Consider the following 54,124-nt stretch of genomic DNA (forward strand, 5'->3'; position numbering starts at 1 on the left):
GCCCAGGTCCAGCGTGTAGAGCTGCTTGTCCTTGAGCGTCTCCGGAACCTCGCCCTTGACGATCTTCTGCGCCAGACCCTCGACCACCGTCGTCTTACCCACGCCCGGTTCGCCGATGAGCACGGGGTTGTTCTTCGTCCTGCGGGACAGCACCTGCAAGACGCGCTCGATCTCCTTCTCCCGGCCGATCACGGGGTCGAGCTTGCCCTCCCGGGCCGACTGCGTGAGACTCCGGCCGAACTGATCCAGCACGAGGCTGCTCGCCGGACCGGCCTCAGCCGTGCCCGCCGGATGCGTCCCCTCTTCGTAGCCGGACAACAGCTGGATCACCTGCTGGCGTACGCGATTGAGGTCGGCGCCCATGTGCCCGAGGATGCGTGCTGCGACGCCTTCGGTTTCGCGTACCAGTCCCAGCAGGATGTGCTCGGGGCCGATGTAGTTGTGGCCGAGCTGCAACGCCTCCCGCAGGCTCAGCTCGAGCACCTTCTTGGCGCGGGGACTGAAGGGGATCTGCCCGCCGACCGCCTCCCGGCCGAGGCCGATGATCTCCTCCACCTGCAGCCGGAGACTCTCCAGCGTGACGCCCAGCTTCTCCAGCGCCCGGGCGCCGACGCTCTCCCCTTCCCGCAGCACACCGAGCAGGACGTGCTCGGTCCCGACATTGCTGTGGTTGAGCATCCTGGCTTCTTCCTGGGCCAGCACCATCACCCGACGCGATCCGTCGGTGAACCTCTCGAACATGCTCATCAACGCCTTTCTGACGGCTGATCGGACCGGCGCTGAGTCGGAGCCTCTTGGCCCCGGTGAACGGGGCACGGGCAGGCGCTCTGCCCGAGGTCTGCTTATCGCGTTACTCGGTGCCCTGACCGGCCAGCACGAGCAACTCGTGCGGCGGGACGAGGACGTCCACAGCCGGAGCCTCGCCCGCCAGGCCGTGCGGGCGGACGGCGTACGCGATCGGCGGTCCGGTGAGAGCCCACTTCGCGCCGACGATCGTCGCGGGCCGGCCGGACAGCATCACGACCCGCGTCCCGGGGACGTGACCGTCCTCGCTCACCACGAGCAGGGCATCCATGATCTGCCGGGCGCCGTCGATCCGGACGTCCAGAAGCTGCGGCGACAACGGCAAGGCGGACGCGATCCGCTCCCAGCCCTCGTCCAGCAACAGGCGTACCGCCCGGTCCAGCTGCGCGCAAGCGGTGTCGAGCACCGTCTCCTCCCCGGACTCCGCCTGCCAGGCCAGGTCGATCGCGCTCGGTTCGAGGTCGGGCCGCTCGTCGACGACCAACGTGTACGCCTGACCGAGGACGTCTTGCCGGGCGGAACCGCCGTAGAGGGTTCCGACGCCGGGGCCGCCGTCGCGGGGCGGAAACCGCTCGATCAGGTGAGCGGCCCGGCCGTGGGGGAGATCGGCGGCCAGCCTCGCGTCGGCGATCCGTTCGGCGAGCGTACGCCGCGAGCGCGTCGCGTCGGCCGGGTAGAGCGTCCGGCCCTGGTCGGCGTTGATCGTCCCGGCGGCCAGCCGGCGCGCGGCGATGGTGTAGGAGACTCCGGTGCACGCCGCGTGCAGCCGGATGGCGCGTTTGCGGGCCCGCCCGGGGACGGACTGTCGACGGTGCCGGTCGTTCGGGGGCTGGCTGTCGTCCATGGGAACCTCCGGCGAGGCCTCACGCTCCCCGCCGAACAGCGACGCGGGCAGCATCCATTCGGCGCGCTGAGTCGGAGCCTCTTGGCCTCGGGTGACGGACGGCGTGAGCATTCCGTCGGGCTCGGGCAGGCGCACTGCCCGAGCCGAGCATAACCCGGGTGAGCTACGCAGCCAGTGCGAGTTACGCGCAGGGCGTACAGATCATCAACGGGGGGAGAAGGCGGCCGGGCCACGGACGCATAGCCCGGCCGCGATTCCTAGCGACCCGGCAGTCGCCAGGTCTGGTTGAGCGGGCTGCCTTGGCCCACCGGGTTGCAGGTCCATTGGTGGATCAATGCTCCGGGTGCGGTCGAGATGTTGCTGACGTCGACGCACTTGCCGCTGTGCCGGGCCACCAGTTGGTAGTCGCGCGGGTCGTTGCCCGCATAGGTGACCTTGCGCAGGGCGAACTGCTGATTCAGGGAACTGCTGTTGCAGGTCCACTGGATGACCGCCGCACCGTCGGCAGTGGACACCCCGTTGACATCCAGGCATTTGCCGCTCTGCTGGTTGACGACGGTGTAGGTGTCCGCGACTCCCGCGACGGGCTGGAAGTTCCACCGCTGCTGGGCGCTGCTGGTGCAGGTGTTCTGCTGTTGCTGCGTACCGTTGGCGGTGCTCGCGTTGGGGTTCTCCAGGCACAGCTGCGAATGCTGGGCTACAGCGGCGGACTGGAACGCCCCACCGCCCCCGCCGGACGGCGGAAGCAGGGTGATGGTGAATGTCTCGTCGGCGTTGGTGTGCGCCAGGTTCACCGTGGTCGCGTTGTTGGACAAGGTCACGGTCGCGTCCTGAACCGTGATCGGCCCGGTGACTGCGCCGCCGTTGTTGTAGGGAATGCGTTGCGTGAGTACGCGTACCTGGTTGTTCTGAACGATGCCACTAGTGGCGTCGAGACGTTGGATGTTGACGGCGATGTTGCCAGTGGTGCCACCCCCGCCGACCAGGATCTTGGCGACTCCGGAGTCCTTGGTGGCGAAAGCGTCGTACGCCGTGCTCGGGGTGGTCTGCGCGATCAGGCCGGTCTGTGAACCGTAGAACTTGTAGACCCACCATTCGCCCTTGGGGGAGTAGACCCCGTTGGCGTCGTGGGTGAGCAGGTTCGCCAAGTCGTTGTGCAGGTTCCCGCCGCTTGCCCAGTTCGCGCGCAGGCCGTCCGCGCCGGCGCGTTCGAGCCGGGCGATGTACCACGAACCGTCGCCGGGGTTCTGCTCGTTGCTCGCCCCGTACTCGTTGATCTGATAGGGACGTGGGTGGGCGATGCCCCGGGCGTTGAGGCTGGAGTTGGCGTTGGCGACGTTGGCGACCGGATCGCTCGGCAGGCTGTGCCAGCTGACGATGTCGGGCACGACGTTGTTGGCCTTGACGAAGTCGAGATACTGCGTCCACCAGCCGGTCGCGGTGGTGGGTACGCCCGCCAGACTCGGGCCGACGATCAGCTGACCGGGAAATTCGGTACGCAGCCGCTGATACGTACGCCGCCACAGCTCGAAATACTGCGACTGCGGCCGGTTCCAGAACAACGACAGGTTCGGCTCGTTCCAGATGTCCCACTCCACCGTGATCCCGGCCGCGCGTACGTCGCCGATCAGGCGGGTGAGGAAGGCGTCGTAGTCGCTCCAGTCCCCGTTGTCGCCGGGGAACCGGGAGATCGGATAGCCGTCGGCACCCCACAGATCGTGGTTGAGGATGACGAACTGACCGCCGAGGGCGAGCGTACGCCGAGCCTGAGCGAGGGTGGCGTCCCAACGGCGCTGGTAGCGGCCGGAGACCCAGCCACCAGGCGAGTCGAGCTGAGCGCCGCCGGCTCGCATGTAACGGAACTTCACGTCGGTGAAGAAATGATCGGGCGGGCCTGCGGCATTCTCAGTCATGCCGTAGATCCAGCCCGAGGCCCGGTAAGTGGGTGATCCGCCGGCGACACTGAAGTTGACGGAGATCGACTCGTCGGCCGCGACGGCAGGTACGCCGGTGAGCGCGATGGAGGAGGTCATGAGGACTCCGGCGAGCAGGCGCGCGGCGACTCTGCCGCGTCTGGTTCGGACGGTGTAGGCGGGTGGCGATGTGGTGTGCACGGGCGGCTCCTTCGGCGGGTCGGCGACCGCTGGGAGCGGACGGTCGCCGAGGCGCGAGCACGGATTCTGAATCGATTCGACACAAGCGGGTACGCGATTTCTCCAGCACTACAGGCGTTTTGGGCGAGGTGGCGAGGACGGTTGTCGAATCGATTCGCAGACGAGCGTAAATATCTCGCGCCGGTGTGTCAACGGTTCGCCCGCGGCGCCCTCCGCTACGCAGGGTGCCCCGCCAGCGCAGCAGAGCGCCCCGCCCGGGCCAGCAGGGCCGCGCCGTATCCGGGGATAACGTCGCTATTCGAGCGCGCAAAGCCGCGTTATCCCGGGATGTCGCGCAAGCAGCCGCGCCAGCGCAGCGGACCCGGCGCGAAAGGAAGCGGAAGCGGGCGCAGCAGCGCGGCAAACCCGCGAAGCGGAAGCGAAGCGTCAGCGTCGAGCAGGCCCAGTGCTCCCCCGAAGGGAGATCGGCGGCGTGAGCAGCAGGTGCTGAGCAGCCGCCGAGGGATCGGCGATGCATTCAGCGAGCAGTTCGACGGCGCGAGCGCCCATCTCCAGGGCGGGCACGTCAGCGGCAGTGAGCTGCGGCCGGAAGTTCTCCGCCCAATGTGGAGCGGCGACGCCGGTGACGGAGAAGTCTGTCGGTACGCTCAGTCCGGCGTTCTCCAGGGCGTGCTGGATGCCCGGCAATGCTGCTTCGTTGATCGTCGCCACGGCGGTGACTTCGGGATGCTCCCGCAGGATCTGATTCAGGCACGCTTCACCGGCGGCGGTGTCGTCGGCGCAGCAGTAATCGACGCCGGTCAGCCCGCGTTCGCGTACCCCTTGGGTGAATCCGGCCAGGGCTCGATGACCTGGACCGTAGCCTGCGGCCACGAGTTCGGCGGACCGGTTGACCAGCGCGATGTCGCGGTGACCGAGGTCGGCCAGGTGGTGTACGCATTTGGCCATCAACGCGGCATAGTCCACGTCGACCCACCACATGTCGTCGGGCCGGGACGTGCGGCCGATGCCGACGAATGGCAGGCCGGCCTGCTGGAGCCGGGCGACGCGGGCGTCTTCGAGCCGGATCTCCATGAGGATCACGCCGTCGACGCGGCGGCCGGTCACGACCCGTTCGAACGAGCGGTCGTGGTCGCCGCCCGAGGGCGAGAGGAGTACGTCGAGATCGGCCCGGGCCGCGGCGTCCACGACGCTGGCGACGAAGTCGAGCTGCATGTCGGTCAACCGGCGGCTCGCGGGCGGGATCACCAGGCCGATGGTGCGCGTACGCCCCTCTTTGAGCGCGCGGGCGTTGGCGTTGGGCCGGTAGTCGAGTTCTTCGATGACGTCGAGGATGCGGCGGCGGGTCGCCTCGGAGACGGTCCGTTTGCCGCTCAACGCGTAGGACACCGTGCTGCGTGACACGCCTGCCCGCCGGGCGATCTCGCCGATGTTCATCCCGCTCCCTCACGTCCGCGCCTGAGCATGCCACACCGGCCCAGCCGACTGGATCATCGAACCGATTCGTCAACGATAACCGCACGCGAGCTGGACATCTAGCCAGCCCATTGACGGACCGGCGAAACGAGCCTATGTTCTGTCGAACCGATTCGGCGAACCGATTCGACACACGCTCGCAACGCACGCGGAACGAGCACGCACGCGGAACTGCGAGCGCGAACGCAGAACAGCGAACGGCACACGGATGAAGCGCAAGCGCAACCTGGTGAAGGGATGGGCTGTGAAGCAAACGGCATCGCGGCGGCGCGCGGTAGGCGTCGCCCTGGTCGCCCTCGTGGCGGCGGGCGCCCTGGTCGCCTGCTCGTCGGAGGACAAGACCGGCGCGTCCGGCGACGGCGGCACGTACACCATCTGGGACCCGTATCCGCAGTTCGACGACTCCTCGAACTGGGTCAAGCTGCTGAACGACTGCGGGAGCAAAGCCGGTGTCACGGTCAAGCGGACCGCATTCGACACCAGTGATCTGACCAGCAAGACGCTGCTGGCCGCCCAGCAGGGCAACGCGCCGGACGTGCTGATCGTCGACAACCCGGTGATCTCGACCCTGGCCGAGGCGGGTGTGCTGACGACCAGTGACGACATCAAGCTCGACACGTCGGCGATCGACCCCAACCTGCTGGGGGCCGGGCAGAGCGGCGGCAAGACCTTCGGCATCCCGATCGGCGCCAACACCCTGGCGCTGTACTACAACAAGACAGTGCTGACAGCGGCCGGCGTGGACATCGCCTCGGTGAAGGACTGGGCATCGCTCACGGCGGCGTTGGCCAAGGTGACCGCGGCTGGGAAGAAGGGCATCACGTTCTCGGCGATCGGCACCGAGGAGGGCAGTTTCCAGTTCCTGCCCTGGTTCTGGGGTTCGGGTGCGAACCTGACGAAGCTCGACTCGCCCGAGGCGGTCTCCGCGCTGTCGCTGTGGACCGACTGGCTGAAGAAGGGGTACGCCCCGAACTCGGTCATCAACAACACGCAGACCACCAGCTGGCAGGAGTTCGCCACCGGCCAGTACGCGTTCGCCGAGAACGGCACGTGGCAGCTGGCCAACGCGAAGAAGACCGGATTCGAGTACGGCATCATCGCCGTTCCCGGCATCAGTGGCGGAACCGCTGCCGCACCGACGGGTGGGGAGTTCGTCTCCGTGCCGGTGCAGAAGAGCACCGCCCGGTACGCCGTCTCCCAGAAGCTCGTCGCCTGCCTCACCGACACCGACAACTCGTTGGCTACCACGACCACGTTGTCCTACATTGCGCCGACTGCTGCCGTACAGGCGAAACAGGTGGCGGCCAATCCCGAGCTGAAGGTCTGGGTCGACGCGGTCAAGGCGGCCAAGGGGCGTACGGGAGACAACCTCGGGACGAAGTATCCGAAGATCTCCCAGCCGATGTGGACTGCGGTGCAAGCGGCGCTGTCCGGCTCGGCCAGTCCCCAGGCCGCTCTCGCCACCGCGCAGACCGCCGCGGCTGCGGCCACGAAGTAGCCACATGACAGCCCGCACTCGCGCGTTATCCGGGATAACGTCCCCTCGCACAGTGTGCGAGACCGCAATATCCCGGGTAACGCGCCAGCGCCCCCAGCGCCAGCGCCCCCAGCGCCAGCGCAACAGGGGACGCCAAGCGGAACAGTGGGCGGCGTGGGCGTTCCTCACCCCGGTGACCGCGTACCTGCTGGCGTTCTTCGCGTACCCGCTCTATCGGAACCTGGACCTCAGCCTGCGCGATTACACCGTACGCTCGTTCGTCCAAGGTGGAGCGCCGTTCACCGGGTGGGCCAATTACGCCAAGGTGCTAGGCGATCCGGCGTTCGGGCCGGCGCTGACGCATACCGTGGTGTTCACGGTGGTGTCGCTCACCTTCCAGTTCGTCATCGGTCTGGCGTTGGCGGTGTTCTTCGCCAAGTCGTTCCGGCTGTCGGCCACCTTGCGGGCTTTGTTCCTCGTCCCGTGGTTGCTGCCGTTGATCGTGTCGGCGTCGACCTGGTCGTGGCTGCTCAACAGCGACTCGGGCGTGGTCAACGCCGCTCTGCGTATGCTCGGCGTCGATCCGGTGAACTGGCTGACGTCTCCACAGTGGTCGCTCGTCTCCGTGATCATCGCCAACATCTGGATCGGCGTGCCCTTCAACCTGGTCGTTCTATACAGCGGCCTGCGATCGATTCCGGCGCAGTTGTACGAGGCGGCTCAGCTCGACGGCGCGAACGGCTGGCAGCAGTTCTGGCGGGTCACCTTCCCGTTGCTGCGGCCGGTGTCCGCGATCACTCTGCTGCTCGGTCTGGTCTACACGCTGAAGGTCTTCGACCTCATCTGGATCATGACCCGGGGTGGCCCGAGCGACTCGTCCACCACCTTCGCGACCTGGTCCTATCGGCTCAGCTTCGGCAATCTGCTGCCTGCCTTCGGGCCGGGTGCAGCGGTCGGCAACCTACTCATCGTGATGGCGCTGATCGCCGGTCTGGTCTACATCCGCGCGCAGAAAAGGCAATACGAACCATGACACGACACCGTCATTGGCTCAAAACCACGCTCGGGCTGCTCCTCACCGCGATCATGCTTTTCCCGGTCTACTGGATGATCAACGTCTCGTTCACCCGGCCCGAACACATGCGCAAGAGTCCGCCCGATTGGTTCCCCGTCGACGGTACGCTCGACGGTTATCGAACGGTTCTGCACGACCAACTGCCTTATCTGGGCACGAGTCTGTTCGTCGGGATCGGCACTGTCGTCCTCACCGTCGTCGTTTCGGCACCCGCGGCGTACTCGTTGGCCAAGCTGAACCCGCGCGGAGGCCGAGCCTTGAGTTTTGTTCTGCTGGTGGCCCAGATGATTCCCGGCATCATCATGGCGATGGGCTTCTATGCGATCTATCTCAACCTCGGGCTGCTCAATACCGTGGGTGGCCTGATCGTGGCCGACTCCACCCTCGCCGTGCCGTTCGCGGTCCTGATCTTCACCACGTTCATGACCGGCATCCCGGACGAGATCATGCAGGCCGCGAAGGTCGACGGCGCGGGGCCCTGGCGCACTTTCCGGTCCGTCGTGCTGCCGGTCAGCCGTAACGCGACCATCACCGTGTCGCTATTCGCCTTCCTTTGGGCGTGGTCGGATTTCGTTTATGCCAGCACTTTGGACAGTGGTGGCAATCAGCGTCCCATCACTCTGGGCATCTACCACTACATAGGCAACAACAATCAGGAGTGGAACGCGATCATGGCGACTGCGGTGGTCGCCTCGATTCCGGCCACGATCCTGCTCGTCCTCGCCCAGCGATACGTCGCCGCCGGGGTCACCTCGGGCGCGATCAAGGACTAGGAACGGAACTTTGATGACAATCGCCTCCCCGACGTTCACCGTCCAGGAGATCCCCTTCAGCTACCACGGGTCCTGGCTCGACATCTCGCCAGTGATCGCGAAACACACCTACGCCGACGACCTTCATCTGGTCTCGCACCAGACCGGCCTGCACGCGGTCCTCCGGCTCGTGCCCACCGACGGCCACCGCCGGGTCGAGGCCGCGGTCAGCGCAAACCCCGCGAGGCTCGGCTGGGTCCATCAGCGTGGGCGCGTCGAGGCCGCGTTCGAGTCTGCCGACACCATACGAGTACGCGGAAAGGGGCTGGGCCTGATTCTGCGATCGGCTGACGCGCAGCTGACCCCGTTCAGCGGGATCTACCTGTATCGGGACCCAGTCGCCGGCGCGTACGTGTTCACCAGTTATGAGACCGGGCGGCGGTATCGGGTCACGGTGCTGTCGGGGCAGGTGACGGTCAGCGGCGCGGAGGCGCTCGGCACGGCCGAACGAGAACTCACGTTCCCCGCCGACACGCCTTGGGAGATCGCGATCGAGGAACTGGACAACGCGCGCTCTCCTTATTCATATGCCCGCGACTTCGATGACGTCGCGGCCGCGGCAGCTGAGGCGTTCACCGCGTTCGCCGATGCGATCGCGCCCTGGCGTGGGCCCGGTACGCCCGCCGCCGAACTGGCCGCCTACGTGCTCTGGTCGGCGACCGTACGCCCGGCCGGCTTCCTGAAGCGCCCCGCCGTCCTCATGTCCAAGCATTGGATGGACAAGGTGTGGAGCTGGGATCACTGCTTCAACGCCATCGCGCTCGCTGCTGGCGTACCGGAGTTGGCGTGGCACCAGTTCCGCCTGCCGTTCGACCATCAGGACCCCGCCGGCGCGATCCCGGATTCGGTCGCCCACTCGGAGGTCCTCTACAACTTCGTCAAACCACCCGTCCACGGCTGGGCCCTGCGGCTGGTGCGTGACCGGCTGGGCGCCGAGCTGCCCCGGGAGCAGCTGATCGAGGTCTACCACGAACTGTCGGCGTGGACCTCGTTCTGGCTCGACGCCCGCTGCGCCCCGGCAGCGGAGCTTCCCCATTACCAGCACGGCAACGACTCCGGCTGGGACAACGCCACCACCTTCGACGCCGATCGGGTGGTGGAAACCGCCGACCTGGCCGCCTTCCTTACCCTCCAACTGCGTACGCTCGCCGGCCTCGCCGGAGAACTCGGCGACCACGAAGCGGCCTCGGATTGGGCCCGCCGAGCGTCGGACCTCCGCGATGCGATGCTCCGGGAACTGTGGAACGGAACCGAGTTCGTCACCCGCGCGGTCGCCTCCGGCACCACCCGGACGACGGCGAGCTTGCTCGATCAGCTGCCGATCGTGCTGGGCGAAGACCTGCCGCCGCCGGTCGCGGAGGCGCTCGCCGACCGCGTCAAGGCCCACCTCACCCGGTACGGGCTGGCCACCGAGCTGCCACAGTCCGACGCATACCAGCCCGACGGATACTGGCGCGGACCCATCTGGGCCCCGGCCACCCTGCTGATCGAGGACGGCCTGCGCCGAGCCGGCTTCGTCGAGCTCGCCGACGAGGTCAGCACCCGATTCCGGCAGCTGTGCGAGAGCTCCGGATTCGCCGAGAACTTCGATGCTCTGAGCGGTGAAGGGCTCCGCGATCGTGCGTACACGTGGACCGCCAGTGTCTATCTGATCCTCGCCGCGGACAGTGCCCGCCGGGTGTCGGACCTCCGCCACGCGATGCTCCGTCTTGACGATTAGGCGGTGACGTGGTGGTTCGGCTGCGATGATGGCCTGGGATAATCCCTGTTGACGTCTACAGGGTGGGAGTTGATGGCGATGAGCCCGTCGGAGGAGGCGGCGTCCTTCACCGGCCTGGCCTTGCGTTCGGAGCTGCTCAAGGCGCTGGCGGATCTCGGCTACGAGGAACCGACGCCGATCCAGCGCGCGTCGATTCCGCCGATGATGGCCGGTAACGATGTGCTGGGCCAGGCAGCCACCGGCACGGGCAAGACTGCCGCGTTTGCGCTACCGATCCTGCAGGGCCTCGCCGACGGCGAACGGGGCGTCAAACCGGCGGCGCTGGTGCTGGTGCCCACTCGGGAACTCGCCGTCCAGGTCTCCCAGGCGTTCCACCGCTACGGTCGAGACCTGGGCGTCCGGGTGCTGCCGATCTACGGCGGTCAGCCGATCGGGCGGCAACTCCAGACGCTGCGGCAGGGCGTCGACGTCGTCATCGCCACGCCGGGCCGGGCCATCGACCACATCAACCGCGGAACGCTGGACCTGAGCGAGGTCTCGACGGTAGTGCTGGACGAGGCCGACGAGATGCTGGACATGGGCTTCGTCGAGGACATCGAGGCGATCCTCGACGAGACCAGCGACCAGCGCCAGACCGTCCTCTTCTCCGCCACCATGCCGGCGCGGATCGGCACGCTCGCCCGGCGCTACCTGCGCGACCCGGTACGCATAGAGATGGGTCGGCACGAAACCACCCGGGGCGAGGCCCCGAAGGTCCGCCAGAGCGCGTACATGGTGAGCCGGGCGCACAAGGCAGCCGCGTTGGGCCGGATTCTGGACACCGAGTCCCCGGCGGCGGCGATCGTCTTCTGCCGTACGCGTGAGGAGGTCGACCAGCTCACGGAGACGCTAAACGGTCGCGGGTATCGCGCGGAGCCGCTGCACGGCGGGATGAGCCAGGATCAGCGCGACCGGGTGATGGCCCGGCTGCGGGCGGGCACCGCCGATCTGCTCATCGCCACCGACGTCGCGGCGCGGGGTCTCGACATCGACCTTCTTACCCACGTGATCAACTACAACGTGCCCTCGGCGGCCGAGGCGTACGTGCATCGCATCGGTCGCGTCGGGCGCGCCGGCCGCGAAGGCGTGGCGATCACCCTGGCCGAGCCGCGTGAGCACCGCATGCTCAAGACGATCGAACAGGCCACCAAGCACCGCTTCACGATCGAGAAGCTGCCCACTGTCGCGGACCTGCGAACCCGGCGGCTGGAGATGACGCGCGCCGCCCTGCAGGAGATCCTGGTGGCCGGTGACCGGCTCGAGCGGTTCCGCGTCGTCGTCGAGTCGCTCGGCGACGAGTTCGACATCGTCGACATCGCTCTCGCCGCGGTGCAACTCGCGCATGAGTCCACCGGGAACGAGATCGACGAGGAGGAGATCCCCGAGTACTCCGACGACATCGGCCGCAAGGCACGTCGCGACGAACCGGAACGACGTGGCGGCAAGGGCGTCAACCGCTCGGCCGGAGGCACCGTCAAGCTGTTCTTCGGCCTCGGACGCCGGGCGAACATCCGTCCGCAGGACATCGTCGGCGCGATCGCCAACGAGGCGGGACTGAAGGGGCGCGACATCGGGGCGATCGAGATCACGGACCGCTTTTCGCTGGTCGAGGTGCCTGCCGGGGCAGCCGACGACGTGATCAGGGCCCTTCGCGACAGCACTGTCAAGGGTAAGAAGCTCGTCGTGAGACGGGAGTCGTTCGCCGCGCGCAAGCGCACCAAGTAGATCTATGCCTGCGAGCCGGCTCCTCTGGAACGGGCCAGCATGCGCCCGGCCGCCTCGATCCCGGTGAGCGCCGCTCCGTAGGCGGCGACCTCCCGCTGGAAATGCTCGACCTTGCTGTTCCAGAAGGCGAGTTCCGGATGCAGCTTCTTCCGGTCCTGGTAGGAGATCATGTCGGCTTCGGGCGTGATGCCCTGGCGGAGGCACAGGTCATCGAAGTGGGCTTTCGCGGCGTCGTAATTCTGGCTCATGTGGAGCAGGGCTCGCTCGGCCTGGATGAGCTTGTCCTGAAGGTACTCGACATAGTCCCGGGTGATCGGTGCAATGGCAGAAGTCATGCCAACCTCTACCCCCGCCCGTCCGCTGCCATGCACCGAAAAACGGCGACTCGCCGGGTGCTGCACCGTTGCGCCGGATCAGGGTTCCGGGTCGAATCTTGGGCGAAGATTCGCCACAGATCCATGATCCGGCGCTGAAGCAGACGTTCTACGCAAGCGCCGTCTGGAATCGTCGTCTTGGTTAGTTGCGCCTACTGCCCGACGACCTCCTGAGTCAGCGATATCCGGCCAGCTCCATCAGCCGGACCGTGTCGTGGAATCCCTCTATGCAGGCGGTTAGCAAATCCGGGTAGCCGCCCGGGCTGGTGCGTGCGTACTCGAGCAGGAAGTACGGGTCGAGCGCATCCGGATCGTCCAGGTGAGCCTCGACGACCTGGCCGCTCTCGGCCGACTCGAGTCGGCAGTGTTCGCCGTGCATGTGGAGGCTCCACATGACTCCGTCGACTTCGATCTCCTCCGCGTACGCCCTGCCCGCGTCGTAGTCGGCGAGGACTTGGTGGCGCAGCACACCGACAAGGCGTCCCGCTATCGCTCGGAAGTCGGCGACCAGCCGGTGCACTGTCGGCAGGAGGCTCGCCGCTTCGTCGTCGCTGATCAGCCGCAGTACGCGGAGTCGAGGCGGCTGGAAAGGCGACATGATCACGAGAACGTCTGCTGGGAGCGACATCTTCAGGCGGCGAGCGATGTCGGAGGCGGTGGAGGGGTCGGTGCCCTCGTCGAGGACGTAACTTGCCCCATGTCCGCGCTGCACTAGCCGGGACAACTGCTCGGTGGTCGGGAGGTCTGCCACGCTGCGGGAGCGTACTCCCCGCACATGGTGCAGCTAATTCAGTGGGCCGAGGCGCATCAGCACCCCGGCCCTCCGAAGGTGCTCTTTCGAGGGACGTCAGCGGTGCGGTTGCGGCGGTTCGACTGCGGTTCCCGGCGGTTCGGGGCCGGTCTACTTCGCAGCGGCCAGCGCGCCGCCGGAGACGGGCAGGCCGCCGGTCGGGGTGACCATGGGCACGTGGAAGGTCGTGCCGCTCGGTGCGGTGGCGACCGGGATGACCGGGTACGCGTTTCCACCGGCCAGGATCGACGTCGAGATGTAGTCGCCGAACATGCGTCCCTGGGAGGTGTTCGGCAGCCAGGCGAGCGTCATCGGCCCGGCGATCTGGGTCGGCGCACTCCAGGTGCTGCCGCCGTTCGTCGAGGAGATGAAGCCGACCGACAGCTGGCAGGTCGCCGCCGTGCACGAGGCAGTTGGGTAGAAGTAGTACGTCACTCCGACTCGTGCCGTCGATCCCGAGGTCGACTTGTCCACGGCGATGCCCGGAGCGAAGTGGTCGACCGTGCTGGTCGTGGCGTCGATCGGGAGGCGGATCGGTGCGGCCCACGTCGTTTCGCTGGTGGACTTGGAAAGCACTATGTCGTTGCTGGGACAGCCGGAACGGAACCGGCAGTCGGCCCACACGACATAGGCGGTGCCGGCTCCGTCGATCTCGGCCGACGGAAGCGGCGATTCGCGGAGGCTCCCGGCGACCGTATGGTGGCTGACCGTGGAGATCTGCACCGTCGATCGCCAGCTGACTCCGCCGTCGGTCGAGCGGAACGAGCGGATCGCCGACGACGACGTGGACCGGTAGGGGACGAGTACGGTGCCGTTGGGGCGTACGACTGGCTGCCCGCCGAGACCGGTTGCGCCGCCACTGGGTGCGAGCGCCGCGCCCCAGGCGAGGCCGCCGTTCGTGGAGGTCTTCATCCGGATCGAGTTACCGCTGACGATGTCGTACTGCGTGTAGCAGTTGCCGTAGAACGGGCTGGCGGCAGTGTTGTCGCAGACGATCCAGTTCTTGTCGAGATCGCCCGTCGCGGTGACGATCGGATTGCTCCAGGTCAACCCGCCGTCGGTGGACCGGCTCGTGAGCACGTCGGCGCCGCTGGCGGTGATGCCCAGGGACGAGATGAGCCAGACGTTGTCCTGCGCGTCGTACGCCACGGCTGGGTCGCTGACCTGGCCGTACGATCCGGCGGGTACGCCGTTGGGGGTGATCCCGGGCAGGAATCCGTTGGTCCAGCTGACACCGCCGTTGGTGGAGGTCGCCCAGCCGATGTTCGACGAGCCGCCGCCGAAGACCCGGCCGGTCTGGAACGCCGAAATGATGGTGTTGCCGAACTGGAAGGTGTCCGGTTCGACTTCCGTCTGATGTTGGGCCTGCGCGTCGGTGAACGGGTCGTTGCTGACCTGAGCCACGGGCACGTTCGCCGCGGCTGGGGTGCTGAAGAGCAGTACGATCGCGGTGGCGATCGGCACGCTGAGCGCGCCGAGGCGCGCGGAGCGGATGGACAGGCGCATGTGGCGCCCCCTCTCCGAGGGAGAAAATGCTATCGAAACCTGCCTATCAATCGATGGCGATCGACTCAATCCCTCGTCGGGGGTACGCCGGGTGTCCGGCCGGAGCGCGGGAGGAAACCGACGCGCCCCGGCCGATCGAAGGACCTCCGCCGAGTCGCGAACGACCTGCGCTCGCAGCGCCCTACCGGTATGGCGCCAGGGCGGTGGTCCCACGCTGGCGTACCTACCTACGCCAGCGTGCGTCTCACGGTAGAACCGTCATCGCTGCCGTACCGACGGGATGACCGAATTGTCATCAGGGGTGGGTGCCGGGATAAGCCCTAGGGTTCGCCCCGGCACCCGAAGCGTCACGCGCAGCCGGGGTACTTGAACGATCCGATGCGGGTCTGCCAGTTGCTGCCGGTGGCTGCGTAGTACTCGGTGGTGAACCAGAACGTGCAGCCGTCGACCGGGTCGACGCTCATCTCGGCATAGTCGCCCCACCGGTTGTAGTTGCCGGTCGAGGGTGCGCCGGTGCCGGCGATCAGCGTGGTCTCGGTCTGGCCGAGGGTGCCGAGCGGGTCGGTGGCCAGGCGTCCGGCGTATCGGATGGCGGGGTTGTTCGACGAGTTCGCGGTGTTGTATCCGACCGCCATGTTGCCCTGCTTGTCGACCGCCAGCGACGGCATCCACCGGTACAGGCCGTCGGCCGGGGCGTACGTGCCCTGCTGGCGGATGGCGGGGCTGGTGGCCGCGTTGGACACCTCGTACCAGCGCACGCCTGCGGTCGAACCAGCGACGACCGTGTGCGACAACCACAGCGATGTGCCCTGCAGCTGCGCCTTGTTCATCACTCGCGGGCTGAGGCTGTCGACCTGCTCGCCGGGGGTCGGTATGCGTCCCACGCTGCTGTAGGACACGGCCAGGTTGGCGGTGTTGACGAACGTCGTCGACGCCGGGGTCGTCCAGTTCGGCGTCATGTTCCAGACGCTGATCCTGCCGCTCCAGATCGAGGCGATGACCTCCGGCCCGGTCCCGGCGGTGGTGCTGTTGGCCGGCAGCAGGCTGAAGAACGACGAGCCGGTCGTCACGTGCAGGACTTGCAGCGATGCCGAGCCGAGCGTGCTGCGACGCAACGCGTACACGCCCGAACCGACATAGCTGTTGTGCCGGAAGTTGTTCGTGGTGAAGTAGACCGCGTCCGGGCCGGAGCCGAATTTCGGATAGTCCGGGAACTGGCCGTCACCGGCGGGCACGGAGTAGAAGGTCCACGTCGACGCGACCGGATCGGAACCGGAGGACACCGCAACGCATTCGTAGAACGGGCCCTTGGTGGAGTTGATCCAGGCGAAGTCGGCGATCACCCACTTGCCCGACGGCCCGTCGTACGCGACGGTCGGGTCGCCGCCGTTGTCGGCGTCGCACTCACTGGTGCCGCTGTTGGCGAAGAAGTCGTCGAACGTGAACGCCGCCACCCGCGCGCCGGTCGACTTGGCGAAGATGCCGATCGACGTGTTCACCGTCTGCACGAAGTGGTTCGGGCCGACGACACCGTTCGTGTCCGGCGGCCAGCCCGCGCCCCAGTTCTGGAAATCGAGTCCGGCGACGTTGACCGTCGGGCTCGGCGCGGCCAACGCAGTCACTGCGGTCTGCACCGGTGCGGCCGGTCCGGTGCCCTGCGGGCCGGTCTCGCGCAGTTCGGTCTCCTGCCGCGGCGGGCGGCGCGTCGGCGGAGCGGCGGGTAGCTTGCGAGTGTCGATGTACGCGGAGTGCCCGGCGACGGTGAACGCCACCGGTCCCGAGCCCTTGGCGTCGGGGTCGGCGACGGCGTCCTCTTCGCCTTCCTCTTCGGCCTCTTCGCCCGCTGGGTTCGCCTTCTCGGGGTGGTCGGCCTCGTACTCGGCTTCGGTAGCCTCGCGGGAGTCCTTGTCATGGGCGGCGTACACGACGCCGCCGGTGCTCAGAGCCAGCGCGATCGCGACGGCCGCCAGCCACCTGATGCGGATCTTGTCCACTGTCACTGCTTTCCGGGCCGGGGGTTCGGCCCTGTCCGGGGGTGCACGCGGCGCGACCGAGATCGCACCGTAAGTACCGGTCATGTAAGCGGACCTGACCCGGCAGACATCAGTAGGCAGATGGTCATCAATTTGTCACGGCAAGGGACATCCAATCAGGCGTATGAATGTCCTCTCGGAGTCGGGATCGGTTGGGTGGGTGACGTGACGGTTCTGTCATCCCGAGAGCCGCGAACCGTGGCCCGCCTACGCTGGGAAGCACGTCGGGGGAGGGGTACCCTCTCGCCTGCGCCCGGCCAGGCTGTCGGCAGGAGAGGAGCGAGCCGCGACAGTCACAAGTCGCCGGCTCGCTCAAGCCGGTACGCATCACGGCCTGCGCCGCCCGCGACCGTACCGAACGGTAACCACTGTGGACGGCAGCCGGAAGCCTCTGCTCGGCTCGTTGTCCGCAGCCGGGTCGGGCCATCGATGTCGTGGCATGGTGAGGGTCGCCCACCCGCAAAGGCGAGTGGACGACCCTTGCCACTACAGCTGTGACCTACAAGGTGAGGGTCCAGCTGTTGATGTAGCCGGTGTCGGCGCTGGCGGCGTCTTGTACGCGCAGGTTCCAGGTGCCGTTGCGGACTTCGCTAGACAGATTGACTGTGTAGGTGGTGTCGATGTTGTCGGCGCTGCCACCGGTGCGGTTCTGCAGGGTGTAGACCGATCCGTCCGGCGCGACGAGGGAGACGACGAGGTCGCCGATGTAGGTGTGCACGATGTGCACCTCCACCGTCGAGGTCGAAGACGCGTTGCCCGAGCAGCCCGAAATGGTGATGGGGCTGTTGACGGTGGTGTTGTCGGGGATGGTGACGTCGGTGCCGTTGGAGCCGGTGCAGGTCACCGGCGGAGCAGCGGCGAGGTTGAGCGTCCAGGAGTTGATGTAGCCGGTGTCGGCGCTGGCGGCGTCTTGTACGCGCAGGTTCCAGGTGCCGTTGGCCACCTCGCTGGACAGGTTGACGGTGTACGTGGTGTCGATGTTGTCGGCGCTGCCACCGGTGCGGTTCTGCAGGGTGTAGACCGATCCGTCCGGCGCGACGAGGGAGACCACGAGGTCGCCGATGTAGGTGTGCACGATGTGCACCTCCACCGTCGAACCCGCCGACGCGTTGCCGGCGCAGCCGGAGATGGTGATGGGGCTGTTCACCGTGGTGTTGTCCGGGATCGTCACGTCGTTCGGGTTCGTCCCGGAGCAGCCCGCCGGTCCGGTCACCGTCAGGCTGTAGGTGACCGAATGTGAGGCCGACGCTGAGGTGCCGGTGATCGTGATCGGATAGGTGCCCGCCGCTGCGGACGACGACACGGTGAACGTCGCGGTCGCCGAACCGCCCGCGGTCACCGAACTGGGGCTGAACGACACGGTCACCCCGGCCGGGGCGCCGCTGGCGGACAGCGTGACAGTTTCGGCCGAGCCCGAGACGACTGCCGTGCTCACGGTCGCCGTCGTGGATCCGCCCGGTGCGGCGCTGCCCGAGGTGGGCGAGACGCCGACCGAGAAGTCGTTGCCGACCGGCGTACTGCAACCGGGGAGCGTGAACGAGTGCAGGTGGGTCTTCCAGTTGAAGTTGCCCGTCGCGGCCAGGTACTCCTGCGCGTACCAGAAGGTGCAGCCGTCAGCGGGATCGACGCCCATGGACGAGTAGTCGCCCCAGCGAGAGTAGGAGGTCTGCGAGCCGGTGCCCGCCTTGAGCGTGGTCTCGCCCTGTGTCATCGTCCCCAGCGCGTCGCCGGCGAGCCGGCCGGTGACCCGGATTCCGGGGTTGAGCGATGACGAGGACGCGGAGTAGCCCAAGCCGATGTTGCCGACCTTGTCGAGCGCGATCGAACCCATCCACCGATAGGTGCTGTCCGGGGCGAATGTGCCCTGCTGGTAGACCGACGGCGTGCCGGAAAGACCGCGCAACTCGTACCACCGCACGCCGACCGAGGACCCGGCGACCACGGCGTGGTTGACGACGACCGCCTCGTGGTCGCCGAAGTTGCGGTAGGACAGGCTGAACATCAGCCGGTCCGACAAGGAGTCCAACTGCTGGCTCGTGCCGGACTGCGCAATGCATGTGCCCGACGAGCCGCAGGCTGCGGTGTAGGAGGCGACCGTCAGGCTGGTCGGACCGGTGAACGTGGTGTTGGCGGTGTTCGACCAGTCGACGTGGAACTTCCAGAAGACCAGGGAGGTCGACGTGGTGCCGAGCGCGACGACGGTGTTCGGCTCGCCCGACGGGGGAGCGGTGCCGCCCTCGAAGTCCGCGCCGAGCAGTCCGCCGTAGCTGGTGGAGGTTGTGAAGCACTGCTGGGTCGCGGTCGTCCCGGCCAGCATCGCCGACCGGTTCATCGCGCAGTCTTCCGCGCCGAGGAACGCGGTTCCGGCGGCGTTGAACAGGTTGTAGGTGATGTAGTACGCGTCCGGCCAGACCGACAACTTCGGGTAGTCGGGGAAGGAGGCGTACTGGAACGAATAGCGGTTCCACGCTCCGGTGGCGTCGGCGGTCTGCGACACAGCGACGCACTCGTAGAACGGGCCGGAGGTCTGCACGTTCGCGAACTGGGTGATCACCCAGCGGTTCGCCAGCGCATCCCAGCGTACGACGCCGTCACCGTCGTTGGTGGACTGACAAGCGCCGCCGAACCCGGAGAACAGGGTGTTGGTGGCGGCCGGTCCGTACTGCACGGTGCCGGTCTTGGAGAACACGGCGAAGCCGGTGTTGACGATCTCGACGATCTGCGTCGAGCCGACGGCGGCGTTGGTGTCCGGCGGGATGCCGGTCACGGAGAAGCTGCCCTGCGGTCCGGAGAACCCTTGCCCGAGACCGTCGAAACCGGTGCCGACGGTGGGAGCGGCCGGACCGATCGCAGTCTGCACGACCGGATCGGCGTGTACGCCGTGCCCGCGGTTGGGCATCGTGTGGATCGGCTCGTTCTCGGCCTGCTCGTCACGCAGCGGCTGCGCGGCCATCTGTGCCAGCGGGATCGAGTGATCGTGGTGGTCCTCGTAACGGATCGTGCTGTGCGGCGCGGGTGCCGCCTGAGCGGAGGCCGCGGTAGCGGCCAGACCGGCGGCAGCCAGCACCATGCCGGCGACCGCCGACAGGATGCGCCTGGGGGTTGACGCCATGACAGTGCCCTTCACGAGAGCGGACGGGTCGTGCCCGTGTCGGCGTCATCCTCAGACAAAGATGAGCATCAACTCAATTGATGTGCATGGCACGATGTAATCCCGACCGCGTTCATGGGGCGGCCAGGACGGCACTGCGCTCCGATTTCACGCCGAGCGCCGCCTCCTGATGACAATATTGTCATTCACCGATTTCACTCGACCGTGACGGTCAAGCTCCACTGGTACTGCGGCGGGCCCTGTGGGTCGCCCGCATGCGGGGCGGTGTGCATGGTGACTTTCGCGGTGCCAGCCGCGTGGGCCGTGCAGTCGGCGGCCATCGAGCCGTCGAGCTGGTTCGTCCCGGTGCACGACAAGACGCTGGGGCTGGAGCTTTCGGCGATCGACCAGGCTTGTACCGACGGCGGGGCGGCGAGATGCAGCACCTGCCCGGGATGCAGGCAGACAGGTGTCGGCTTCGATGCTCTCGACACCGCCACTGAACGGGACCGGCATCCGCTCGCGGGTGATTCAGCCGTATCGGGGCTGGTCGAAGGGCTGGCCACCGGTGAACTCGTGACGGCTGGCGCCGAACTCTGTGTCGGCTGCGAAGACGGCTTCGCGGCTGAGCAAGCGGCCACGGCCAGTAGGGCGGCGACGGCCGACAACGCGACACGGTGAGCGATCATCTCGGCCTCCGATCTGTCAACGATCATCTCGTTCTACGGGAACGTTATGGCACCTTCCCTCGACAGTAGTGCCATTGCTCGATGCCGCGAGATCTGGAAGTGTCCCTATTTACCGCTGTCGGTGTCGATGTCGCCACCCGTCGTCGCTGCCGACGGGCACCCCTTAACGGCATCATCGGGAGGAACCCCATGTCGCTCCTGCCCGCCGGCCGCAGACGCCGGTGGTACATCGTCACGGCCGCGGTCCTGGCCGTCGCCCTCGCCGGTGGCGGCCTCACCTGGCGACTGATCGAGGCGCACGAAGCCGAAGAACGCGCCGAACTCGCCGCGGAACTCGCCGGCGAAGGCATACCGCCGGCGCTGGCCAAGCATCTGGCCGACACCATCCCCGAGAACAAGATCGAAGGCATGGAAGGGCCGACCAGTGCCGCTGAGGAACACTTCCAGGCGTTGGCGTACCCGGACACGGACGTCAGCCTGACCAAGAGCGCCTCGGCCCGCCAGGCCTTCGGGCGACTCTTCGGTCGCGGTACCGCGAAGGGTCCGAAGATCCCCGGTGTGTGGACCTCGCTAGGCCCGTCCAAGGCCGTCTATCCTGCCTTCCTCAACCGGCACAGCAGCGAATACGTCACCTCCGGCCGGGTCACCGCACTCGCCCTCGACCCCGACTGCACCCAGCTGCGGTGCACGCTGTGGCTCGGCGCGGCCGGTGGTGGAGTTTGGCGTACGGACAAAGCCCTGTCCGGCAACGCCGGCTGGGTTCAGGTCTCCGACTCGCTACCCACCAACACCGTAGGTTCGCTGTACTACGACGCCGCCCGCAAGACGCTGTACGTCGGAACCGGCGAGGCCAACGCGTCCGGCGACTCCGGTGCCGGTCAGGGCGTGTGGAAGTCCACCGACCGCGGCGCCCACTGGACCGCCCTCGGCGGCAACGCGCTGTTCGTCGGGCGCGCAGTTGCCAACGTCTCCGTCGACCCGACCAATGCATCCACGATCTACGTCTCGACCACTCGATCGGTCCGTGGCGTGTCCTCGGTGACCGGCGGTGCAGTGTCGATCATCCCCGGCGCACCGAAGTGGGGACTTTACAAGTCGACCGACGGCGGCGCGACGTTCACCTTCATCCACAACGGAGCGGCCGACGTCTCGGGCTGCACCGGTGACGCCGTCGAAGCATCCGGTGCGGGGCCGTGCTCGCCGCGAGGCGTACGCAGCTTCGCAATCGACCCGACGGATCACAACACGCTCTACGCCGGATCTTTCAGTCGGGGCGTCTGGCGGTCCAGTGACGCCGGCGCTACGTGGACGCAGATCAAGACGCCCCTGGTCGCCGGAGCCAACACCACCAGCCGGCCGATGTTCGCCGTGACCGCCCTGCCCAACGGCGACACGCGCATGTACCTCGGCGAAGGCAGCGCCGGAACCCCGAAGGCGCAGGTGTGGCGCAGCGACAGCGTACGCACCGGCACGCCGGCGTTCACCTCGCTGACGAGCACCGACCCCGCCGATCGCGGGTACGCCACCACCGACTACTGCACCGGACAATGCTGGTACGACAACTTCGTCGTCAGCCCGCCCGGACACCCCGACATCGTCTACGTCGGAGGGTCCTACGTCTACGGCGAAGACCACCAGATCTCCAACGCCCGCGCCGTCGTGCTCTCCCAAGACGCCGGGGCCACCTGGTCGGATCTCACCGAGGACGCCACGAGCCCGACCGCTCCCAACGGATTGCATCCCGACCAGCACACGCTCATCGCCAACCCGGCCAACCCCCTGCAAGTGTGGGAGGGCTCAGACGGCGGCGTCATGCGTACCGATGGAACTTTGAGCGACACATCGGCCCGGTGTGACTCGCGAGGCTTGAGCGGCGCGGCCCTCAAGCAGTGCAAGTGGTTGCTCGCGGCCGTGCCCACGAGCTGGACCAGTCTCAACACCGGTTTGACCACGCTGCAGTTCCAGAGCCTGACCGTGAACCCGGCGGACGGCAAGAACATCCAGGGCGGTACGCAGGACAACGGTACGTTCGAGACCACCGGATCGTCGGTGGTGTGGCCGCAGACGATCTTCGGCGACGGCGGCCAGTCCGGCTTCGACGCGAGCAATCCGGCGTTCCGGGTGCACACCTATTACAACGCGAGCCCGGACATCAATTTCAACAGCGGCAATCCAGCCGACTGGGCTTGGATCGGCGACCCGATCTACGGCACCGAGCCGCAGGCGTTCTACGTGCCGATCATCACCGATCCGGTGGTCAGCGGCACGATGTTCGTCGGCACCGGGCACGTGTGGCGCACGACGACCTTCGGCATGGGTTCGATGTCGCAGGCCGAGTTCCAGAGCCACTGCAACGAGTTCACCGGCGACTACACAGTGACCTGCGGTGACTGGCAGCCGCTCGGCGCGGCCGACGCCTCCGGTCAGCTCATCAACGCGGCGTGGGGCGACCGGGCCGGCGGAACCGTCGCCGCGACCGAACGCGCCACCGGCGACCGGAACACGCTGTGGGCGGCCACCGGCACCGGCCGGGTGTTCGTCTCCCGCAACGCCGATGCCGCGAACCCGGCCGACGTGGCCTTCACTCGTATCGACACCCTCGCGGGCAACGACCCCAACCGGTTCGTCACCGGCATCGCCGTCGACCCGGCCAACCCGCTGCACGCCTGGATCTCCTACTCCGGCTACGACCAAACCACGCCGACCACACCGGGTCACGTCTTCTCCGTCACCTACGACCCGGCCGCCGGCACGGCCACATGGACCTCGCTCGACGGGAACCCGGCGCTGTTCGGCCTGGGCAACCTGCCCGTCAACGACGTCGCGTACGACCCGCAGACGCGCGACCTGTTCGTCTCGACCGACTTCGGCGTGCTGCGGCAGAGCGTCCTGCTGCCGGGCACCTGGTTCGTCGCCGGGCTGGGACTGCCCAACGTCGAGGTCAGCGGCATCACCATCGATCCGAAGAACCGGCAACTGCTCGCGGCCACTCACGGCCGGGGTGCGTACCGGCTGCAATTGCTCTAGTCCAACGACGGGGCGGCCGGGCTCATCCCGCCGCCCCGTTTACTCCTGCCCGTCGAGAGCACAACCGCTTCGCGACCCAATGCCGCAATGTCATGGCGCAGGGCGAGCCGGACTCGTCAATGGTCTCCTGAGGCGAGGTCGGCGAACGGAAGCGGACAACAGTCGGTCGTCGCGCAAGCGGCCAGGTCGTCACAGCCGGCGTCGAGCGCGGCGCGCAAGCTCGTGGCGATGACTTGCAAGTCGGCGATCTTCGCCTCGATCTCCGACAGCTTCGTTGCGGCTCGGCGTTGCAGGCTCGTGTCGCGTCGGCGGCTGTGCCGATGCGTACCGAGGTCCACCAACTCAGCCACTTCGTCGAGGGTGAACCCGAGACGCTGCGCGGTCTTGATCACGCGCAGGTTGGTCAGCGCTTCGCGGGGATACAGGCGATGCCCGCCGGTACTGCGTCGCGGTTCGGCTAGCAGGCCTCGACGTTCGTAATACCGCAACGTCTGCGGATTGACTCCGGCGGCCTCGGCGAGTTCGCCACTACGGAGGCCGGTGGTCATGACTCGCTCCGCATTTGAGCGGCCCGGTCTTGGATAGCGTCGAGGACCTCCGCCTGCCCGGCTGGGACTTCGACGTCCAGGCGTACAAGTCCTGGCTGCATCGTATCGACGGTGAAGGCGAAGAACGAACAGCATTGCGTCTCGCGGTCGGTTAGATCGCGGACGCTATCGACCAGGCCGAGCTCGCCCGCGAGGGTGAGGCGCAGGTGTTGTGGGCCGAGGCGTTCCGCGGCGCGGACGGATACTGCGAACAGCGCGTCGAACTCGGCCAGGCGTAGCGGCTTCTCGGCGGTCGGCAGTGTGCAGGCCTCCGGCACCCACCCCAGGTCAGCGGGGCTTTGATCGGTCATGGTCCCACGGTAAACCTGTACCCGGGTACCGGATGCAAGCCCGGCGGCCGCAAACTCATCCGCGGAGCCGGTCAGCATCGCGTGACGCGGCCTGGACGCGGCCGCGTCACGACGCGATTCCTAAGCGGACAGCACGAGCTTGACGCCCTGATGGCCGAACGGAATGCCAGTCCGGATTGGACCTCGCTGCGGCGACTGCGCGTGCAGCACGGACTGGGCTCGCGCGGTGTCGATGAGCTTGTCGAACGGTCCGCGCGTGAAGTCGTAGACGATGACCCGGCCGCCGGGTCGCAACACCCGGGCCAGCTCGGGCACCGCTGCCTCCGGATCGGCCCAGTGATGCAGGCTGAACGAGGAAACGATCACGTCGACGCTCGCATCCGGCAAGGGAAGGTCTGTCACATCGCCCGTGATCGCCTCGGCGCGATCGGCGAACGGAGCCAGGTTGCGCCGGGCAGCGGCGATCATGTCGGCGGACAGGTCCACGCCTTTCAGCTTCAGATCCGGGCGCTGGCGTGCGAGCTCGACGAGCAGTACGCCGGGACCGGTGCCGACGTCGAGGATCGTGACGCCCTGTGGCGCCTCGGCGGCGATGTCGCGAGCGAGCCGGCGATAGACGCGTCGTAGTACGAAGCGGGCCATGACGTCGTAGAAGCCGGTGCCGTGCCCGGTGAATGCGCCGTCCGGGGAGTTGCCGTGACCGAACATCGAAGCTCCTAAAGTTGCAAGATACAACTGTCACCTCGACGGTACACTCGACAGTTGTATGACGCAACCATTCACGTGGGGATGCCGATGAAGCCCGAGATGGACCCGCACCACCTGCACGAGCTGTTCATGGATCTCATGCTCGTGACCGGGCTGCTTCAGCCCGGGGGCTATCTGCCGGGCCGTCAGGTGCCCATGTCGCAGGCCTTCGCGCTGCATCAACTGGACTCGGGGGAACCCTTGTCCCAGCAAGAACTCGCCGACCGGCTCAACCTGGAGAAGAGTTCGGTCAGCCGGTTGGTCACCGAGCTGGAGCGGCAAGGCCTGGTCGAACGGCGACGGGACCCGGCCAACGGCAGGAACTATCGGCTGCAGATCACCGAGGCCGGCCGAGCGCTGCATGCCCGCCTGGCTGCCACCTTCCACGACAGCTACGTGCGCTGGGTCGACGCCATGACCTCCGATGAGCGCCAGGCGCTCGCCGTCGGGCTGTCGGCGTTCGTCCGGGAGGTACGCGCGCACCCGCTGCATAGCCCGGCTCGGGGTGCGCCAAGCGGCCCCAAGCGCGCTGTTTAGTCGTCTTTGCCGGATTCTCGGCAATCATGCGATTTGACGATGTACAGCGGTGACGCGGCGGTCTTAGCCTGAAAGGAAGCCGGGTTCATAGCACCTTCGGGGGTGGACATGAGCTATACGATTTCCGGCAATTATGTGGCCAGTTGCTCGTGCGCCGTGGTCTGCGGCTGCCCGGTCGACGCCCCGCCCAGGGACGCCCGCGGTGGCGGCGAATGCCGGGGCGTCGCGGTGTTCCATGTGGACGAGGGAAGGATGGACGACGTCGATCTCTCCGGGACCGATTTCGCCTTCTACAACCTCTTCCCAGCCAATCTGACATCGGGCGGCTGGACGGTCGGCCTGATCGTGGACACGGCAGCGAGCGACGAGCAGGCACAGGCCCTGGAACGCATCCTGTCCGGACAGGAAGGCGGGCCGTTCGGTGAGCTGGCTCAGTTCATCGGAACGTATCGCGGCATGGAACGGGCCACGGTCCGGCTGGACGACGGTGACAAACCCAGCCTGAGTGTGGACGGCCGCAGCGAGGTCCAGTTCGAGCCCGCGCTCGGCATGGACGGATCGCCCACCGTGGTGTCGAACGCCATGTTCGCCTTCGCGCCGCAGTACACGATCGGCCGCACAACCGGCCGTTCGGAAGCCTTCGGGCTGACCTTCGAACCGGCCTACGGCGAGGCAGCCCAGTTCGCGTACGCGAGTGAGGGAGGCGAACCAGTGCGGGGGCGTGCGTGACAATCCACTACACCGAAGCGCGCCACAAAGGGTGGCGCGCTTCGACGTGTGCGGTGAGTGCGTGGGGCGATCACATCTGGGTCATCGTCGGGTGCAGACCCGGCAGCGGCCATCCGGTGACCAGCGCCAGCACTCCCAGGCAGATCAGTACCACGCCGACCACTCGGGAGAACGCCGGCCCCAGGCGCCACAGCTTCTCCACGAAGATGACCGCGGCCAGTCCCGCCATGACGGCGATGTTCATGACGCCGAGTGGGATCAGCACGACCATCAGCGCCCAGCAGCAGCCGACGCAATACGTGCCGTGATGCGCCCCGACGCGGAGATCGCGAGCGAACGGCCGGAAGTTCGCATACTGCATCAGGTGCGTCATCGGGTCGCGGCAGTGCCGTAGACACACCCGCTTGAGCGGACCCAGTTCATACAGCCCAGCCAGCACGAACGCGGCCGCGCCGAGCCACCGCCCGGACCCGGGATAACGGGTGACCAGATTCCCGGTCAGCAGCAGCCCGCCGTAGGCGACCACGCCGAGCACTGACCACGACAGCAGGTAGCCCGCGACGAACTGGCCGGTGCGCCACATTCGGGTCCACCCAGCCGATTGCCGCCCGATCGCCCGCGCCCAGGTCACCGCGACCGGCGCGACCGACGGCAGCATCATCGCGGCCATCATCACGACCCAGAACACCAGGAACAACGGCAGCGTCAAACCCATCGTGCCCGGCTCGACGCCCATGCCGCGCGCTTGGCGTACCGTCAGCACCCACGCCAGCGCGGCCAGCGCGATCAGCAGCGACCATCCGATGACCAGATCGCGCGCCGGCAGGGCCACACCATGATCGGCGCGGGCCGCGTCGTGCCGGTGAACTACGCGCATGATCGCCCCCAGGCGTCCTACCACCAGCCTAGACGCGCCGCCAGGTCAGCGTGGCCGATTCAGCGCCGCGCAGGGACAGCGGAGGTTCGCGCAGGACTTGCCACTGCCTACGAGCATTACGAGCAACGCCAGCCGGCTTGGCGGTAGGCCGATTACGCAGCGGGCCGGTGCTCAAGACGCCTCACCGGCCCTACTTCGAGCGTACGCCCGCAGCAGCCGGAAGGAGCCGCCGCTGGCGCGGTAGTTGGCCGCCGCGTACGCGCAAACGAGGGGCTCACTGGTGGGAGAGCCGTTTGTGCTCGAGGAAAATCTGCCGCGTACGCGATCGCCGCTCACGGAGCAGGTGCATGGGCAGCAGCCGGTTCCCTCCGGCGAGCTCGGCCGACGCCTGGTCGATCTGGTGCTTCGGGCCGAGCTCCCACAGCGCCGATCGCCCGGCCGGCCGCATCCATTGGATACCGGCGTTGTCGGCGAAGGTGACCATGCAGTCGCCTTCGTCGGCCGGCTGGCACGTGACCGTGGTTCCGGGCAGAAGCATGGCTTCCAGGTGGTTCCACCGGACGGGCCTCGGACGGGTTTCCTTCCTGGAGGTCTGGACCGGTACGCCGACATCGTGGCCGAGGTGGTGCACCCAGTGGGCGAACACATTCTGTTTCCGGCCATCCACGGCGAAGCGTACGTCGAAGACCGGCAGCGTGGACTGATTGATGATCGAGACCAAGCCGGACTCGTCTTCCCAGACCCAGATCTTCGCCGCTTGCTCTCGTCGGGCGGCGTCTCGATCCCGGCGATCCCGAGCCGATTCCAGCACGAACAACCGGTACGCCACCAAGCCCGCGACGGCTGCCAAGACGACGCCTGCGACGGTGGCGGCGGCGCTGATCAACGAGGCGATCATCGACCATTTCGCGTACGGGTCGCTGGAGGACAGCAGCATGCCGCCAGGGTAGAAGGGCCTGACGACCGGGCGGTGACGCGGCGAATCGGTCACGCCCAGTGCGCAGGCGTGACCGATTCGGCGGCAGCTATTTCAGCAGCGAGAGCGCCTTCGCCACGGCCGGGTCCCGGCCGGCGGAGAGGTCGGCTGACGTCATCGGGGCCAGGTGATCCGGTGCGACGCCGATCGTGTCGATGATTTCGTGGTTGGCTCCCACCTCGCGCTGGCTCGGCAGGGCGAGCTGGCTGCCGTCGTCCAGCAGGTACGGCAGCGTCGGCCCGGAGACGAGACCGGCGGTACGCGTACCGATGAGGGTGCCGAGGTGGAGGTCCTTGACGGTGCCGGCGAACGAGTCGCAGGCCGAGGCGCAGGTGCGGTCGGTGAGCACGGCCAGGGGAAGGTTCAGCAGCGGCACGGTCACGTCGGCCTTGTTGGCAGTGCAGTGATCGCGCACGTCGCACCAGTAGCTGACGGTCTTGTCGTGGACGAACGCTCCCAGCAGCCGGGCCAGTTCCGCGCCGACGCCGCCGCCGTTGCCGCGCAGGTCGAGGATGAGGCCGCGCAGCGTCGTCGTCTTGCGCAGTTCGGCGATGGCGGCGAGCGCCTCGTCGGCCACACCGGTATAGAAGCCGGGGATCGTGAGCTTCGCGATGTCGCCGGAGAGCAGCTGAACACCGACCTTGGGAGCCTGCTGCGGGTAGTCGACCGGCGTCACCGTCGCGGTGAAGGTCTTGCCCGTGGCCGGGCGCCGCAGCGTGAACTCCAGCGACTGTCCGGGCGTCGGCGCGGTGAGCCATGCGACGACGCCGTAGGTGACGGTTCCATTGAGGATCAATGGCACGCCGTTGACGGAGATCACCTCGTCGCCGGGCTTGATCCCGGAGCCGGCGGCGGCGCTGCCCGGCGCGATCGAGGTGACGAAGACCGGCGAGGTGATGGCCGGGTCGGGCCCGTCGGGGCGCAGTCCGGAGAACTTCAGGCCGAGCAGGTTGCGCTGCTGCCCGCGGGTCCACTTGGCGTGGTTGTCGTCGAGCGCGGACACCATGCCTTGGAGCGTCGCTCCGGCGACCGCCTGCCGGACGATGTCGTCGGGCAGCTTCGCGACGATCTTGTCGTAGGCGCGGCGGAACCGGGTCCAGTCCGCGTCCCGCTTGCCGGTCAGCGCCGGCATCGTGGCCTGGGCCGTGTCGAGGCCGCGGCGCTGGAGCTCCTGGGTGAGCGCGGCGAAGGCGGGCACGAGCAGGCTCCGGTCGTCCAGTATCGGCCCGCGGTAGTAATTGTCGAGGATGCAGTTGTACGCCTGACCGATGGTGGTGACGGTGGTCGGCACGGCCGGACCCGATGTTCCGGGTTGCCCGATCGGGCCGGTCGGTGCCTGACAGGCGTTCGGCCGGGCGGCCGGCTCGGCCGAACTCGCCGGACCGTGGATCACCGTCGCGAGACCGGCGGCGAGGGCCGTCGTGGCCACCACACCGAGCGTGATACGGAGTGACTTCTTCATGGCGCTCACCCTCGCGGCCGGACCGTTACAGCGGTGTGAACGTGATCGTTAACGCCGACGAAGCATCGCCCTTGGTAGAGAGGGCGGTATGAGAATCCTGGTGGTCGAGGACGAGCCGATGCTCGCCGATCTGGTGGCGGAGGGGCTGCGCAAGCAGGCGATGGCGGTGGACGTCGCGTACGACGGCTGGGCGGCGTCCCAGCGGATCGGCGTCAACGACTACGACGTCGTCGTTCTCGACCGCGATCTGCCGGGAGTGCACGGCGACGAGTTGTGCGGCGAAGTCGTGCGCAGCGGTGCGCGTACGCGGATCCTGTTGCTGACCGCCGCCGCCTCGGTGGCCGAACGGGTCGCCGGTCTCAACATCGGCGCAGACGACTATCTGCCCAAGCCGTTCGACTTCAGCGAGCTCGTGGCAAGGGTCCAGGCGCTGGGACGGCGAAGTCAGCCGCTTGTCCCGCCCGTGTTGCAGCGTGCGGGGATCGTCCTGGACCCCTCGACGCGCCAGGTCGTCCGCGACGGCCGGCCCGTGCCGCTCTCGATCAAGGAGTACGCCGTCCTCGAAGTGCTCATGCGGGCCGACGGCGCGATCGTCAGCGCGGAGACCCTGCTGGAGTCGGCGTGGGACGAGAACGTCGATCCGTTCACCACAGTGGTGCGGGTGATCGTCTCCCGGCTGCGAGCGAAGCTCGGCGACCCGCCCTGCATCCACACCGTCCCGGGCGTCGGGTACCACCTGTGAAGCGCCGCACCGTGCGGGTGCGGCTCACCGCGCTCTACAGTGGCCTGTCGCTGCTCACCTCGGTGGCCGTCCTCGTCGTCACCAATCTGCTGCTCAAACTCAAGCTGGAGAAGCGCTTCACGAACTATCGGCTGGACCTGTCCGGCGGCGCTGGGGCCCCGTCGGGCGTACCGACGGGAGGTCAGGGCTCGGCGGTGCCTTCGGGCGGCGGCGACATCGGCTATCTGCCCGACACGGTGCTCGGCTACCAATGGAATATCGCGGGTGTCACGATCATCGTCCTGACGATTGTGACGGTCGTAGTGGGATGGTGGCTGGCTGGTCGCGTACTGCGGCCGGTGCATCGCATCACCGAGACCGCCCGCAGGCTTTCGCTGTCGAACCTCAACGAACGCATCGCGCTTGCCGGGCCGCGAGATGAGCTCACCGAACTCGCCGACACGTTCGACAGCATGCTGGAACGGCTGGAACGTTCGGTGGACAGCCAACGCAGGTTCATCGCAAACGCGTCCCATGAACTGCGTACGCCGCTGGCGATCCAGCGGACCGCGCTCGAGGTCGGCCTGGCCGATCCGTCACCAGCGCGGCTCGCCCAGGTGCGCGTACAACTGCTGGAAATAAATCGGCGGAGCGAGCGTCTGGTCGGCAGCTTGCTCGTCCTCGCGCAGGGGGAGAACGGGCTGGAGAGCACGGAGCGAGTGGATCTCGCGGACCTGGTGCGTCAGACGGTCGCGGAGACGCCGGCCGGCAATGTCCGGGTTCGGCCTGACCTCCAGCCGGCCGCGATCGACGGAGATCCGGTTCTCCTGCATCGGCTTGTCGCGAATCTGCTGGACAACGCGATCCGCTACAACACGGCCGACGGCTTCGTGGACGTCCGTCTCACGCGGACCGCGCGCCTGACGGTGCGCAACAGCGGCCTGCAGGTGCCCGAGAGCCGGTTGGGGGAGATGTTCGAGCCGTTCCGCAGGCTGGACACGCCGCGGACCGGCTCGGCCGACGGTGTCGGATTAGGACTGTCCATAGTGGCCGCGATCGCCAACGCGCATGACGCCGAGCTCACCGGGTTGCCCAATCCCGGCGGCGGCCTGGAGCTGACGGTTCAGTTCCGGGCGCGCTGAGCTTCGAGCTGCGCGGCGTGGACGATCGACAGCAGCAGGAGGTCGGCCGCGAGCGCCGGTACCGCGCCGAACTGGTTGAGCGTGAACTTGAAGACCTGACCCACGACCAGGTCGATGCTCAACGCCAGGCCGAACCACCGCAAGGCCGCCGCGCGGTCCCGGCGCAGCTGCAGGCTGCCCATGATCCCCAGCACGGTCATCGCGATCGTCACGAGGACCGCCACCACCGCCGGGCCGCCCTCGCGGCGTCTGCCGCCGTCGATCACCGCGCCGATCACCAGGAACAACAGCGGCTGGGCCACGATCCAACCCGCCACCGCGTACAGAGACCACCGCTGCTCCGCGAGCCGGTCCCGCGTCGCGCGGGCCCAGTCCGCGACTCGATGCCACGGCCCGCGCGGTGCCTCCTCGCCCGCGGGCAGCGCCTCCAGCAAGCGCACTACCGCACGGTCCAGATCATCAACTGGTACGCCGATCGCCCGAATCGCGTCCGCACGTTGGTGCGCAGTGACCCCGACGGCCATCCCGCCGAGCGCCATGTCCACCGCGTCCGCACGAAGCTGGTCCCGGGTCGGGACGGCCTTGCGCCGCCATCGGCGGTCCAGCAGGAGCAGAACCGCGAACACCAGGTAGATGATGCTGGCCGCCGGTCGGTAGAAGTAGTCGTTGTCCTGAGTGAGGAACTTGCCGACCTCGTCGACGAAGAGGCCGAAGCCCACCCCGCCGATCACCGCAGCCGCGAATCGAGCCGTACGCCCATAGAAGATGGTGGCGGCGCCGATCGCCACGGCCATCAGCAGGCCGCCCCACAGCACGTGCGCGATGTGCAGGTTGCCCGAGCCGAGCTTCGGATAGCCGGTCATGCCCAGGTAGACGCGGATGAGCAGGACGGTGCCGATGCCGGCGAGTGCGAAGGCGCGCAGGTACCTTGCCGCGTTTCCGACGCGTACTGCTCGCCGGCGTACTGCTCCACCAAGATCCAATGCCACCTAACCAGCATGATCGAAACCGGACGGGCGGACATCGGGAAGTAACCTGGATCCTGCACCGGGGTTCCGCCCTAGTGGGGTCGCAGAGATGTGGCATCGGTGTGGCATCGGCGCAGCGACGCGGCGCGTGAAGGTCAACTGCGCCGAAGCGCCGAACTAGCCTGCCGCCGTGGATCTCATCAGCGCGATCACCGCCATCGCCGCCGCAGCCCTCGGTTCCGTGTCGACCTGGACGCATCCGGCACCGGAACATGCGCTCGTCGTGTACACGGCGACCGTCGAAGAACTCGCCATCGAACAGCCGTGGTACGCCTGCAACTCGCTCGACGGCCACGTCGACGTCATCGTCGGGGACCAATCCGCGCGGGTCTTCGACGGCACTACTGCCTACGGCTGTGCCCGTGACATCGACGTCCCGCTCAAGTCGGCCGGGGTGCAGATGCTCGCCGTCGGCAGTGCCGACGTCGACGAGCCCATGACGATCGAAGTGGCCCTGCGGGAGCGGGGACTGCGACTGTCGGGCGGCATCAGCACGCGGCTCTCGATCGCCGCACCCGAGCCGTTGCGGCCACGCGAATGCACTCGCCGGGTGGTCGAGGCATCGGGCCGGGCTGTGAGCGTACGCGCCACTGTGAAGTTCTGCGCCACCTCGTGAACCCCGGCTAAGCAGACCGTTTCCGGATGTGCGCCTCGATGCCGTCGAGGATCCGGGCGAGGCCGAAGTCGAAGCCGTCGAGCGAAGGTTCGTCGGCGAGGAACATCGGATCCTGCACGACATCCGCGACGGCGTTCAGATTCCGCGTACGCAGCTGGCTGTTCAGGAAGGTGCGTACGGCATCCGTGGCCCGTTGATGGTCGGGATTGGTCCGGCGTAGCGATGCCGGTGTCGGCATGTTGCGTCGCAGGCCGGCGCCATACCGGGCGTGGCTGTCGAGCAGGTACGCACAGTTCAGCATCTCCGGCCCGGGCAGGCCGGTCGGCCGCAGAACGGTGATCAGTGCGTCCAGCCAGGCGGCGTTGTGTGGTGTCAACGGAACCGTGGCCGGGACGTCCAGGAGCCACGGACGCGACAGGAAATGGTCGAACAACGTATGCGCCCACAGCTCCGCCGCCGCACGCCAATCGGTGTCGGGCAGCTTGGGCGGGTCGCCCCAGGCGCGGTCGGCGAGGAGGACGACGAGTTCTTCTTTGGAGCTGACGTAGCGGTAGAGCGCGTTGGCGGTCACCCCGATGCGGGCGGCGACCTTCGGCAGCGATGCCGCGGCGATGCCTTCCTCGTCGGCCAGTTCCAGCGCGACCGCGACGATCTCGTCGACGCTGTGCGCCGGCTTGGGACCGCGACGGCCACCGACGTCGACGACTCCCCAAGCCGCGGCAAGTCCAGGTGGCAGGGCATCGAGATCTGCTGGCACGTCGCGTCCTCTCCTGGGTGTCAAAGAAATTGTAGACGGCTTGCACAGTTATTGGTACTGTGCAAGCCATGAACACTTCATCCCTTACACATATTCACCTGCCGGGCGCGGCCCGCAGATGGATCGGGCTGGCCGCGGTCCTCGGCGCCGTTTTCGCGATGGCCGAGCTTCCGCTGTACTTCGTGGTGCCTGCCTGTGATCCCCCGGCATGCAGCGTCGAGACCGGCAGTCTCATGTCGGACGACCTGATCCTCACCCGCACCCTGTTCAACTTCCTCGCCCTCGCCATGTTCTTGATCTTCATGACCGGCGTCCGGTTCCTGATCACGCGAGCCGACGCGAGATACGAATGGTTCGGCGCGGTCGCCGGGACCGCCGGCGTGGCCTGGACGATCCTCGACATGACGGCCAAAGGGATCGAGGGCGGTACGGCGATCAAGACCGCCGAGTTGATCGACCCCACCCGAACCGTGCCGACCTACCTACTCTACGGGACCATCAGCCACCTGATGCTGGTGATCTTCGGCGTCGCCTTCGGGTACGCAGTGCTGCGCTCGCGGGCGCTCGCTCCCTGGGTCGGCTGGTCGTCCTTCGGCATCGCCGCTCTCCATCTCGCCGCGGTGCCGTCGATGTTCTTCGGCTTCAACTCTTCGCAGTTCTACGCCGCCAACGGCTGGGGCGCGGTCGCGATGTTCAACGGCATCGCCGCCATCTGGCTCGCCGCCGTCGGCGTTGCGACGCTCCGGAACCGGGCCTAGAGCGTGTTGGCAAAGCATGCTCCGATCCGGTTTCAGCAAAGCGCCGCCTAGGACCTGGTCATGATCATGTTCCCCGGGTCTGCGATTTCCGGCTCGCATCGGCTGACATGTGCCCGTGGTATGCGCCAGAAGGCTGATTTCCGCAGACCACGGGTACTTGATCATCGATTCTGGCCCGAAATCGCAGACCACGGGCACGTGATCTTGGCGCGCGGCCCGAGCCCTTACCAACGGGACGTAATGCGATTCGGGGACTCAGCGGGTCGTCGCTGAGTCCCTCAACTCTCGGCGGTCCCTGCCCGACCTCTCGGTGGACAGACCACAATCGATTACTCCAGTACTGTCCGATGCCGAGACAGCTTTCGCGTCGGGCAGACGGGGTGAGGCGTGGAGTGGTTCGGCAACTTCTTCGCAGCTGCGACATCGGGGTTGATCCTCGGACTCGCGTACGGCAAGCGTGAGGTGATCGGCCGGGTCGCTAGCAGGCGCGTGAGTTGGGCCGCCGGGCTGGCGCTGTTCAACGCCCTTGTGATCGGGAGCCTGCGCGGCTTCGTGAATGACATGGTGGACGACTGGACGGCGCTGGGCGAGCATGTTCCGGCGTCTTGGACCTTCGCGCAGAACCTCCTGGAGATGGCCTCGGGAGTCTTGTACCCGGTCGCCTTCCTGCTGTTGGCTTCCGCCCTCTTGGCCCCACGAGCCGACACGGCCGAGCGACCAGCTGATCTCGGGCGGTAGAGGATCCTGAAAGCGCAATGACGCCCATCGCGATCGTCGAGTTCGAGCAGCGGCTCGACGGCACTGGGACTATCTCCCGGAACGGGACACTGCTCGGGCTCGGGCATGGGCGGCGTCGATGACATCCAGGCGCATTAGGTGGTGGGGGTTCCGGAAGTCGCACCGAAGTCCCGCGGCCCCCCGCAAACGCTATCTTCAGGACACAGCCGATGCCACAGGGTATTCGCTGAGGACAGATCCTGACCTGCGCAACGTTCAGAGACGTGTCGCCGTACGCACGAGGTCGGCAACGGCTCTGGACCTGCTGTGTGGTGGCCACGCGACGACGGTCGTGACGGCCGGTGCGTCTGGGACTGGCACGACGGCATGATGGTCGCGCAGTTGGATTCGCAGCGACTCGGGCACGAGCGCACAGGCCAGTCCGAGCGCGATCAACTGGAACAATTGGGTATGGTCGCGAACTTGCGGGCCGGGGCCGTCCGGATAGCTGCCATCCCGTCCGGGCCAGCGCGGCAGGGGCAAGTTCGTCAGCGTGTCGACCTCGGCCAATGACAGCTGCGCCCGGTTGGCGAGAGGATGACCCGCCGGCAGGACCACGACCTGCTGTTCGGTATGCAGATCCTCGGTGTCGAATCCGGCCGTCGTGTCGTAGGGCCGGTGAAGCAGAGCAACGTCAGCGCGCCCGTTACGCAGCAGACTCTCCGGCTGGCCCGGTCCGCAGAGCATCACCTCGACGGCCACGGCGCCCGGCTCGGCGGCGTACGCGTGCAGCAGTTTCGACAACAGTTCGCTGGACGCTCCGGCCTTGGCGGCCAGCACCAAGCCGGGCTGGCCGCTTGCAGCACGACGCGTACGCCGCTCGGCGGCTTCGAGCGCGTCGAGCGCGGCGCGGGCCTCCCGCAGCAGCACAGCCCCCGCCTCGGTCAGCGCGATGGCCCGAGTGGTGCGGTGGAGCAGGACGACGCCGAGCCGCCGTTCGAGCTGCTGGATGGCTCGCGACAGTGGTGGTTGCGCGATCGCGAGTCGTTGCGCCGCTCGCCCGAAGTGCAACTCCTCGGCGACGGCAACGAAATATCGCATCTCCCGCGTCTCCACCGCGCCATGGTATCCGGCGATGACCTCGACCAATACCCGCGCGGTATCACCGGCCACCCGATCGGTCTTGGACGCCCGACCACGCGTGACAGCAGGATCAGCGGTGTGAGTGAACAGACGACCGCGCTGGTGACCGGCGCGAACAAGGGAATCGGATACGAGATCGCCGCCGGCCTGGGCGCGCTCGGCTGGCGAATCGGTGTGGGCGCGCGCGATCGGCAACGACGCGACACCGCGGTCGAGAAGCTGCGCGCGAACGGGGTCGATGCGTTCGGTGTGCCGCTCGACGTGACCGACGATGCAAGTGCGGCCGCAGCCGCCGAGCTGATCGCCGACCATGCCGGAGGGCTCGACGTCCTGGTGAACAACTCCGCGATCACCGGCGGAATGCCGCAGACGCCGACCACCCTTGCTCCGGCAACCGTGCGCGCTGTCGTGGAAACCAACGTGATCGGGGTCGTCCGGGTCACCAACGCGATGCTGCCGATGCTGCGCGCCTCGTCCGCGCCGCGGATCGTCAACATGTCCAGCAGCGTCGGCTCGCTCGCCCTGCAAACCACACCGGGCATCGACATGGGCCCGGTACCCGCCGCCTACTTGGCGTCGAAGACCTTCCTCAACGCCCTCACCGTCCAATACGCCAAGGAACTGGGTGGCACCAAGATTCTGATCAACTCCGGCTGCCCGGGCTTCACCGCCACCGACCTCAACGGCTTCAGCGGTGTGCGTACGCCGCAAGAGGGTGCGGCCATCGCGATTCGCCTCGCGACCCTGCCCGACGACGGGCCGACCGGCGGTTTCTTCGACGATGCCGGCCCAGTGCCCTGGTGATCGGCGGACCGGATTCAGCCGAGGCCGGGACGGCGCTCGGGCGGCAGGAGTCGTGTACGACGTCTGACCGGTGCGGCCGTTGACCGGGCGATTCAAGGAACGGTCAAGTCTTCTGCAAGGAAGAGCGCTGGTCTCGTCCATAGCATTGGGCCCGCAAACGCCACAGTGCTCGGAAGGACCAGAGGGTATGAGGAAGAAATCCAAGCTGGCGGTCGTGGCTGCCGGGGTGACCGCGTTGGCCGTGTTCGGTCTCGCGGGGCCGGCCCAGGCCGCGAGCGACACCGTGTACACCCGATACTGGGACGGCCTGCTGGAGTACACCGATTCGGCGGCCGATGTCGACTTCTTCGTGGTCAAGGACATCTCGGCCGACGGATACGGTGTCCGCGGCGAGATCCGTAGCGGCGGAGGAACGCTGCTGTCCTGGAATTACGTCGGCGGGAACGGCACCTCCAAGAGCTGGATCTACGATCTGGCCAAGAGCAAGGAATACATCATCAGGGTGTGCCTTGTCAGCGGGGCGGGCGACACCACGCCCATCAACTGCGCGAGCAAGGTCATCCAGGACACCAATCCCTAGCGTGGGCCTGCGCGCCGGACCAACACCGTGCTCGAACGTTCCGCGCGGCGTTGGCCCGGCTGCCTGCGGCTGCCATCATTTTCGTGTCAGTGAGCCGATGAACGTGTAGGCGTTGGTCAGATTGTTTTCGAAGGTGTATCCAGATCGGAACGCGCTGAGGTGCCCGCCGTCGTCGGTCACGATCGCCCAGTAGCGCAGCGAAAGTGTGGTAGAGCCGATTCGGCACATCTGTGTGCCAGGGTCCAGCAGCTCGGCGGTGTTGCCTTGCACGCCGAGGATCCAGCTGCAGCCGTCCGGCGTATGGACGGCGATTCTGTTGCCGTCGAGGCGGTCGATCCGCACCTCGCCGATGTCGGGGGAGGCACTGCCCCGGTCGGTGACGGTGATGTTGTCCAGCGTCTCGAGGCTGAACGGATCGTAGCGGAACGAGCCGACGAGCTTTTCTGCTACAGAGTCACCGCCGTTGTCGACGACCCGGCGTCGAGAAGGCTGGTCCTTGGCGCTGAAGTTCATCTCGGTGAAGAGGACGTCTCCGTTGGGTTGGAAGCTCTCGGAGATGATCTGCTCGCGTTCGACGTCGCCGTCCACCTGGACCGACCATTGTCGGATGCTGTAGTACTGCCCGATGGTGGCGTTGAAACACAACTGGGTCTTGGACGACAGCTCCAGCCCGCCCGCGGTGACGGCGAAGTTCCACACGCATCCCTGATCGGTACGCCCGTAGAGGGTTCCGTCCGGCCCGGGGCTGAAGTCGATCCAGCCGACTTGTGGAATCTTCAGCGGCAGCGGAAGTGCCGGGTTGTGGCTGCAGGAGGTCCCGCCGTCCGAACAGGCCAGTACTGCGACGTTGTTTCCGGTGGCGCGATCGGGCTGAACATAGTTCCACCGACCAAGATATTTGTGCCCTGAGTGGGCAGCCTGGTTGACCGGCGAGAGCTGACCGCTCGCGGTCGAGTACGCCGCCGAAGCCTCTGCCGGGACGGCGATGGCGAGGAGCAGGACGAGAACCGAGAGCAAGGACGTTCGCGGGGAGAGCATTCTGTCACCGGTCATCGCTGCTCGTCCTGACCGCGTTGACCTCGGGAAGGCGGTTGTCGGCGGCCGTGGCCGGCGTCATTCGCCGGACGGCATCGGGCATCGGGCCGACGGTGAACACGCGGGTGAACGAGCCGATGGTGACGCCGACGAAGGACGCTACGGTCGGCACCTGATCGGGCAGCGGGATGGAGTGCGATCCCGGGCCGAGGCTGGCTTCGAACACCTGCGTCGACGCGCTCTTCGGCTCCGGGGGCGCGAAGGATGTGCCCCACCATGCCTCGATGGCGACGAGCGCGGGCTCGTGGAGCGTGAGTGCGACCGAGCGCTGCGCTTCGTCGTAGGTGATGTCGGCGATATCGACTGCTTGGGCCGAGATTGCGGCCTGTACTTGGGCGGCGATGAGGCCGGCGATCCCGGCGAGCCCCTGGACGAAAGTCACGTGCGGGTTGCGTTCGGAGATGTCCTCGCGCAGTCGTTGTTTCGTGTCGGCGGGGACCATGCCGCCGAAGACCAGTACGTCGAGATCGGTGACGTCGTAGTCGTCGAGGACCTGGTCGAACTGGTTCGTCGCGTCCGCGGAGTAGCCCTTGGCTCGGAGGATGCCGACGGTCTCGCCGAGCACGCTCGGGCTGCGGCCGACGACTAGAACCCGGGTGGGTCGGATCGTGGATGAGGTGGGGGAGGACGTCACGGCTGGCTCCAATGTTGGTCGTACCTATGTTGGCATTGCCAACATATCAACTGTTGGCCTCACCAACAAGGGTTATGCTGATGCGGTGCCCATGCACCATGACGACGGCCGTACGCCGACCCGGCTTGACGGACGCGCAACCTGGCTGGTCAGCCGCGCATACATGCGCTCTTCTGGGCTGCTCGGCGCCGCGTTCGAGGCGCACGGCGACGGACTGCGGAGCTACCATTACAGGCTTCTCGCCGCGCTGGAGCAATGGGGGCCTGCGAGTCAGGCCGAACTCGGCCGGGCGACCGGGATCGACCGCAGCGACGTGACAGCTGCCTTGAGCGAGCTCGAGTCGCGCAACCTGATCGGACGCTCCGTCGACCCCGACCACAAACGCCGGAACATCGTCACGATCACACCGGCGGGCCTCGAACGGCTTCTCGAGCTCGACAAGGTCATTGACGGTGTCCAGGACGAGTTCCTCGCGCCGCTGACGGCCGCCCAGCGAAGCCAGTTCATCGCCCTGATGTCGCGACTCGTCGACGCCCGGCAAGAAGGCACGACGCGTACGCGCTCTTGAAGAGTCGCAAGTGAGCTGTAGCGCCGAGTAGGCCCCACGAACCGTGCCTCGGAATCGGGACCGAGCCGGCCGAGCGCTCGTAACACTTTTCTGGGGTGACTCACCACACGTGGAAACGTGATGTCCGCTGCCCGGGTTTGCGTTACGCCGCCGCCTCCGGAAAGCCCTCAATAGATAGACGCTTGACGCGCTGTCGTGCCGGACATCGCGCGATGCGTGCTGCGTACAGACCCGCGTCCGATCGCCAAGCACGGAAAGGAGCTCTAGATGAAACGACTTCTCGCTGCGGTCACGGCGGCCGTCCTCGTGTCGTTCGGCGTCGCCCTGGCCGCGAGCGAATCAGCCTCGGCAGCGACGCTGACGCAGGTGACCAACTTCGGAACCAACCCCACCAATCTAGGCATGTATGTGTACGCGCCGGATTCCCTCGCGTCCCGACCGGCGATGCTCGTCCTGGTGCACTACTGCGGCGGGTCGGCGTCGGGGATCTTCGGCGGCAACGGGCATGACTACGTCACCGCGGCAGACCGATACGGGTACGTGATCGTTTTGCCGGAAGCGACCCGCAGCGGGCACTGCTTCGACGTTTCCACCCAGCAGGCGTTGCGGCGCGACGGCGGCAGCGACTCCACCGGGATCAAGTCGATGGTGGATTGGGCCCGAAACCGGTACAACGTCGATCCCGCCCGGATCGTGGTCAGCGGGTTCTCCTCCGGTGCGATGATGGCCAACGTTCTGGCCGCCGAGTATCCCGACGTGTTCGCGGCCGGTTCGGCCTTCTCCGGAGTGCCGGCCGGATGTTTCGCCACCACGGACGGTTCGCTGTGGAACAGCCAATGTTCCGGCGGCAACGTCATCAAGACCGCGCAACAGTGGGGCGACGTCGCGCGCGCGATGTATCCCGGCTACACCGGTCGCTATCCCCGCATGCAGCTGTGGCACGGGACCACGGATACGACGTTGGCGTACCCGAACTTCGGTGAAGAGATCAAGCAGTGGACCAACTTGAACGGGCTGAGCCAGACGCCGGCCGCGACTGATTCGCCGCAGTCCAGTTGGACCCGTACGCGCTACGGCGGCACCGGGACGACGGCCACCGTCGAGGCAGTGAGCATCTCCGGCACCGGACACACGCTCCCGCAACCGGGCATGCTCGCGTACGCCATCTCATTCCTCGGCCTGGACGGCGGCACTCCGCCCACCAGCAGTCCGCCGCCGAGCAGCCCGCCGCCGACCCGCTCCAATGTGATGCTCGTGGGCGCAGCCTCGGGCCGGTGCCTGGACGATCCCAACGGGACCACCGCCAACGGCACGCAGATGCAGCTCTGGGACTGCTGGGGCGGCAGCCCGCAACGCTGGACCTACACCGCAAGCCGCCAGCTGACTGTTCTGGGCAAGTGCCTGGACGCGAGCGGCCGGGGGACCGTCAACGGCACTCCCGTGATCATCTGGGACTGCAGCGGCCAGGCGAACCAGCAATGGAACCTGAACGCCAACGGCACTATCACCGGCGTCCAATCCGGCCTCTGCCTGGACGCAGCCGGGGCGGCCACCACCAACGGCACCAAGATCCAGCTGTACGCGTGCTGGGGCGGCGCCAACCAGCAATGGACCGTCCGCAACTGACGACCCCTGAACGTCTGGAGACCCCATGCCCGATCTGTCACGACGGCAGGTACTCGCCGCCGCTGCGGCGGCCGGAGCCGGAGCGATGCTCACCACTGCCTGGCCCTCGACCGCCTCGGCCGCGCCGCCCCTGCCCGGCAACGACCTCACCCTCTGGTACGACGAAAGCGCCGGAACCGATTGGCTACGCGCACTTCCCATCGGAAACGGACGGTTGGGGGCCATGGTGTTCGGCAATACCGACACCGAACGCCTGCAACTCAACGAAGACACCGTCTGGGCCGGCGGCCCGCACGACTACAGCAACCCCCTCGGCGCGGGTGCCCTGGCCGAGATCCGTCGCCTGGTGTTCGCCAACCAATGGAGCCAGGCGCAGAGCCAGATCGACCAGTACATGCTCGGCAGGCCCGCCGGTCAGCTGGCCTACCAGCCGGTCGGTGACCTGAGGCTGACCTTTCCCACCGGGTCCGGCGTCTCGGAATACGTGCGGTACTTGGACCTCACGACTGCCGTTACCACCGTGTCGTACCTGCAGAACGGCGTGCGATATCGCCGCGAGGCATTCGCCAGTGCGCCCGATCAGGTCATCGCCATGCGTCTGACCGCTGACCGGCCGGGATCGATCTCGTTCACCGCGTCGTTCACGAGTCCACAGCGTGTGACCGCGTCGAGCCCCGACGGCGCCACGATCGCGGTGGACGGCCGCTCCGGCGACCAGCGCGGCATCGCCGGGTCGGTTCGGTTCCTCGCCCTGGCCAAGGCCATCGCGACCGGCGGCAGCACCAGCAGCTCCGGGGGCACGCTCCGGGTCACCAACGCCGACTCCGTGACACTGCTGATCTCGGTCGGCACCAGCTACGTCGATTTCGGCAACGTCAACGGCGACTATCAGTCCATCGCCCGCGCCCGTCTCACGGCCGCACAGGGCATTGCCTACGACATGGTACGCAGCCGGCACGTGGCCGACTACCAGGCCCTGTTCGGACGGGTGACCTTGGATCTGGGGCGTACTTCGGCGGCCGATCAGACCACCGATGTCCGCATCGCGCAGCACAACTCGGTCAGCGATCCGCAGTTCTCCGCTCTGCTGTTCCAATACGGCAGATACCTGCTGATCTCGTCGTCGCGGCCGGGCAGTCAGCCGGCCAACCTGCAGGGCATCTGGAACGACTCGTTGACGCCGTCGTGGGACTCGAAGTACACGCTCAACGCCAACCTGCCGATGAACTACTGGCCCGCCGACACCACCAATCTGGCGGAGTGCTTCGAACCGGTCTTCCGGATGATCAGCGACCTCACCGTGACCGGAGCGCGCGTGGCGCAGGTGCAGTACGCCGCCGGCGGCTGGGTGACACACCACAACACCGATGGCTGGCGCGGCGCATCGGTGGTGGACTTCGCCGCCGCCGGCATGTGGCAGACGGGCGGCGCCTGGCTGGCCACGATGATCTGGGACCACTACCGATTCAGCGGTGACGTGAACTTCTTGCGGCAGTACTACCCGGCGATGAAGGGCGCCGCCCAGTTCTTCCTCGACAGCCTCGTCCCGGAACCCACCCTCGGCTACCTGGTCACCAACCCGTCGAACTCGCCCGAGCTGACACATCATTCCGGCGTCAGCGTGTGCGCCGGTCCCACGATGGACAATCAGATCCTGCGCGATCTGTTCACCGGGGTCGCTCAAGCCGGCCAGGCGCTCGGCGTGGACAGCGACTTCCAGACGCGGGTGACTGCCGCCCGGGACCGACTGGCGCCGACGCGGATCGGCTCACGAGGCAACATCATGGAGTGGCTGTACGACTGGGTGGAGACCGAGCAGAACCACCGGCACATCTCCCATCTGTACGGGCTGCATCCCAGCAATCAGATCACCAAACGCGGCACGCCGACGCTGTACAGCGCGGCCCGGCGTACGCTCGAACTGCGCGGTGACGACGGAACCGGCTGGTCGCTCGCTTGGAAGATCAATTACTGGGCGCGGATGGAGGAAGGCAGCCGGGCGTACGACTTGATCCGTCTGCTCGTGCGGACCGACCGGCTCGCGCCGAACATGTTCGACTTGCACCCGCCGTTCCAGATCGACGGCAACTTCGGGGCCACCTCCGGCATCGCCGAGATGCTTCTCCAGAGCCACAACGGAGAACTGCACGTGCTGCCCGCGCTGCCGCCGGCCTGGCTCTCCGGGAAAGTGACCGGCCTTCGTGGACGCGGTGGATACACCGTCGACGCCGCCTGGAACGCCGGCCAGGCCGGCACGGTGGTGATCCGGGCCGACCGCACCGGCACCGTGAACGTGCGCAGCCTCGCCTTCGGCGGAACCGTCGAGGTCACCGACAGCACCACCGGCACGGTCGTCGCCGTGACCCGGCCAGAACCTGATGTCCTGGCGCTGCCGGCGCAATCGGGCCACGTCTACACCGTGAAGGTGACCTCCGTCAGTCCCATCCCGACCGGATACGTGCGGATAGCCAACGTCACCACCGGTCTGGTGATCGACAGCGGTGGAAACGTCGCCTCCGGGTCCAATCTCAAGCAGTGGACCTGGGACGGCTCCACGAACCTCCAATGGCAGTTCGTCGACCTCGGCGGCGGCTGGTACCGCATCGTCAACCGCACCAACGGAATGGTCGCCGACAGCTGGGGCAACACCGCCAACGGCGCACCGTGCCGGCAGACGACCTGGAACGGTGGAGTCAACCAGCAGTGGCGCCTCGCCGCGGTGGGTGGCGGCCGCTATCAGATCATCAACCGGGGCACGAACACCGCGCTCGACGGCATGGGCAACACCACGGCCGGATCGGTGTGCGCCCTGTGGGCCCCGAACACCCATACCAACAATCAGTGGACCGTCCTCGCGACGTGAGGTCCGCGTACCACAGGAGGCCAGATGCGCCGCATGGTCGGTGGCGACCGGCGTACAAGTGTGTGTTCCTGATCAGAGCTGTCAGCGCAGGCCGGCAGCAATCGATCGGCCGGGATGAGGTCGGCCGCGCAGCTGGAGCATTCCGCGCAGCCGCGCACGTGGCGGCCGATACGCTTGCGCCAGACCGAAGTGGTCTCGCCGTTCCAGCCGGTGACGGCTTCGGCCAGCAGACGACAGCGCGGCTGGTTGCTCAGCGCCGCAGTGATGGCCCGGCACAATGCCAGGTGTTGCTGCAGACGCTGCAGACGTACGCCCGCGTGGGCAACGCTGATGCCCACGCGGGCGGCCAGTGCTCGGCGGCCGAGCGTGCCCGTGACCTCCTGGCGCCAGAATCGCAACAGCCGGCGATCGTCCGGGTCCAACCAGCGGCTTGCCTGATCGAGCTGGCGAAGCTGTTCGGCCAGTTGTAGTCGCAGCACGGTCAGGTCCTGAACCTCGGCAGCCGGATCGGCCACCTCCTCCTCGTCATCCGAGACTTGCCTTTGCTCGACGGCGCGCCGGCGCTGCCGGCACGCACTGAGCTGACGAATTGCGATGGAAAGCAACCACGGCCGGAAACTGGCCGGCTCACGAAGCCCGTCCAGCCCTAGTACCACCCGTAGCAAGGTTTCCTGTACGACGTCGTCGACGTCGCAGTGGCCGTTCAATGCCCGGCCGATGACGCCGTACAGCATGGGCAGGTGCTCGGCGACGACGGCCTCCAGGGCCGAGACGTCACCCGCCTGCGCAGCGGCGACGAGCCGGGTATGTCGCTCGGTAATGACCTGATCGACTGTGGCCAGATCGTCGGCGGTTACGGACCTGAGGGGATGACGTCGGGCGTGCATCATCGCCTCCCTTGGAAGCGGTCGGGCGACCTCGCGGTGGACGGGGAGAGCGCGTCCGTGGAGGAGGTTCACGCTGCGGCGCGTCGGGCTTTCGCGCCTGTCCCACGGCGTCCGAGCCGGCGAGATGGTCAGGAGATCGTGCGAACGGAGACTAAGTCGATCGCCACCCTCCAATGTGAACGTTAACATTTCTTGGCCGCCGGCTGACCTGTAAGGATCTTGGAAGACGGGCAGAAACATATGTCGTATTACCTCTGAGAGTGTGGCCAATCAGGCTCTCCACCGTCAAGGTGCCTCCCGCGCGAAACATCCACTCGACGGTTTGCTGGTCCATTGGTGTTTACAAGTGGGTGAATGTGTTGCATCCTGTTTAAGTTGGGAAGCTAAATTTAACGATGGGAAACCCCATGGCAACAAATGTCTCTTCCGGCGGCACCGCTTCCGCGTGGCCGCGGCGTACTCGGCTGGTACGCCGGTTGATCCCAGGCTTGGTCGCCGTGGCGCTGGCGGCGCTGGCGGGCCTCGTCGTGGTCGCGTCGCCGGCGAACGCGGCCACCCGACCGTTCCGCGGGATGAACTGGGCGGTACTGGGGGACAACTTCAGCACCAGCGCGCTGGTCGTGCAGGGTCTGAGTAAGTCCGACAGCAACGCCACGGTGCGGGCCAAGGCCAACGCCCTCTACGACGACATGGCCGCCAGCCTGGGTGTCAACACCGTCCGGCTGCCGATCAACACACCCACCGTGGCCGACACGACCTGGTGGAACGCGTACCGCGGCGCGATCGACGCCGCCACCGAGCGCGGGTTCAAGGTCATCCTCGCGTACTGGGAGGACGGTGCCGCTTCCGGTGGCAAGATCACGAACCTGGGCGCATGGAACTCCATGTGGTCCAGCGTGATCGGCACCTATGGCTCCAACGGCAACGTCTACTTCGAGCCGATGAACGAGCCGCACGGCTACTCGTCGGCGGACTGGCGCAACGTCGCGGCGAACTGGCTCAGCGCGCACCCCAACGCGACGCCGGGCCGGGTGCTCATCGGCGGCACGGGCTTCAGCCAAGACCTGCGCGACATCTGCAACGACAGCCGCTTCAACGCGACCCTGCTGTCGTTCCACTATTACGCGTTCTTCTACGGCGCGATGACCTACGACGGGTTCCGCAGCCACATCCAATCGCTTCTGGGCAACTGTGCGTCCCGGGCGGTCGCCACCGAGTTCGGCGCGCCCATGTCCACCGGCCTCAACTACGCCGACGCCAACAGCACCGAGAACTTCGTGCGCTACATCCGCGCCATGGCTCAGGTCATGCGTGACAACCAGATGGGCGGCACCTACTGGCCGGCCCTCGGCGGCAAGCCGGGCTCGATCGGCTACGACTGGTACTCGATGTACGCCTTCAGCGGCAGTGGTACCGACCTCAACCTGACCATCCGCAACACCTCCGGCGCCGACCGGATCCGCTACGCGTGGGGAGACACCGTCGGCGACCCGACGACTCCGCCGCCGTCGACCTACTACCGGATCGACGTCCGCCACAGTGGCAAGACCATGAACGTCCAGTCGCCCAACACGGACAACGGCGCACGCATCAGCCAGTACGCCTACAGCGGCAGTGCCTGGCAGCAATGGCAGTTCCAGGACGCGGGCAGCGGCTATTGGCGCATCGTCAGCCGTAACAGCGGAAAGTGTCTCGACGTGGTGAGCGCTTCCACGGCCGACGGCGCGGAGTTGATCCAGTACACCTGCGGCACTGGCACGAACCAGCAGTTCCAGATGGTCGCCAACGGCAGCTACTTCCAGCTCCGAGCGCGTCACAGCGGTAAATGCGTCGACGTGCCAGGCGCGTCGACCGCTGACGGTGTGACTCTCATTCAGTACACCTGTAACACCGGCACCAACCAGCAGTGGTCGCGTACGTCGGTCTGATCGCCTGCACGCCTCGGTGCCCGGCGCAAGCTCGGCACCGAGGCGGGCGATCCACTGGTACCGGCCGCAGACTTTGTTAGGTTGCTGTAATGGAGCATCGGATCAGTCTGATCACCCTCGGGGTGGCTGACGTCGCGCGGTCCCGGGCGTTCTACGAGCGGCTGGGGTGGCGGGGCCAAGAAGTCGAGCAGACTGTGTTCTTCCAGGCCGGGGGCATGGCGCTGGTGTTGTGGGGGCGCGACATGCTTGCCGACGACGCGGGCGTCTCAGCTGCCGGCGCGGACGGCTTCCGGGGTGTCGCCCTTGCCCACAACGTACGGTCGCGAGCCGAGGTCGACGAGGTGTTGAACGCGGCCACGAAGGCCGGGGCCGAGATCACCCAGCCCGCGCATGAGACGGCATACGGGGGTTACGCCGGTTACTTCACCGACCCGGACGGCCACCTGTGGGAGATCGCGCACAATCCGGGCTTCACGCTCGCCCCGGACGGCGCGCTCATTCTGCCGGACTTCGACGCGGTATAACGACGTCATGCGGGAACAAGGGCTGCCGGGTGGGCGAATCACCGGCGCACGGCGTACGCGAATGGGAGTGCACAAACCGGTCAACCCGTGTACTCCCGCAGTGCACGCCCTATTGAGACATCTGGAGGAAGTGGGATTCGCGTCGGCTCCGCGCGTACTGGGCATCGACGACGAAGGCCGGCAAGTGTTGAGCTACCTAGAGGGCGAGACCGTTGGCACGGCCGTGCCGTGGCCGGCGTGGGTCTTCTCCGACGACGCCCTCACGCAAGTCGGCGCATGGTTGCGATCGCTGCACGAGGCCACCAAGTCATTCGTGCCGCCGCCGGACGCGATCTGGTTCGCCGGTCCGCCATGGCGTCCAGGAATGGTGATCGCGCACAACGACGCGGGACCCCACAACGCCGTCTGGCGCGATGGGAAGCTGGCGGGATTCATCGACTGGGACACCGCCGGACCCTCCACCGGCGAGCTCGACCTTGCTTTCGCCGCCTTGTCGTGGGTGCCGCTGCACGCCCGGCGGGCCGTCGTCGCGCTCGGCTTCACCGACTTCGACGATCGTCACAGACGGCTACACCTGCTGCTAGACGCGTACGGCTTCATCGGAGAGCGCCTCGCGTTCGGCCAGACAGTCGCCAGACGCGCACGCCTCAACGCCGCCGGGATCGAGCAGATGGCGGCGACTGGTGATTCCGCAGGCGTGGCGCTACTCCCATTTGCCGCGGACTTGGCAGAGGCGGCGAAGGAAGTCGAGCAGCTGCCCGCCGAGTTCTGGCGGCGCTGAGCCCCGAACGGTCCGGGCCGACCACGGAATTAGACATTTCGCTCACGCAGGCGCCGTCGGTCTATTCTGCCGGGGTGAGCTACGTGCGCTGGAGCAGTCCCGGCCGACCCCACGATTACGACTCGGCCGTGTACATCTACGACACCGATGACGGAGTCGTGTGTTGTTCCTGCATCCTGCTTCCGGCCGACGCGATCGGTGATCACCCGAGTCATGTGGCGGCCAACCCCGGCCAGATGATCGAGCACGTACGCGCGCACATCGCCGCTGGGGACGCAGTGCCCGACTTCGTCATCCCCGCACTGGCCGACGCCGAACGCGCGCGCGAGGCGCACTGAACTGGAATGCTGGAGCGATGAGCCGTCGTGGGGCGGCGACGGACACCTGAGGAGGAGTGGCGCATGGGCACGGTGTACACCGCGATGACGATGTCGGTCGACGGATACACAGCCGGTCACAACCAGTCCGAGGAGCGTCCCTTCGGCGACGACGGCGGTGACGGCTGGGGCGACAAGCTGCACGCCTGGTACGCCGACACCCCGGAGGAGAACAAAGCCGAGATCGAAAACATGCTCACGGCGAAGGCGTTCATCATGGGGCGCAACATGTTCGGTCCTGTTCGCGGGGAGTGGGACCGGCCGTGGAACGGCTGGTGGGGCGACGATCCGCCGTACCACGCCCCCGTCTTCGTGCTCACCCATCATGTCCGCGACCCGCAGCCGATGGACGGTGGGACGACGTTCCACTTCGTCACCGACGGCATCGAGTCGGCGCTCGACCGGGCCCGCGCTGCCGCTGGTGACGGCGACATCGCAGTCATCGGCGGCGCGACCACGGTGAACCAGTACCTGGCTGCCGGACTGATCGACGAACTCCGGCTGCACATCTCGCCGCTCACGCTCGGCACGGGTACGCGGCTGTTCGACGGCGTACCAGGACTGAAGTTCGAGCAGGTGACGGCGAGACCGGCCAGCCTCGTCACCCATGTGACGTACCGCGTGCTTCGCTAGCCGTTCACGGTCCTTCCAGAATCTAGGCCGACACGCCTTCCCATCGGAAGCCGTCGAGGTCGACGAAGCCTCCGGCGTCGCTGCCGACGGCGATCCGGTGCGAGCCGGAGCCCTCGGGTGACACGCCGGAGTCCTTGGCGGCGAACTTGCGGCTGTAGAGCGCCATCTTGATGGTCGAGGTGCCGAATTCGACGTACTTGCTGCCGAAGCTCTTGGTCACGGGCAGGCCGCGGTCGGCGTAGAACTGCTTGGTGGCCTTGACGTTGTCGACGCCGAGCAGCAGCACGACATCGTTGACCTGGCGGGTGGCAGGGCCGGAGTTCTTCTTCTCCGCCGACGCGAGCTTCCAGATGGTGCCGAACGGGTCCTGGAGCGTCCCGCCATATCCCCAGAAGCTCTTGGTCGCCGGCTTGAGCGTCGTCGCTCCGGCGGCCGTGGCCGTGGCGAAGAAGCTGTCCACGTCGCAGGGCTGGGGCACGACCAACGAGATCGCGTAGCCGCGGAAGCCGGCCGACGGTTCGTCGCCGGCCCGCAGGCGGATGCGTTCGCCCAGCCCGAAGGCTGCAGTGTAGAAGGAGTCGGCGGCGGCCAGGTCGGTGACTTCGAGGACGAGGTGGTTGATGGAGGTCATTTCGTGCTCCTTCGAGAGGCGAGTGGGTCGCTGTTGTCTGATCAAAGCTTCGCCTCCCCGACAGCACACCCACATCCGTGGTGACCACGGAAGCCGCCACGGAGCCGGACCGCAACGCCACCCATCCATCAAGAGGCTGGTATCACCCTTATTGGTAAATGTCCGCTTTCAAGGCGGCGACCTGTGCGTACTGGTCGGAGATCAGCTCCGCAGCGGCCGCCGCCGTCTGATCGCAGAACTCCTCCTCGCTCAAGGCGGCCAGGGTGCCAGGCGCGATGGTGACCTTCCAGTCGTGCATGCCGCGCGCGGTGATCGTGATCCGGCCGTCGGGACTCTTTCCGGTGACGACCAACCGGGCCCGCGCCTCCCGATAGTCCGTATCCGCCTGATCATCCGATTCGACCTCGCTGTTGATGTCGCGCTCGGCCGCCGCGCTCAGCAGCGCGTAGTACTCCCGAGTGCGGGCCGCCCATAGCATGCGGGCCAAGTTCGCCAGGGAATCCTCGAGCGCCTCCTCATTGAAGCGCTGGTAGGTGGGCGGCTCGAAGACGATCGTGATCTCGGAGCGGCCGCGCAACTCGGCGTGCAGGAGACCACTGGGCAGAGTCACGCGTACGCGCATCGCGGCCAGCCGCTCGCCGAACGTCACGAGGTGCCCCGCCGGTGGGCGCCGAAGTGATCCTGGTCCCCGACGTTTTGCTTGGTGATCCCCGTGATGGCCGGCTGGTTCGTCACGAAACTGCCGGGATCACGGCTGATGATCCCGCTGTTGATCCTGACCGCCTGGGCGATCAGGGCTTCCGTCTGATTCGCCAGTTCGACGCTCTGGTCGAGCCCCTTCTGCAACGACTGCAGGATGGCGCGCACATTCCCTCCTTTGACGCTCAGGTCCGGCTTGTCGTTCTTGACGAGGCCCAAGGCGCCGGAAACGACTCCGGCGCCGCTGGATACCCCGGTCCAGACGATGATCGCCATTCCGCTGAAGTCGGCCGTGGCGGTGGCGATGATCGCTCCCGCGATGGTGAACTGGAGAGCGAGTTTCGCCGGATCGCAGTCATTGACGGAGTCGAGCACGGTCGCCGTGTCCTTGGCCATCTTCAGCACGTCGTTGCGGGTCTTGTTCCACATCTCCCGTTCGGCGGCCAGCAGGGCCCGGATTACAGACACCGCTAAGTACTGGTTCTTGGTCACGTCCCGGAACGGATTGACGAAGTTCCTGACGAAGTTGTAGGCGGCGTCGCCCTGCCAATCCACCAGCTGGTCGTGGACGGTGGCCATGTCGCCGTAGATCGGGCTGGCCGGCATCAGTCCTGCGCCGGTCATCAGGTCGCTGGGCAGCTCACCGGGGCTCAGCCGGGCCAGCGCCGCGTCGAGGTCCTGGATCGGCAACTGGAACGCCTCGTCCGGGGGGATCTCGTAGAACGGCTCGAACATCGCGGGAATGGTCGGAATCAGATCTGCGGCCGTGCCCCCGCCCACCTTGCCGGCGCGTGCGGCGTACACCGGGCGATCGGCCTCGACGGCCTTCTTCTGAATTTCGACGACGGCCTGCCGGATGTCGTCGGTGGTAGCCATCTACAGGTCCAATCGGATGTGGTTGCGGGTGTGGCCGGCGCGCTCCTGATCGCGAATGTCGGCTTCGTGGCGTTGCAGCAGCGCTTTGGCGTTCTCATCGCTCTCGGCATAGGAATCCGCCGCCGTGACCAGCGCTTCGGCGGTCAGGTAGAGGTTGCGCGCCGTGTCGCCGAGCATCTTCGCGATGTCGTCCCGCAGTTCGCACCATCCGGCGTACGCGGGGCCGTGGTCGCCGCCGAACTTCGGATGTCGTTTGAAGGCAGGCTCAGCCCACTGCACGGTGTAGGCGAGATCCTGGCGCGCGTAATCCAACTGCGACGCGATGCCGGGCATGGTCTTCTTTCCCACGTCCCACAGCCTCGAAAGATCCGTGCCGAAACTGCCGTCGCCCATGCGAGCCCCCCGTTCGTCGCGCCATCGGCTCTTGCCGACCTGGCCTTCTGCCCGTTCAGCCCCAGTCTGCTGTGGACGACCTCACATTCACCTGACACGGTGATAACGTCGTCGACTGTGGAGTTCGGGGTGCTGGGTCCCGTCAAGGTCAAGGTCAGCGGGCGCGATGACACCCCCCTCGGCACCCGCTTGCAACTGCTGCTGGCGATGCTGCTCCTACATGCGAATCTGACTGTGCCGTCGGGCGTACTCGCGCAGGCGATGTGGGACGACGACCCGTACGAGCGGCGGCAGGCGGCGTTGCCGACCTACGTCATGCGGCTACGCCGGGCGCTGGGCGCGCAAGCCGCGGCCCGGATCGTGACCCGACCGGGCGGCTACCGTGTCGAGCTCGGCCCGGACGAGCTGGACGTCCTGCGATTCCAGCGGCTGTGGGACGAAGGGCGCGAGCAGGCCGTACGCGGTGACCTCCCCGCGGCCCACGCGAGCCTGACCGCCGCGCTGGGATTGTGGCGCGGCGAGCCACTGGCGACCCTGCCCGCGGGCGGCGTCGTCGCAAGCGAGATCGCCAAACTCGGCAGTCGGCGGCTCGCGGCGCAGCGCGACCTGATCGACATCGGGCTGAGACTGGGTCGTCACACCGAACTGCTGCCCGACATCGCCGCGTTGGCCGAACGGCATCCGCTCGATGAGAACTTGCGCGGTTCCTGGATGCTGGCTCTCTTCCGTAGTGGCCGCCAGAGCGAGGCGCTGCAAGCCTTCGGCGACCTGCGCCGCGAGCTCGCCGACGAGCTAGGGCTCGATCCCGGCGCGGCGCTGCAGGAGTTGCACCGGCGCATCCTGACCGGCGATCCGACGCTCAACTTGGGGGAGAAGCCGCAGATCGTGCCGCGGCAGCTGCCCGCGGGGCTGCGGACGTTCGTCGGGCGCTCGCAGGAACTCGTCGATCTCGCCACCCTGGCGGCCGACGACGCCGGTGTCATCGCGATCTCCGCGATCGGCGGTACCGCCGGAGTAGGCAAGACCACCCTGGCGGTCCATTTCGGGCATTCGATCGCCGATCGCTACCCCGATGGGCAGCTCTTCGCCAACCTGCGGGGCTTCGATTCCTCCGGCGAGCCGGCCGACGTCGCGACAGTCGTGCACGGGTTCCTGGTCGCTCTGGGCGTACCGCCCACTCAGATTCCCGCCGAGCTCGACGCCCGTCTCGCGCTCTACCGCAGCCGGCTCGCGGGCACGCGTACCCTCATCGTCCTGGACAACGCGCGCGACGCGGAGCAGGTGCGGCCGCTGTTGCCCGGCGGCGCGGGGTGCCTGGTCCTGGTCACCAGCCGCGTGCGGCTGACGGGCCTGGTCGTGCGAGATGGCGCGGTTTCGGTGCCGCTCGAGGTGCTCGATTCGGCCGACGGGGTGGAACTGCTCGCGCGCCGGCTCGGGGCCGCCCGGGTCGCGGCCGAGCCCGAGGCCGCCGCGGCGCTGGTCACGCTGTGCGCGGGCCTGCCGCTAGCGATCGGCGTCGCA

General features: G+C 67.2%; 50 protein-coding genes. 25 read left to right on the forward strand and 25 right to left on the reverse strand.

Annotation, left to right across the window (positions count from 1 at the left end):
• The 4 genes from HOV77_RS19395 to HOV77_RS19410 all read right to left on the reverse strand — a co-directional run.
• Positions 1-741 (reverse strand): Clp protease N-terminal domain-containing protein (locus tag HOV77_RS19395; protein WP_290863891.1); only part of this gene is annotated, 741 nt, incomplete at its 3' end.
• A 109-nt stretch (positions 742-850) separates the two neighbouring features.
• The gene (locus HOV77_RS19400; protein WP_290863842.1) at positions 851-1,783 is read right to left on the reverse strand and encodes a hypothetical protein; all 933 of its coding nucleotides are present in this window, start codon (positions 1,781-1,783) and stop codon (positions 851-853) included.
• A 122-nt stretch (positions 1,784-1,905) separates the two neighbouring features.
• Positions 1,906-3,762 carry an RICIN domain-containing protein gene (locus HOV77_RS19405; RefSeq protein ID WP_290863843.1) on the reverse strand — a complete coding sequence of 619 codons (1,857 nt, stop codon included), beginning with the start codon at positions 3,760-3,762 and terminating at the stop codon, positions 1,906-1,908.
• A gap of 426 nt (positions 3,763-4,188) precedes the next feature.
• Positions 4,189-5,199, reverse strand: a complete 1,011-nt coding sequence (locus tag HOV77_RS19410) for a LacI family DNA-binding transcriptional regulator (RefSeq protein ID WP_290863844.1) — start codon at positions 5,197-5,199, stop codon at positions 4,189-4,191.
• Between the two features lie 283 nt (positions 5,200-5,482).
• Between HOV77_RS19410 and HOV77_RS19415 the strand changes: the two genes are divergently transcribed.
• The 5 genes from HOV77_RS19415 to HOV77_RS19435 all read left to right on the forward strand — a co-directional run bounded on the left by HOV77_RS19415 (position 5,483) and on the right by HOV77_RS19435 (position 12,086).
• On the forward strand, positions 5,483-6,736 hold the full coding sequence (locus HOV77_RS19415; RefSeq protein ID WP_290863845.1) for an extracellular solute-binding protein: 1,254 nt from the start codon (positions 5,483-5,485) through the stop codon (positions 6,734-6,736).
• Between the two features lie 172 nt (positions 6,737-6,908).
• Positions 6,909-7,748, forward strand: a complete 840-nt coding sequence (locus HOV77_RS19420; protein ID WP_290863846.1) for a sugar ABC transporter permease — start codon at positions 6,909-6,911, stop codon at positions 7,746-7,748.
• The gene (locus tag HOV77_RS19425; protein WP_290863847.1) at positions 7,745-8,563 is read left to right on the forward strand and encodes a carbohydrate ABC transporter permease; all 819 of its coding nucleotides are present in this window, start codon (positions 7,745-7,747) and stop codon (positions 8,561-8,563) included. Before HOV77_RS19420 ends, HOV77_RS19425 begins: the two co-directional genes overlap by 4 nt.
• A gap of 13 nt (positions 8,564-8,576) precedes the next feature.
• A complete protein-coding gene (locus HOV77_RS19430) occupies positions 8,577-10,322 on the forward strand; it encodes a trehalase family glycosidase (protein ID WP_290863848.1) in 1,746 nt (581 codons plus the stop codon).
• A gap of 72 nt (positions 10,323-10,394) precedes the next feature.
• Positions 10,395-12,086, forward strand: a complete 1,692-nt coding sequence (locus HOV77_RS19435; protein ID WP_290863849.1) for a DEAD/DEAH box helicase — start codon at positions 10,395-10,397, stop codon at positions 12,084-12,086.
• 2 nt (positions 12,087-12,088) lie between these two features.
• Here HOV77_RS19435 and HOV77_RS19440 read toward each other — a convergent pair whose 3' ends face one another.
• The 5 genes from HOV77_RS19440 to HOV77_RS19460 form a co-directional block, all read right to left on the reverse strand.
• Positions 12,089-12,421, reverse strand: a complete 333-nt coding sequence (locus HOV77_RS19440) for a hypothetical protein (RefSeq protein WP_290863850.1) — start codon at positions 12,419-12,421, stop codon at positions 12,089-12,091.
• 214 nt (positions 12,422-12,635) lie between these two features.
• Positions 12,636-13,211 (reverse strand): hypothetical protein, encoded by a 576-nt coding sequence (locus HOV77_RS19445; protein ID WP_290863851.1) that lies wholly within the window; start codon positions 13,209-13,211, stop codon positions 12,636-12,638.
• A 150-nt stretch (positions 13,212-13,361) separates the two neighbouring features.
• Positions 13,362-14,756, reverse strand: a complete 1,395-nt coding sequence (locus HOV77_RS19450; protein ID WP_290863852.1) for a sialidase family protein — start codon at positions 14,754-14,756, stop codon at positions 13,362-13,364.
• Between the two features lie 347 nt (positions 14,757-15,103).
• Positions 15,104-16,750, reverse strand: coding sequence for a hypothetical protein (locus tag HOV77_RS19455; protein WP_290863853.1), 1,647 nt, complete (start codon positions 16,748-16,750; stop codon positions 15,104-15,106).
• A gap of 538 nt (positions 16,751-17,288) precedes the next feature.
• Entirely contained in the window at positions 17,289-19,901 is a 2,613-nt protein-coding gene (locus HOV77_RS19460; protein ID WP_290863854.1) for a proprotein convertase P-domain-containing protein, read from the reverse strand.
• A 270-nt stretch (positions 19,902-20,171) separates the two neighbouring features.
• Here HOV77_RS19460 and HOV77_RS19465 point away from each other — a divergent pair, with 270 nt between their 5' ends.
• A complete protein-coding gene (locus HOV77_RS19465; protein ID WP_290863855.1) occupies positions 20,172-20,561 on the forward strand; it encodes a hypothetical protein in 390 nt (129 codons plus the stop codon).
• A 197-nt stretch (positions 20,562-20,758) separates the two neighbouring features.
• Positions 20,759-23,596, forward strand: a complete 2,838-nt coding sequence (locus tag HOV77_RS19470) for an exo-alpha-sialidase (RefSeq protein WP_290863856.1) — start codon at positions 20,759-20,761, stop codon at positions 23,594-23,596.
• Positions 23,597-23,712: 116 nt separating this feature from the next.
• On the opposite strand, the gene HOV77_RS19475 is transcribed toward HOV77_RS19470, so the two are convergent.
• The 3 genes from HOV77_RS19475 to HOV77_RS19485 form a co-directional block, all read right to left on the reverse strand.
• Positions 23,713-24,144, reverse strand: a complete 432-nt coding sequence (locus tag HOV77_RS19475; RefSeq protein ID WP_290863857.1) for a MerR family transcriptional regulator — start codon at positions 24,142-24,144, stop codon at positions 23,713-23,715.
• A complete protein-coding gene (locus HOV77_RS19480; protein WP_290863858.1) occupies positions 24,141-24,494 on the reverse strand; it encodes a hypothetical protein in 354 nt (117 codons plus the stop codon). Before HOV77_RS19480 ends, HOV77_RS19475 begins: the two co-directional genes overlap by 4 nt.
• A gap of 120 nt (positions 24,495-24,614) precedes the next feature.
• Positions 24,615-25,202: a class I SAM-dependent methyltransferase gene (locus tag HOV77_RS19485; RefSeq protein WP_290863859.1), complete on the reverse strand. Its 588-nt coding sequence runs from the start codon at positions 25,200-25,202 to the stop codon at positions 24,615-24,617.
• A gap of 54 nt (positions 25,203-25,256) precedes the next feature.
• Here HOV77_RS19485 and HOV77_RS19490 point away from each other — a divergent pair, with 54 nt between their 5' ends.
• Complete coding sequence (locus HOV77_RS19490; protein WP_290863860.1) at positions 25,257-25,778, forward strand: MarR family transcriptional regulator; 522 nt, start codon at positions 25,257-25,259, stop codon at positions 25,776-25,778.
• Positions 25,779-25,886: 108 nt separating this feature from the next.
• Entirely contained in the window at positions 25,887-26,507 is a 621-nt protein-coding gene (locus HOV77_RS19495; RefSeq protein WP_290863861.1) for a DUF1326 domain-containing protein, read from the forward strand.
• Between the two features lie 70 nt (positions 26,508-26,577).
• Here the strand turns inward: HOV77_RS19495 and HOV77_RS19500 are convergent, their stop codons facing one another.
• The 3 genes from HOV77_RS19500 to HOV77_RS19510 all read right to left on the reverse strand — a co-directional run bounded on the left by HOV77_RS19500 (position 26,578) and on the right by HOV77_RS19510 (position 29,822).
• Positions 26,578-27,384 (reverse strand): DUF2182 domain-containing protein, encoded by an 807-nt coding sequence (locus HOV77_RS19500; RefSeq protein WP_290863862.1) that lies wholly within the window; start codon positions 27,382-27,384, stop codon positions 26,578-26,580.
• Positions 27,385-27,658: 274 nt separating this feature from the next.
• Complete coding sequence (locus HOV77_RS19505; protein WP_290863863.1) at positions 27,659-28,321, reverse strand: hypothetical protein; 663 nt, start codon at positions 28,319-28,321, stop codon at positions 27,659-27,661.
• 88 nt (positions 28,322-28,409) lie between these two features.
• Entirely contained in the window at positions 28,410-29,822 is a 1,413-nt protein-coding gene (locus HOV77_RS19510) for a S41 family peptidase (protein WP_290863864.1), read from the reverse strand.
• A gap of 88 nt (positions 29,823-29,910) precedes the next feature.
• Here HOV77_RS19510 and HOV77_RS19515 point away from each other — a divergent pair, with 88 nt between their 5' ends.
• Positions 29,911-30,564 (forward strand): response regulator transcription factor, encoded by a 654-nt coding sequence (locus HOV77_RS19515; protein ID WP_290863865.1) that lies wholly within the window; start codon positions 29,911-29,913, stop codon positions 30,562-30,564.
• Positions 30,561-31,685, forward strand: a complete 1,125-nt coding sequence (locus HOV77_RS19520) for an ATP-binding protein (RefSeq protein ID WP_290863866.1) — start codon at positions 30,561-30,563, stop codon at positions 31,683-31,685. Before HOV77_RS19515 ends, HOV77_RS19520 begins: the two co-directional genes overlap by 4 nt.
• Here the strand turns inward: HOV77_RS19520 and HOV77_RS19525 are convergent.
• Positions 31,667-32,674: a hypothetical protein gene (locus tag HOV77_RS19525; RefSeq protein ID WP_290863867.1), complete on the reverse strand. Its 1,008-nt coding sequence runs from the start codon at positions 32,672-32,674 to the stop codon at positions 31,667-31,669. The genes HOV77_RS19520 and HOV77_RS19525 overlap by 19 nt on opposite strands.
• 169 nt (positions 32,675-32,843) lie before the next feature.
• Here HOV77_RS19525 and HOV77_RS19530 point away from each other — a divergent pair, with 169 nt between their 5' ends.
• Entirely contained in the window at positions 32,844-33,329 is a 486-nt protein-coding gene (locus HOV77_RS19530; protein ID WP_290863868.1) for a hypothetical protein, read from the forward strand.
• A 7-nt stretch (positions 33,330-33,336) separates the two neighbouring features.
• Here the strand turns inward: HOV77_RS19530 and HOV77_RS19535 are convergent, their stop codons facing one another.
• Positions 33,337-34,086: a TetR/AcrR family transcriptional regulator gene (locus HOV77_RS19535; protein WP_290863869.1), complete on the reverse strand. Its 750-nt coding sequence runs from the start codon at positions 34,084-34,086 to the stop codon at positions 33,337-33,339.
• Between the two features lie 68 nt (positions 34,087-34,154).
• Here HOV77_RS19535 and HOV77_RS19540 point away from each other — a divergent pair, with 68 nt between their 5' ends.
• The gene (locus tag HOV77_RS19540) at positions 34,155-34,844 is read left to right on the forward strand and encodes a hypothetical protein (RefSeq protein WP_290863870.1); all 690 of its coding nucleotides are present in this window, start codon (positions 34,155-34,157) and stop codon (positions 34,842-34,844) included.
• A gap of 387 nt (positions 34,845-35,231) precedes the next feature.
• A complete protein-coding gene (locus HOV77_RS19545) occupies positions 35,232-35,582 on the forward strand; it encodes a hypothetical protein (protein WP_290863871.1) in 351 nt (116 codons plus the stop codon).
• 255 nt (positions 35,583-35,837) lie between these two features.
• Here HOV77_RS19545 and HOV77_RS19550 read toward each other — a convergent pair whose 3' ends face one another.
• Entirely contained in the window at positions 35,838-36,677 is an 840-nt protein-coding gene (locus tag HOV77_RS19550) for a LysR family transcriptional regulator (protein ID WP_290863872.1), read from the reverse strand.
• 105 nt (positions 36,678-36,782) lie between these two features.
• On the opposite strand from HOV77_RS19550, the gene HOV77_RS19555 reads away from it, so the two are divergent.
• Complete coding sequence (locus HOV77_RS19555; protein ID WP_290863873.1) at positions 36,783-37,508, forward strand: SDR family NAD(P)-dependent oxidoreductase; 726 nt, start codon at positions 36,783-36,785, stop codon at positions 37,506-37,508.
• 187 nt (positions 37,509-37,695) lie between these two features.
• Positions 37,696-38,088, forward strand: coding sequence for a hypothetical protein (locus tag HOV77_RS19560; protein WP_290863874.1), 393 nt, complete (start codon positions 37,696-37,698; stop codon positions 38,086-38,088).
• A 75-nt stretch (positions 38,089-38,163) separates the two neighbouring features.
• Here the strand turns inward: HOV77_RS19560 and HOV77_RS19565 are convergent, their stop codons facing one another.
• A complete protein-coding gene (locus tag HOV77_RS19565) occupies positions 38,164-39,141 on the reverse strand; it encodes a hypothetical protein (RefSeq protein WP_290863875.1) in 978 nt (325 codons plus the stop codon).
• A complete protein-coding gene (locus tag HOV77_RS19570; protein ID WP_290863876.1) occupies positions 39,131-39,817 on the reverse strand; it encodes a hypothetical protein in 687 nt (228 codons plus the stop codon). Before HOV77_RS19570 ends, HOV77_RS19565 begins: the two co-directional genes overlap by 11 nt.
• Here HOV77_RS19570 and HOV77_RS19575 point away from each other — a divergent pair.
• From HOV77_RS19575 to HOV77_RS19585, 3 genes are all read left to right on the forward strand, one after another.
• The gene (locus HOV77_RS19575; RefSeq protein WP_290863877.1) at positions 39,792-40,385 is read left to right on the forward strand and encodes a MarR family transcriptional regulator; all 594 of its coding nucleotides are present in this window, start codon (positions 39,792-39,794) and stop codon (positions 40,383-40,385) included. The two genes, HOV77_RS19570 and HOV77_RS19575, sit on opposite strands and share 26 nt — an antisense overlap.
• Positions 40,386-40,652: 267 nt before the next feature.
• Entirely contained in the window at positions 40,653-42,011 is a 1,359-nt protein-coding gene (locus HOV77_RS19580; RefSeq protein WP_290863878.1) for a PHB depolymerase family esterase, read from the forward strand.
• A gap of 25 nt (positions 42,012-42,036) precedes the next feature.
• Complete coding sequence (locus HOV77_RS19585) at positions 42,037-44,874, forward strand: glycoside hydrolase N-terminal domain-containing protein (RefSeq protein WP_290863879.1); 2,838 nt, start codon at positions 42,037-42,039, stop codon at positions 44,872-44,874.
• Here HOV77_RS19585 and HOV77_RS19590 read toward each other — a convergent pair.
• Positions 44,850-45,761: a sigma-70 family RNA polymerase sigma factor gene (locus tag HOV77_RS19590; RefSeq protein ID WP_290863880.1), complete on the reverse strand. Its 912-nt coding sequence runs from the start codon at positions 45,759-45,761 to the stop codon at positions 44,850-44,852. The two genes, HOV77_RS19585 and HOV77_RS19590, sit on opposite strands and share 25 nt — an antisense overlap.
• 407 nt (positions 45,762-46,168) lie before the next feature.
• Here HOV77_RS19590 and HOV77_RS19595 point away from each other — a divergent pair, with 407 nt between their 5' ends.
• The 5 genes from HOV77_RS19595 (at position 46,169) to HOV77_RS19615 (ending at position 50,004) form a co-directional block, all read left to right on the forward strand.
• On the forward strand, positions 46,169-47,689 hold the full coding sequence (locus HOV77_RS19595; RefSeq protein WP_290863881.1) for an RICIN domain-containing protein: 1,521 nt from the start codon (positions 46,169-46,171) through the stop codon (positions 47,687-47,689).
• Positions 47,690-47,778: 89 nt separating this feature from the next.
• Positions 47,779-48,213, forward strand: a complete 435-nt coding sequence (locus HOV77_RS19600) for a VOC family protein (RefSeq protein WP_290863882.1) — start codon at positions 47,779-47,781, stop codon at positions 48,211-48,213.
• 7 nt (positions 48,214-48,220) lie between these two features.
• Positions 48,221-48,994: a phosphotransferase gene (locus tag HOV77_RS19605; RefSeq protein WP_290863883.1), complete on the forward strand. Its 774-nt coding sequence runs from the start codon at positions 48,221-48,223 to the stop codon at positions 48,992-48,994.
• A 74-nt stretch (positions 48,995-49,068) separates the two neighbouring features.
• The gene (locus HOV77_RS19610) at positions 49,069-49,332 is read left to right on the forward strand and encodes a hypothetical protein (protein ID WP_290863884.1); all 264 of its coding nucleotides are present in this window, start codon (positions 49,069-49,071) and stop codon (positions 49,330-49,332) included.
• A gap of 63 nt (positions 49,333-49,395) precedes the next feature.
• Positions 49,396-50,004, forward strand: a complete 609-nt coding sequence (locus tag HOV77_RS19615; protein ID WP_290863885.1) for a dihydrofolate reductase family protein — start codon at positions 49,396-49,398, stop codon at positions 50,002-50,004.
• 22 nt (positions 50,005-50,026) lie between these two features.
• Here the strand turns inward: HOV77_RS19615 and HOV77_RS19620 are convergent, their stop codons facing one another.
• The 4 genes from HOV77_RS19620 to HOV77_RS19635 form a co-directional block, all read right to left on the reverse strand.
• Positions 50,027-50,635 carry a glyoxalase gene (locus HOV77_RS19620; RefSeq protein WP_290863886.1) on the reverse strand — a complete coding sequence of 203 codons (609 nt, stop codon included), beginning with the start codon at positions 50,633-50,635 and terminating at the stop codon, positions 50,027-50,029.
• 148 nt (positions 50,636-50,783) lie between these two features.
• The gene (locus HOV77_RS19625) at positions 50,784-51,284 is read right to left on the reverse strand and encodes a hypothetical protein (protein WP_290863887.1); all 501 of its coding nucleotides are present in this window, start codon (positions 51,282-51,284) and stop codon (positions 50,784-50,786) included.
• Positions 51,281-52,210 (reverse strand): hypothetical protein, encoded by a 930-nt coding sequence (locus HOV77_RS19630; RefSeq protein ID WP_290863888.1) that lies wholly within the window; start codon positions 52,208-52,210, stop codon positions 51,281-51,283. The genes HOV77_RS19625 and HOV77_RS19630 overlap by 4 nt, the downstream gene beginning before the upstream one ends.
• Positions 52,211-52,603, reverse strand: a complete 393-nt coding sequence (locus tag HOV77_RS19635) for a hypothetical protein (RefSeq protein ID WP_290863889.1) — start codon at positions 52,601-52,603, stop codon at positions 52,211-52,213.
• Between the two features lie 117 nt (positions 52,604-52,720).
• On the opposite strand from HOV77_RS19635, the gene HOV77_RS19640 reads away from it, so the two are divergent.
• Positions 52,721-54,124, forward strand: a 1,404-nt coding sequence (locus tag HOV77_RS19640; RefSeq protein WP_290863890.1) for a BTAD domain-containing putative transcriptional regulator, incomplete at its 3' end; no start/stop codon positions are given.

The organism is Hamadaea sp., assembly GCF_013362815.1.
Lineage (GTDB): Bacteria > Actinomycetota > Actinomycetes > Mycobacteriales > Micromonosporaceae > Hamadaea.

What these genes read in the sequence shown, in the direction of transcription:
- HOV77_RS19560 (WP_290863874.1), top strand. Translation starts at nt 37,696, where the DNA reads ATGAGGAAGAAATCCAAGCTGGCGGTCGTGGCTGCCGGGGTGACCGCG.
- HOV77_RS19635 (WP_290863889.1), bottom strand. Translation starts at nt 52,603, where the DNA reads ATGGGCGACGGCAGTTTCGGCACGGATCTTTCGAGGCTGTGGGACGTG.
- HOV77_RS19595 (WP_290863881.1), top strand. Translation starts at nt 46,169, where the DNA reads ATGGCAACAAATGTCTCTTCCGGCGGCACCGCTTCCGCGTGGCCGCGG.
- HOV77_RS19605 (WP_290863883.1), top strand. Translation starts at nt 48,221, where the DNA reads ATGCGGGAACAAGGGCTGCCGGGTGGGCGAATCACCGGCGCACGGCGT.
- HOV77_RS19600 (WP_290863882.1), top strand. Translation starts at nt 47,779, where the DNA reads ATGGAGCATCGGATCAGTCTGATCACCCTCGGGGTGGCTGACGTCGCG.
- HOV77_RS19485 (WP_290863859.1), bottom strand. Translation starts at nt 25,202, where the DNA reads ATGTTCGGTCACGGCAACTCCCCGGACGGCGCATTCACCGGGCACGGC.
- HOV77_RS19480 (WP_290863858.1), bottom strand. Translation starts at nt 24,494, where the DNA reads ATGACCGATCAAAGCCCCGCTGACCTGGGGTGGGTGCCGGAGGCCTGC.
- HOV77_RS19515 (WP_290863865.1), top strand. Translation starts at nt 29,911, where the DNA reads ATGAGAATCCTGGTGGTCGAGGACGAGCCGATGCTCGCCGATCTGGTG.
- HOV77_RS19475 (WP_290863857.1), bottom strand. Translation starts at nt 24,144, where the DNA reads ATGACCACCGGCCTCCGTAGTGGCGAACTCGCCGAGGCCGCCGGAGTC.
- HOV77_RS19620 (WP_290863886.1), bottom strand. Translation starts at nt 50,635, where the DNA reads ATGACCTCCATCAACCACCTCGTCCTCGAAGTCACCGACCTGGCCGCC.
- HOV77_RS19495 (WP_290863861.1), top strand. Translation starts at nt 25,887, where the DNA reads ATGAGCTATACGATTTCCGGCAATTATGTGGCCAGTTGCTCGTGCGCC.
- HOV77_RS19630 (WP_290863888.1), bottom strand. Translation starts at nt 52,210, where the DNA reads ATGGCTACCACCGACGACATCCGGCAGGCCGTCGTCGAAATTCAGAAG.
- HOV77_RS19585 (WP_290863879.1), top strand. Translation starts at nt 42,037, where the DNA reads ATGCCCGATCTGTCACGACGGCAGGTACTCGCCGCCGCTGCGGCGGCC.
- HOV77_RS19500 (WP_290863862.1), bottom strand. Translation starts at nt 27,384, where the DNA reads ATGCGCGTAGTTCACCGGCACGACGCGGCCCGCGCCGATCATGGTGTG.
- HOV77_RS19510 (WP_290863864.1), bottom strand. Translation starts at nt 29,822, where the DNA reads ATGAAGAAGTCACTCCGTATCACGCTCGGTGTGGTGGCCACGACGGCC.
- HOV77_RS19580 (WP_290863878.1), top strand. Translation starts at nt 40,653, where the DNA reads ATGAAACGACTTCTCGCTGCGGTCACGGCGGCCGTCCTCGTGTCGTTC.
- HOV77_RS19425 (WP_290863847.1), top strand. Translation starts at nt 7,745, where the DNA reads ATGACACGACACCGTCATTGGCTCAAAACCACGCTCGGGCTGCTCCTC.
- HOV77_RS19450 (WP_290863852.1), bottom strand. Translation starts at nt 14,756, where the DNA reads ATGCGCCTGTCCATCCGCTCCGCGCGCCTCGGCGCGCTCAGCGTGCCG.
- HOV77_RS19440 (WP_290863850.1), bottom strand. Translation starts at nt 12,421, where the DNA reads ATGACTTCTGCCATTGCACCGATCACCCGGGACTATGTCGAGTACCTT.
- HOV77_RS19460 (WP_290863854.1), bottom strand. Translation starts at nt 19,901, where the DNA reads ATGGCGTCAACCCCCAGGCGCATCCTGTCGGCGGTCGCCGGCATGGTG.
- HOV77_RS19430 (WP_290863848.1), top strand. Translation starts at nt 8,577, where the DNA reads ATGACAATCGCCTCCCCGACGTTCACCGTCCAGGAGATCCCCTTCAGC.
- HOV77_RS19590 (WP_290863880.1), bottom strand. Translation starts at nt 45,761, where the DNA reads ATGCACGCCCGACGTCATCCCCTCAGGTCCGTAACCGCCGACGATCTG.
- HOV77_RS19410 (WP_290863844.1), bottom strand. Translation starts at nt 5,199, where the DNA reads ATGAACATCGGCGAGATCGCCCGGCGGGCAGGCGTGTCACGCAGCACG.
- HOV77_RS19540 (WP_290863870.1), top strand. Translation starts at nt 34,155, where the DNA reads ATGAACACTTCATCCCTTACACATATTCACCTGCCGGGCGCGGCCCGC.
- HOV77_RS19615 (WP_290863885.1), top strand. Translation starts at nt 49,396, where the DNA reads ATGGGCACGGTGTACACCGCGATGACGATGTCGGTCGACGGATACACA.
- HOV77_RS19505 (WP_290863863.1), bottom strand. Translation starts at nt 28,321, where the DNA reads ATGCTGCTGTCCTCCAGCGACCCGTACGCGAAATGGTCGATGATCGCC.
- HOV77_RS19565 (WP_290863875.1), bottom strand. Translation starts at nt 39,141, where the DNA reads ATGACCGGTGACAGAATGCTCTCCCCGCGAACGTCCTTGCTCTCGGTT.
- HOV77_RS19465 (WP_290863855.1), top strand. Translation starts at nt 20,172, where the DNA reads ATGGTGACTTTCGCGGTGCCAGCCGCGTGGGCCGTGCAGTCGGCGGCC.
- HOV77_RS19435 (WP_290863849.1), top strand. Translation starts at nt 10,395, where the DNA reads ATGGCGATGAGCCCGTCGGAGGAGGCGGCGTCCTTCACCGGCCTGGCC.
- HOV77_RS19470 (WP_290863856.1), top strand. Translation starts at nt 20,759, where the DNA reads ATGTCGCTCCTGCCCGCCGGCCGCAGACGCCGGTGGTACATCGTCACG.